The sequence below is a fragment of the Epibacterium sp. ABZ3_068 genome, from assembly GCF_056159265.1.
This window is the reverse complement of the sequence record NZ_JBSWUV010000001.1, coordinates 1,825,609-1,883,279: the sequence shown is the minus strand read 5'-3', so window position 1 is coordinate 1,883,279 and position 57,671 is coordinate 1,825,609. Positions and strand designations below refer to the sequence as shown.

49 protein-coding genes, 4 pseudogenes and 1 riboswitch (1 of these 54 running past the window's edge) are annotated in these 57,671 nt (G+C 55.2%); of the genes and pseudogenes, 33 read left to right on the top strand and 20 right to left on the bottom strand.

The window, feature by feature from the left end; all coding sequences use genetic code 11:
* Positions 1 to 89: 89 nt before the first annotated feature.
* The 4 genes from ACXAEW_RS09020 to ACXAEW_RS09005 form a co-directional block, all read right to left on the bottom strand.
* On the bottom strand, positions 90 to 773 hold the full coding sequence (locus tag ACXAEW_RS09020) for a response regulator transcription factor (protein WP_474941003.1): 684 nt from the start codon (positions 771 to 773) through the stop codon (positions 90 to 92).
* The gene (locus ACXAEW_RS09015; RefSeq protein WP_474941002.1) at positions 754 to 2,310 is read right to left on the bottom strand and encodes a sensor histidine kinase; all 1,557 of its coding nucleotides are present in this window, start codon (positions 2,308 to 2,310) and stop codon (positions 754 to 756) included. Before ACXAEW_RS09015 ends, ACXAEW_RS09020 begins: the two co-directional genes overlap by 20 nt.
* A complete protein-coding gene (locus ACXAEW_RS09010; RefSeq protein ID WP_474941001.1) occupies positions 2,307 to 2,720 on the bottom strand; it encodes a hypothetical protein in 414 nt (137 codons plus the stop codon). Before ACXAEW_RS09010 ends, ACXAEW_RS09015 begins: the two co-directional genes overlap by 4 nt.
* Before the next feature lie 67 nt (positions 2,721 to 2,787).
* Entirely contained in the window at positions 2,788 to 3,033 is a 246-nt protein-coding gene (locus ACXAEW_RS09005; RefSeq protein WP_474941000.1) for a hypothetical protein, read from the bottom strand.
* A gap of 309 nt (positions 3,034 to 3,342) precedes the next feature.
* Between ACXAEW_RS09005 and ACXAEW_RS09000 the strand changes: the two genes are divergently transcribed.
* Entirely contained in the window at positions 3,343 to 3,756 is a 414-nt protein-coding gene (locus ACXAEW_RS09000) for a hypothetical protein (protein WP_474940999.1), read from the top strand.
* Between the two features lie 434 nt (positions 3,757 to 4,190).
* Here the strand turns inward: ACXAEW_RS09000 and ACXAEW_RS08995 are convergent, their stop codons facing one another.
* Entirely contained in the window at positions 4,191 to 4,574 is a 384-nt protein-coding gene (locus tag ACXAEW_RS08995) for a RidA family protein (RefSeq protein WP_474940998.1), read from the bottom strand.
* 121 nt (positions 4,575 to 4,695) lie between these two features.
* On the opposite strand from ACXAEW_RS08995, the gene ACXAEW_RS08990 reads away from it, so the two are divergent.
* Positions 4,696 to 5,172, top strand: coding sequence for an Lrp/AsnC family transcriptional regulator (locus ACXAEW_RS08990; RefSeq protein WP_474940997.1), 477 nt, complete (start codon positions 4,696 to 4,698; stop codon positions 5,170 to 5,172).
* A 301-nt stretch (positions 5,173 to 5,473) separates the two neighbouring features.
* Here the strand turns inward: ACXAEW_RS08990 and ACXAEW_RS08985 are convergent, their stop codons facing one another.
* Positions 5,474 to 5,671 (bottom strand): hypothetical protein, encoded by a 198-nt coding sequence (locus ACXAEW_RS08985; protein WP_474940996.1) that lies wholly within the window; start codon positions 5,669 to 5,671, stop codon positions 5,474 to 5,476.
* A 422-nt stretch (positions 5,672 to 6,093) separates the two neighbouring features.
* On the opposite strand from ACXAEW_RS08985, the gene ACXAEW_RS08980 reads away from it, so the two are divergent.
* The 5 genes from ACXAEW_RS08980 to ACXAEW_RS08960 all read left to right on the top strand — a co-directional run bounded on the left by ACXAEW_RS08980 (position 6,094) and on the right by ACXAEW_RS08960 (position 11,944).
* Complete coding sequence (locus ACXAEW_RS08980) at positions 6,094 to 6,357, top strand: helix-turn-helix domain-containing protein (RefSeq protein WP_474940995.1); 264 nt, start codon at positions 6,094 to 6,096, stop codon at positions 6,355 to 6,357.
* Positions 6,358 to 6,578: 221 nt separating this feature from the next.
* Complete coding sequence (locus ACXAEW_RS08975; RefSeq protein ID WP_474940994.1) at positions 6,579 to 7,076, top strand: TnsA endonuclease N-terminal domain-containing protein; 498 nt, start codon at positions 6,579 to 6,581, stop codon at positions 7,074 to 7,076.
* Positions 7,073 to 9,211 carry a transposase family protein gene (locus ACXAEW_RS08970; RefSeq protein WP_474940993.1) on the top strand — a complete coding sequence of 713 codons (2,139 nt, stop codon included), beginning with the start codon at positions 7,073 to 7,075 and terminating at the stop codon, positions 9,209 to 9,211. Before ACXAEW_RS08975 ends, ACXAEW_RS08970 begins: the two co-directional genes overlap by 4 nt.
* Entirely contained in the window at positions 9,201 to 10,151 is a 951-nt protein-coding gene (locus ACXAEW_RS08965; protein ID WP_474940992.1) for an ATP-binding protein, read from the top strand. Before ACXAEW_RS08970 ends, ACXAEW_RS08965 begins: the two co-directional genes overlap by 11 nt.
* Entirely contained in the window at positions 10,148 to 11,944 is a 1,797-nt protein-coding gene (locus ACXAEW_RS08960; RefSeq protein WP_474940991.1) for a TniQ family protein, read from the top strand. The genes ACXAEW_RS08965 and ACXAEW_RS08960 overlap by 4 nt, the downstream gene beginning before the upstream one ends.
* Positions 11,945 to 12,409: 465 nt before the next feature.
* Here the strand turns inward: ACXAEW_RS08960 and ACXAEW_RS08955 are convergent, their stop codons facing one another.
* Together ACXAEW_RS08955 and ACXAEW_RS08950 are read right to left on the bottom strand one after the other, a co-directional pair.
* Positions 12,410 to 12,655 carry a type II toxin-antitoxin system Phd/YefM family antitoxin gene (locus ACXAEW_RS08955; protein ID WP_474940990.1) on the bottom strand — a complete coding sequence of 82 codons (246 nt, stop codon included), beginning with the start codon at positions 12,653 to 12,655 and terminating at the stop codon, positions 12,410 to 12,412.
* 451 nt (positions 12,656 to 13,106) lie between these two features.
* Positions 13,107 to 16,949, bottom strand: coding sequence for a calcium-binding protein (locus tag ACXAEW_RS08950; RefSeq protein ID WP_474940989.1), 3,843 nt, complete (start codon positions 16,947 to 16,949; stop codon positions 13,107 to 13,109).
* Positions 16,950 to 18,028: 1,079 nt separating this feature from the next.
* On the opposite strand from ACXAEW_RS08950, the pseudogene ACXAEW_RS08945 reads away from it, so the two are divergent.
* The 3 genes and pseudogenes from ACXAEW_RS08945 (at position 18,029) to ACXAEW_RS08935 (ending at position 24,148) form a co-directional block, all read left to right on the top strand.
* Positions 18,029 to 19,454 (top strand): annotated as a pseudogene (locus ACXAEW_RS08945) (IS1182 family transposase).
* A 596-nt stretch (positions 19,455 to 20,050) separates the two neighbouring features.
* Positions 20,051 to 20,808, top strand: a protein-coding gene (locus tag ACXAEW_RS08940) for an IS5 family transposase (protein WP_474940988.1) whose coding sequence is annotated in 2 segments (ribosomal slippage) — positions 20,051 to 20,375 and positions 20,375 to 20,808 — 759 coding nt in all. Because the reading frame shifts where the segments join, the coding sequence is not laid out codon by codon here.
* Between the two features lie 1,288 nt (positions 20,809 to 22,096).
* The gene (locus ACXAEW_RS08935; protein ID WP_474940987.1) at positions 22,097 to 24,148 is read left to right on the top strand and encodes a TonB-dependent receptor; all 2,052 of its coding nucleotides are present in this window, start codon (positions 22,097 to 22,099) and stop codon (positions 24,146 to 24,148) included.
* Positions 24,149 to 24,859: 711 nt separating this feature from the next.
* On the opposite strand, the gene ACXAEW_RS08930 is transcribed toward ACXAEW_RS08935, so the two are convergent.
* Positions 24,860 to 25,459, bottom strand: coding sequence for a recombinase family protein (locus ACXAEW_RS08930; protein WP_474940986.1), 600 nt, complete (start codon positions 25,457 to 25,459; stop codon positions 24,860 to 24,862).
* Between the two features lie 316 nt (positions 25,460 to 25,775).
* Between ACXAEW_RS08930 and ACXAEW_RS08925 the strand changes: the two genes are divergently transcribed.
* The 8 genes from ACXAEW_RS08925 (at position 25,776) to ACXAEW_RS08890 (ending at position 33,286) form a co-directional block, all read left to right on the top strand.
* Positions 25,776 to 26,953 (top strand): IS3 family transposase gene (locus tag ACXAEW_RS08925; protein WP_474940315.1). Its coding sequence is split into 2 segments (ribosomal slippage): positions 25,776 to 26,022 and positions 26,022 to 26,953, totalling 1,179 coding nucleotides; the frame shifts between segments, so codons are not numbered across the junction.
* Between the two features lie 925 nt (positions 26,954 to 27,878).
* Positions 27,879 to 28,073 carry a hypothetical protein gene (locus tag ACXAEW_RS08920; RefSeq protein WP_474940985.1) on the top strand — a complete coding sequence of 65 codons (195 nt, stop codon included), beginning with the start codon at positions 27,879 to 27,881 and terminating at the stop codon, positions 28,071 to 28,073.
* Positions 28,036 to 29,982 (top strand): type VI secretion system Vgr family protein, encoded by a 1,947-nt coding sequence (locus ACXAEW_RS08915; protein WP_474940984.1) that lies wholly within the window; start codon positions 28,036 to 28,038, stop codon positions 29,980 to 29,982. Before ACXAEW_RS08920 ends, ACXAEW_RS08915 begins: the two co-directional genes overlap by 38 nt.
* Positions 29,982 to 30,833: a hypothetical protein gene (locus ACXAEW_RS08910; protein ID WP_474940983.1), complete on the top strand. Its 852-nt coding sequence runs from the start codon at positions 29,982 to 29,984 to the stop codon at positions 30,831 to 30,833. Before ACXAEW_RS08915 ends, ACXAEW_RS08910 begins: the two co-directional genes overlap by 1 nt.
* 199 nt (positions 30,834 to 31,032) lie before the next feature.
* Positions 31,033 to 31,566 (top strand): hypothetical protein, encoded by a 534-nt coding sequence (locus ACXAEW_RS08905; protein WP_474940982.1) that lies wholly within the window; start codon positions 31,033 to 31,035, stop codon positions 31,564 to 31,566.
* Complete coding sequence (locus ACXAEW_RS08900) at positions 31,554 to 32,219, top strand: hypothetical protein (RefSeq protein ID WP_474940981.1); 666 nt, start codon at positions 31,554 to 31,556, stop codon at positions 32,217 to 32,219. Before ACXAEW_RS08905 ends, ACXAEW_RS08900 begins: the two co-directional genes overlap by 13 nt.
* Entirely contained in the window at positions 32,110 to 32,991 is an 882-nt protein-coding gene (locus ACXAEW_RS08895) for a hypothetical protein (RefSeq protein WP_474940980.1), read from the top strand. The genes ACXAEW_RS08900 and ACXAEW_RS08895 overlap by 110 nt, the downstream gene beginning before the upstream one ends.
* A 4-nt stretch (positions 32,992 to 32,995) precedes the next feature.
* Positions 32,996 to 33,286 (top strand): PAAR domain-containing protein, encoded by a 291-nt coding sequence (locus ACXAEW_RS08890; RefSeq protein WP_058289849.1) that lies wholly within the window; start codon positions 32,996 to 32,998, stop codon positions 33,284 to 33,286.
* Between the two features lie 133 nt (positions 33,287 to 33,419).
* Here ACXAEW_RS08890 and ACXAEW_RS08885 read toward each other — a convergent pair.
* From ACXAEW_RS08885 to ACXAEW_RS08850, 8 genes and pseudogenes are all read right to left on the bottom strand, one after another.
* Positions 33,420 to 33,796 (bottom strand): annotated as a pseudogene (locus ACXAEW_RS08885) (transposase); the annotation flags it as partial.
* Between the two features lie 158 nt (positions 33,797 to 33,954).
* Complete coding sequence (locus ACXAEW_RS08880; protein ID WP_474940979.1) at positions 33,955 to 34,407, bottom strand: HD domain-containing protein; 453 nt, start codon at positions 34,405 to 34,407, stop codon at positions 33,955 to 33,957.
* Positions 34,407 to 34,802: a hypothetical protein gene (locus ACXAEW_RS08875; RefSeq protein ID WP_474940978.1), complete on the bottom strand. Its 396-nt coding sequence runs from the start codon at positions 34,800 to 34,802 to the stop codon at positions 34,407 to 34,409. The genes ACXAEW_RS08880 and ACXAEW_RS08875 overlap by 1 nt, the downstream gene beginning before the upstream one ends.
* Entirely contained in the window at positions 34,763 to 35,230 is a 468-nt protein-coding gene (locus ACXAEW_RS08870) for a DUF6883 domain-containing protein (RefSeq protein ID WP_474940977.1), read from the bottom strand. The genes ACXAEW_RS08875 and ACXAEW_RS08870 overlap by 40 nt, the downstream gene beginning before the upstream one ends.
* 230 nt (positions 35,231 to 35,460) lie before the next feature.
* Positions 35,461 to 35,844 carry a hypothetical protein gene (locus ACXAEW_RS08865; protein ID WP_474940976.1) on the bottom strand — a complete coding sequence of 128 codons (384 nt, stop codon included), beginning with the start codon at positions 35,842 to 35,844 and terminating at the stop codon, positions 35,461 to 35,463.
* 8 nt (positions 35,845 to 35,852) lie between these two features.
* Entirely contained in the window at positions 35,853 to 36,353 is a 501-nt protein-coding gene (locus tag ACXAEW_RS08860; RefSeq protein ID WP_474940975.1) for a nucleotidyltransferase domain-containing protein, read from the bottom strand.
* 141 nt (positions 36,354 to 36,494) lie between these two features.
* Positions 36,495 to 37,364, bottom strand: a complete 870-nt coding sequence (locus ACXAEW_RS08855; RefSeq protein ID WP_474940974.1) for a hypothetical protein — start codon at positions 37,362 to 37,364, stop codon at positions 36,495 to 36,497.
* On the bottom strand, positions 37,364 to 38,017 hold the full coding sequence (locus ACXAEW_RS08850) for a hypothetical protein (protein WP_474940973.1): 654 nt from the start codon (positions 38,015 to 38,017) through the stop codon (positions 37,364 to 37,366). The genes ACXAEW_RS08855 and ACXAEW_RS08850 overlap by 1 nt, the downstream gene beginning before the upstream one ends.
* Positions 38,018 to 38,614: 597 nt before the next feature.
* Between ACXAEW_RS08850 and ACXAEW_RS08845 the strand changes: the two genes are divergently transcribed.
* From ACXAEW_RS08845 to ACXAEW_RS08835, 3 genes are all read left to right on the top strand, one after another.
* On the top strand, positions 38,615 to 39,142 hold the full coding sequence (locus ACXAEW_RS08845; protein ID WP_474940972.1) for a hypothetical protein: 528 nt from the start codon (positions 38,615 to 38,617) through the stop codon (positions 39,140 to 39,142).
* A gap of 6 nt (positions 39,143 to 39,148) precedes the next feature.
* A complete protein-coding gene (locus tag ACXAEW_RS08840; RefSeq protein WP_474940971.1) occupies positions 39,149 to 40,438 on the top strand; it encodes a phospholipase effector Tle1 domain-containing protein in 1,290 nt (429 codons plus the stop codon).
* Between the two features lie 96 nt (positions 40,439 to 40,534).
* On the top strand, positions 40,535 to 40,672 hold the full coding sequence (locus ACXAEW_RS08835) for a hypothetical protein (protein WP_474940970.1): 138 nt from the start codon (positions 40,535 to 40,537) through the stop codon (positions 40,670 to 40,672).
* A gap of 573 nt (positions 40,673 to 41,245) precedes the next feature.
* On the opposite strand, the gene ACXAEW_RS08830 is transcribed toward ACXAEW_RS08835, so the two are convergent.
* Positions 41,246 to 42,280 carry an IS110 family RNA-guided transposase gene (locus tag ACXAEW_RS08830; RefSeq protein ID WP_474940969.1) on the bottom strand — a complete coding sequence of 345 codons (1,035 nt, stop codon included), beginning with the start codon at positions 42,278 to 42,280 and terminating at the stop codon, positions 41,246 to 41,248.
* A 625-nt stretch (positions 42,281 to 42,905) separates the two neighbouring features.
* Here ACXAEW_RS08830 and ACXAEW_RS08825 point away from each other — a divergent pair.
* Positions 42,906 to 43,319: a hypothetical protein gene (locus tag ACXAEW_RS08825; protein WP_474940968.1), complete on the top strand. Its 414-nt coding sequence runs from the start codon at positions 42,906 to 42,908 to the stop codon at positions 43,317 to 43,319.
* Between the two features lie 384 nt (positions 43,320 to 43,703).
* Here the strand turns inward: ACXAEW_RS08825 and ACXAEW_RS08820 are convergent, their stop codons facing one another.
* Together ACXAEW_RS08820 and ACXAEW_RS08815 are read right to left on the bottom strand one after the other, a co-directional pair.
* Positions 43,704 to 44,765, bottom strand: a complete 1,062-nt coding sequence (locus ACXAEW_RS08820; RefSeq protein WP_474940967.1) for a DUF418 domain-containing protein — start codon at positions 44,763 to 44,765, stop codon at positions 43,704 to 43,706.
* A gap of 93 nt (positions 44,766 to 44,858) precedes the next feature.
* The gene (locus ACXAEW_RS08815) at positions 44,859 to 45,044 is read right to left on the bottom strand and encodes a hypothetical protein (RefSeq protein WP_474940966.1); all 186 of its coding nucleotides are present in this window, start codon (positions 45,042 to 45,044) and stop codon (positions 44,859 to 44,861) included.
* A gap of 87 nt (positions 45,045 to 45,131) precedes the next feature.
* Between ACXAEW_RS08815 and ACXAEW_RS08810 the strand changes: the two genes are divergently transcribed.
* The 11 genes and pseudogenes from ACXAEW_RS08810 to ACXAEW_RS08760 all read left to right on the top strand — a co-directional run.
* Positions 45,132 to 45,719: a TetR/AcrR family transcriptional regulator gene (locus tag ACXAEW_RS08810; protein WP_474940965.1), complete on the top strand. Its 588-nt coding sequence runs from the start codon at positions 45,132 to 45,134 to the stop codon at positions 45,717 to 45,719.
* Positions 45,720 to 45,849: 130 nt separating this feature from the next.
* Positions 45,850 to 47,238, top strand: coding sequence for a transposase (locus ACXAEW_RS08805; RefSeq protein WP_474940964.1), 1,389 nt, complete (start codon positions 45,850 to 45,852; stop codon positions 47,236 to 47,238).
* A gap of 278 nt (positions 47,239 to 47,516) precedes the next feature.
* Positions 47,517 to 47,756, top strand: a pseudogene (locus tag ACXAEW_RS08800) (integrase core domain-containing protein); the annotation flags it as partial.
* Between the two features lie 562 nt (positions 47,757 to 48,318).
* The gene (locus ACXAEW_RS08795; RefSeq protein ID WP_474940963.1) at positions 48,319 to 49,287 is read left to right on the top strand and encodes a DoxX family protein; all 969 of its coding nucleotides are present in this window, start codon (positions 48,319 to 48,321) and stop codon (positions 49,285 to 49,287) included.
* An 850-nt stretch (positions 49,288 to 50,137) separates the two neighbouring features.
* Positions 50,138 to 50,474 (top strand): annotated as a pseudogene (locus tag ACXAEW_RS08790) (hypothetical protein); the annotation flags it as partial.
* A 388-nt stretch (positions 50,475 to 50,862) separates the two neighbouring features.
* Positions 50,863 to 51,087, top strand: a riboswitch (cobalamin riboswitch).
* Positions 51,088 to 51,208: 121 nt separating this feature from the next.
* Entirely contained in the window at positions 51,209 to 51,982 is a 774-nt protein-coding gene (locus ACXAEW_RS08785; RefSeq protein WP_474940962.1) for a (2Fe-2S) ferredoxin domain-containing protein, read from the top strand.
* 17 nt (positions 51,983 to 51,999) lie between these two features.
* A complete protein-coding gene (locus tag ACXAEW_RS08780; RefSeq protein ID WP_474940961.1) occupies positions 52,000 to 53,520 on the top strand; it encodes an ABC transporter substrate-binding protein in 1,521 nt (506 codons plus the stop codon).
* The gene (locus ACXAEW_RS08775; protein WP_474940960.1) at positions 53,517 to 54,491 is read left to right on the top strand and encodes an ABC transporter permease; all 975 of its coding nucleotides are present in this window, start codon (positions 53,517 to 53,519) and stop codon (positions 54,489 to 54,491) included. Before ACXAEW_RS08780 ends, ACXAEW_RS08775 begins: the two co-directional genes overlap by 4 nt.
* Positions 54,488 to 55,363: an ABC transporter permease gene (locus ACXAEW_RS08770; protein ID WP_474940959.1), complete on the top strand. Its 876-nt coding sequence runs from the start codon at positions 54,488 to 54,490 to the stop codon at positions 55,361 to 55,363. Before ACXAEW_RS08775 ends, ACXAEW_RS08770 begins: the two co-directional genes overlap by 4 nt.
* Positions 55,363 to 56,808: an ABC transporter ATP-binding protein gene (locus ACXAEW_RS08765; RefSeq protein WP_474940958.1), complete on the top strand. Its 1,446-nt coding sequence runs from the start codon at positions 55,363 to 55,365 to the stop codon at positions 56,806 to 56,808. Before ACXAEW_RS08770 ends, ACXAEW_RS08765 begins: the two co-directional genes overlap by 1 nt.
* Before the next feature lie 274 nt (positions 56,809 to 57,082).
* Positions 57,083 to 57,671, top strand: the 5' portion of a protein-coding gene (locus tag ACXAEW_RS08760; RefSeq protein WP_474940957.1) for a LysR family transcriptional regulator. The gene runs 284 nt beyond the window's last position; the window shows 589 of its 873 coding nt (coding positions 1-589); it begins with the start codon at positions 57,083 to 57,085; the stop codon falls past the right edge of the window.

The following is a 57,671-nucleotide window of genomic DNA, read 5'->3' as shown; positions in this document are numbered from 1 at the left end:
GTATGGGACAAGCCTAGAAGCTCAGTCTGAGACAGTTTTGAGAGAACTCTGAGAATTCCCTAAGAAGGCGGCAGACCATGGTCGTAGTTCTATTGGGCGGCCTCTGGTGTGAACTGGAAGCCGAACCCCCGGATCGTTCGCAAACACCCTTTGGCCCCGGTCAGAGACAATTTTTTGCGAAGATACCCGATGTAGACATCAACAACATTGGTTGTGTGGGAACCATTGTCAGACCAGACCTGATCCAGCAATTCATCCCGGCTAACAGCCCGTTGACGGTTCTTTACCAAAAAACTGAGCAGCTCAAATTCGCGGTGGGACAGATCCAAAGCCTGTGCATTACAGGTGGCCGTGCGGGCCAATGCGTCAATCGTCAATGGCCCAATCTGCTGAGTTTTCTGGATGGCATAAGTCCCAGATCGGCGATGCAGCGCTTCAAGACGTGCCAATAACTCTGCAGTAGAGAACGGTTTGGACATATAGTCATCGGCACCCAAGCGAAACCCACGCAACATATCAGTTTCCTGGTCGCGACAGGTCAGCATCAAAATCGGGGTCGTAACCCCTTGTTCGCGCAGGCGTTGGCAAATCTCAAACCCGCTGAATCCGGGCAACATCACATCCAGCACAATCGCAGACAGTGCCGGGTCGACGGCGCGCTCCAATGCCGTTTCCCCATCGGCACAAAGGTGTGCCAGATGACCCGCCATATGCAGGGCTTCCGTTAGAACCGTTCCGATATCCGGGTCGTCTTCAACAATCAGTAGCTGCATGGCGTGAACTCTTTATTGGCAACCTCAGGGTCACACTGAAGCCGCCCGCAACCGGGTTCGTCAATTCGATCATTCCTCCCATGTCCGAAGCAATCTGGTGGGCCATCGACAAGCCGATGCCATGACCTTTGCCAGAGCTGTTGTAGCGCGCGAACAGATCTTCGGGGGATTGACCATTGAGACCGGGACCGTGGTCGCGCACAGTGATCTGAGCCATCTGCCCGTGGGTATCCAGCGTGACGTTGATTGCCCCTTTGCCCTCGGAATGCTCCAATGCATTCTCCAAAACCGCATCACACATCCGCTCCAGATCACCGGCATCACACAGAACCTCTGTTGGCCCGTCCGCATGGCTCGTCAATCTAATACGCGCACCCCCAGGCAAAATCCTGAGCGCGGCAACGCGTTGATCAAGAAACTCAAACAGCTCTATTTGCTGTGTCTGTCCAATCAATTGGCCATCATCGGACCGCGCGAGATCAATCAACGCCGCCACCCGTGCGCCAACAGCGTCTACGGCGCGCAATGCCCGATCAATCGGGACGCTATCCAAATTTTGATGCGCAAGAGCCAAGTTCTCCACACTGCCACGGGCCACGGCCAATGGGGTTTTCAGCGCGTGCCCCAGATCTCCTAAAAACCGCCGCCGCGTCTGGTCGATCTCTCGAAGCCGGGCGTTGCTCAGCTCAACCTCCATGGTGCGCCGTTCGAGTTTTTCCGCCAGGGCCTTGCGATCTTGGTGCGCCTGCGCGCTGGCGTTCTTGAAGTGCAGGACCATGTGTTCAACACGCTCAGAAAGGCGGTCCAGCTCTTGACGTTCACCGTTTTCCATTGGGTCCATGGGCACCCCTGACATGGCAAAATGCGTGTTCACCGCATAAAATTGGCGCCGCAATTTTCGCAGCAAAGGCAGGGTCAGCACCATTGCCAAGGCGAGGCTTGCAGACAGTCCGGCCACCACTATGGCCTGTTGTCGTGACACCCAATCGGCCCGCGCCGCATTGGCAGCTGCGATCTCTTCTGTTTCATCCGCGAGCGCGTCCTGCACCAATTGGTTAAAGGCCTGATGCCGCTCCAACAACACGGCTAGATCCGGGGAGCGGTCCTGGGTCGGTTCAGCAGTCAGACGTGCCCGCAGCAGGTGACGCGTCAAAACCAGCAGTTCTTCAAGCTCCGCGCGCAGTACAGCAGGCCTGTCGCGCTCACTTGCTTCTGTTTCGCGTTCGTCGGCGTCCACAAAAGACAGCTCCATCGTTGTCTGGTTGTCCAGAATTCCAAGCCGATGCAGGCTGTCGTGTTCAAATACGTCCAGCTCAGCCATCAATAATCGCGGGTCCGGAGCGAGCAAAACATCAACCAGCATACTGTCCAATGTGACACCAAGCTGTTCCAATGTGTTGATCTGTTGCTGTGCCCAATTGGCACGGTCCGTATAAAATTGCGCGTTGCCTTGCCCGTATAAGAGGCCTGCAACCATCAAAAAGCTGATGCACACCGGGGCTGCCACTGCAACACATATGCGTGCGCCCAACCTCATCGCGCATCTGCAGTTGTTGCTTCCACCCACAGATCCCAGTTGCCCGTGGCATCGATCTGCAGATTGTAAGCGCCTTCGGTTCGGGCGTGAAACCGCTCTGTGCTGGCGCCGCCGATATGAAGGTTTTGGACGACGTCCTGTGCAGCATTCAGAACAGTCACAACCATTACAACATCGCGGTTTCGAAACACCAATGTGTCCGTTGCCGCAAGATCGATATGTTGGAACTCTGCGCCACCATGGCCCGTTTGATGAATTCTCAAACCACCATCCGCAAGTGCATCATAACAGGACAGGCGTTCATCCGCGTTCAAGATCCCACGACACGGGCCAAGCGCCAGTTCTGTTGTATGTCCCGTAGAATGCGCAAGTCCAAAACCCAGCGCCAATGGCACAAAAACACGTTTCATGCTCTTTTCAAGCACGAACCAATCCGCCGACAAATTGGACTTAGGTCGAAGAGGCTCAATGCTTGCTTCACTCAAAGATGGGACCGCCAAGCGCAAGGCGGGTACAAGAACAGATGATACAAACAACCTCTTTGTCTTCGTCATTCCTGTCTGAACTGGTCGCGGCTAAAGTGGAACCCGCAAACAGCCGGTCTGGAGACATGCCCTCCGAAGCGGCGATTCGGTTGCCGCAGGCGCGGCGAACGGCGGCTTTTTTTTGCTGCTCGTGCAGCGTGGGATTGCTGCCCTGCTGGCAGGAACCAAGGCTTTGCAAAGATCACTTCCTGCGTTTCGCTGACATTCATGCGAGGCGCAGCATCTCTCCAATCTGTTGAGACAGTCTGAAGGTCCGCTCCTGGGAATTCCGTTGGTTTCCTTCGCGCTTGCAGCAGTGGCACTGATCCGCCTCGCGTGAATGTCTCGAAAGGGCTGGCTGGCGTTATCTGGCAGCATGGATCAGGTGTGGATTCGCTGCAACCTTGCAGCCGCACCGCCGCAAGTCCGGTGTTGGCCCTTTTTAAAGGATGCTGCACCCTTCACAAAGGTCTGCTATCCAGATTCTGGGCATATCGAAAGAGACTAATTGAAGATGCTGAAGTTCATCCAACTGAACACTGACTGGAATGTGGAACCAAATGCGCCTGAACTCCAAGTCTGGCAGAGCGATACTTCGCTCGTTGCTCGCTTTAGACCCAACTCATTCGTTTATCCTGAATTCGAGCGTGTCTCGTTCATATTGGTTAGGTTTGAAAACTGCGAAAGATACCGAATTACAAGCATAAATGATCACGGCTGGTATGATGGGCAGTGTCGTTTCAGCGGCCTCGCTCCGGCTTGGGGAGAGTTCTACGAAGTACTGGGCGATACTCGTGATGACCACGACGGAACACCCTGGATTGCAATGAAGGGCTTGGGCACTAGGCACTTCCATTTCTACTTCAGAGACGAGGCACTTGAGGTCAAAGCACTCGACTGGTCGATGCAAACCGAAAGCTGACATTGGCGCAACTGCGGCGAATGACAACTTCGTCCGCCTCCCTTCCGTTCGATGATGGTTGGTGGCTGCACGCGCGGCGAAAGTCCGCTCCTCACATTGCGCGTGCAGCATGCGACCGCCGATTGACTGCCAGATCCGCCGACTTTGCAAATGTCACTAACTGCGCTTCGCTGACATTCACGCGAGGCGCAGCATCTTTCCAATCTGTCGAGACAGTCTGAAGGTCCGCTCTTGGGAAGCCCGTCGGTTTCTTTCGCGCCTGCAGCAGTGGCCCTGATCAGCCCCGAGTGAATGTCTCGAAGGGGCTGGCTGGGGTCATCAAGCGGGTAGGATCAGGCACTGTTTTGCTGCAACAGTGCTGCCGCGCCGCCGCAAGGCAACTCTGAGCCCAAAGTCACGAATGCTGCAAGATGGCTGAACGTCAGCTCACTAGGTTAGGCGACGGCGATTGCCTCAATTTCCAAAAGCCATTTTTCATCGAAGATGTCACAAACGATGACAGTCAACGCGGGCTCTCTCTCGCCCAGGAATTCTTTTCTGACCAGGGAGTTTTCCGCCCGGAAGGTTCGGTCGGCGAGGAAGGTTGTGTGCTTGACGATATTGTCCAATCCCATATTGGCCGCGCGCAGCTGTGCCTCCACGTTTGCCCAGGCTTGACGGGCCTGATCGCCGAAGTCTTCTGGGACTGTACCTTCTGGCGAGACCGGTATTTGGCCGCTGACGTACAAGGTCCGCTTGGCGTCTGCCACCTCCACTGCTTGAGAGTATTTTGACTTTAAGTCGTGGCTGTCTGGGGCGTTGATCTTGCGGGTTTTCACGCTTGTCTCCTATGCTGTGCTTCATATGGTGCTATGAGAGAATGGCAAGACTGAGAACCGCATTTCGTCATTTGATCGAAAATACGAATGACATTCACCTGCAAGGATGGGAAGGCCAGTTATGGATGGCTTTGACAGAAAGATATTAAACGCTCTGGTCGAAGATGCTGGTATGTCCTACGAAGCGTTGGGACACCAGGTCGGCCTTTCGGCACCCGCTGTACATGCGCGGGTAAAGAAACTGCGTGAAAGTGGAGCGATTCAGCGCTCAACGCTCAAGATTGATCCTGTCGCTGTCGGCAAACCGTTCCTGGCCTTCGTATTTGTTGATTTTGTCGGTTGGGGGAAGTCCAGCAAACTCATGCAGATCGACCAGTTCCCCGAGGTCGAGGAGATCCACTCTGTAGCAGGGGACAGCGGCCTGATCGTCAAAGTCAGAACACGCGACGCACACGCCTTGGAATTATTCTTGGCGAAGCTTTATGAGAACTCGGGCGTCCAAACTACCAAAAGCTACATCGTACTATCGACATTTCTGGAAAGAGGGACTCAGGCCATCGCGACCGAGGATTGGGAAGTCGATTTGTTGCCTGAATGAAGAAGCGGTCATTGCCATAATCGCGGCGAAGGGCTGCATCGTCCCGCGATGTGTGAGTTCACTCAGATCCGGATTTCGCTCCCGCAGCGAATGTCAGGAAAGCGGGCTGCGACCGCGGCATCGCGGACTATGGGTGGAAGGCAGCTCTGGGCCGTAACTGCACTGATTGGCGTGCAATCCAGCGCAACTCAGAGGTGAGCCGCGTCACAATAACAAAAACGGAACATCTGTTAATGGGTGTTATGTAAACCGACTTCTGGTTGAACGCAGCACAGGTAAACAAGTGGCCCCTGAAGGCGGATTACCCACCCCACATTTCATCTGTGAAGCCTTTCATGTCGAAGTCGGGATCGTTTTCACCGAGCTGTTTCACCTTCTCCAAAATGGGTGCTATTCGGGTATGGAGAGCTGTGGCCTCCGCCTGATCCGCCTCTACGCGCGCCAGTTTAGCAGCATCAAACCCCGCTACTTTGCCAGTTCGTTCCAAATCGTCAGCCATCTCAAAGCCCCCTATCCTTCACAAAATCATTACCATAATCCGCCCTACGAAACACGCTCTCGGCTCCAATTGATCGAGCACGGCCCACAAAGAACGCAACTATCAAAAAAATATCGGCCTATCGATTTCGCAAAAAAGAACTCAAATGGCAGCACCAATGACCAATTTTAGTTGCCGCAATGCGACCCATCCTTCCGGGGGCTGATTGGGCGCGTTTAGCTTAAGTCATTCAAAGAATTGGCTAATCGAGCATACCTGTCCAACATCACAATTGAGCGCAAACATAGGTTTCAAAAGCGTCAAATATCTCACGCTTCAAAACATACGTTTCCTAGCGAAACATATGCAACACCACGCAAACTATTGTTTTCAATATTTATTTTCAAAAACCACATTGACCGATTCGGTGACATTTGATTCTTATGGTCATCGAAACAAGCAAGGTTGCTAAAGCAATGGTCAATCCGCAACACGAGTGGCTCAAGATGCAACTCCGACTAAAGTCACAGAGTATCGCATCTGTTGCCCGTGACCTGGGCGTTCTTCCATCAACCGTAACTTTGGTTAGCCAACGAAAAACACGCTCCAGACGCATCGAGACTGCGCTTGCCGCGGCTATTGGCGCTGAACGAACCGACTTGTTTCCAGACTGCAAACCAAGCGAGGAGGACACTAAGCACAACTAGTCTGGGAAAGTGACAGACCTTCCTGCGCAAACAGGAAGGCCTCTCGGAATAAAGCGTCGTTTGGTCCCGACGCCTTATTCATCCCCCGACACGAAAGAAAAGTCAACCCGCCGGAGTGGTTTCGGCGGGGCGGATACACTCAACTTTTTATCAAGGGGGAGACAGCGCCTGTCTCATTCCGCGTGATCTCGCGGATCCGAAACAGGTGCGCTCCAAAAAATATGGCAGTACGTATTCACCGCGACCCAGAAAGTAGTCGCGCAACCCGTCGCATTCCGCGACGATCCACGGCAAGCCTGCGCGGCAGCATGGTCGCAAAGCTTCCAGGCTTTGACCGCCCGCGCATCCTGCAGTTTGAAAGCGCACTCGAATATGCCTTTCTGTGCCTTATGCTCGTGTGTGATGACATCCATCACATTTGGGACCAACCTCCAGCGATCCATTTCATTGGCGCTGATGGCCGCCCTGCAAACCACGTATTTGACTTTCTGGTCACGCGTTCGAACGGTGAAAAAATTGCGGTCGCGATCAAACCTATGGATCGCGTGCTATCCCGTAATTTTATAAGCGAGCTAGAACATGTCACGAGCAGCGTGCCAAAGCAGTTTGCCGACCGCGTCCGCCTCATAACGGACGAACAAATTGATCGCCGTAAGGCGGCGGAAGCCGCACGAAAACTTGCAGCGCTTCGCCCCTCCCTCACGGAGGTTGCGACATGATTACTCCTTATCGGATTTCAAAATCAGATATGATCGCAGGCAAAAGCCCCGCAATACGGCTGATTGAAAAACAACGAGGTGGCGGGCTGTATGAGCGTGTTCTTCAGCCCGGCATTGTTGAATGGCTCTCAGATGAAGACCTCAGCAACCTCCTTAAGCGGCCCGATACCAAGTTCCATCCAAGCTACTTTGATCTTGCCAGCCAGAAGGCTCGCGCCGAAAGCAATGTCGCAACCATCAATGAACTACCGATAAAAACGCGTGCGATTACCCTCTTCCGCAAAGCGGTCTGCGATGCCCTTCTGCAACTGAGAACCACTGCAGAGTTCTTTCGAACTCACGCCAGCTACAAGCGCATAAAAGATAAACTTGGCAAGCTCGTCCGAAAACAGTTGGGCGAAGGTGAATATTCATCCAGTTCGAAGAAACCTGGCGCAACGACAACGATAAGCAACTTGCCCGGGAGTCGGAGGGCACTTGAATGGTTGCGTGCCTATGAAAAGGCTGGCTACTCCGCACTTGCCCTGATCCCTAAAACACATCGGTCTGGGAACAGAAAACCTCGGTGGTGCCCAAGGTCGGAAGCCCTGATGAACCAGGTGATCGAAATCTATGCCAACACCCAGCGCCCGACAAAAGTGCAAGCTGTGGCCGATACACGCGCGCTGTTCGAAAGCGAAAACCAGCGGCGTGAAAAAGCAGGACTTGCGGCACTGGTGATCCCGTCCGCGGCCACAATCCGTCGTCGTTTGAACTTGGCTGACCCCTACTACGTTTACGCCAAACGCTATGGGACAGCAGCGGCCAACAAGAAATTCACTCTCTTTGAAAACGGCCCCGATGTCGTAATGCCGCTCGAGCGGGTGGAGATGGATGAAAATAAGCTCGACGTAATCACGCTGCTGACATTGGCAGGCATCTGGGATCACCTGCCACCGGAGCGCCGAGAGAAGTTGGAGAGCGGACGGCGCTGGATTTACATCGCCATCGATTGTGCCACCAAATGCGTCTTGTCGTTGAGGTTGGCCGAAAACCCAAATTCAGATGATGCGATCCGCGCACTTCGCGACATCTTCAGAGATAAAACGCCAATCGCACAAGCCGCTGATTGCGAAAGCACATGGCACCATCACGGAGGTGTGCAGACATTGGTAACAGATATGGGGTCTGCCTTTGTCTCGGATGAATTCCAAGGCACGGTATGCTCTCTTGGGATCACAGCGCACCTCCCGCCAGCGGGCACGCCTTGGCTACGCGGCCATATTGAATCCTTCTTTCGGACCCTTGGTCATCGTTTGATGCCGCTCCTCTTGGGGCGGACCTTCTTCGACACTGTAGAACGCGGCGATTACCCATCAGAACAACTCGCGTGCCTTTGCGATGATGATCTGATCACAATCCTGCTGACCTATATTGTGGACATCTACCACAACGAGCCGCATGGCTCGCTCAACGGGGAAACACCCAACCAAACTTGGGAGCGTTTAACTGGTAAGCATGGCGTTTTGCCTGTTCCAGACGGCCTCACGATGCGGAAAGCCTTTGGGCGACCACTTTCCCGTAAACTGCGCGGCGATGGTGTGCTGTTTGCAGGCATTACTTACAGCTGTGACGCGCTTCGTGAAGCCTACTTACATTCTCCTACCCGCAAAGTGGAAACTCGTGCCGACCTATCTGATATCGGTTGGATTGCCGTGAAGTTCGGTGCAGACTGGCATCCCGCGATAGCCAATCAATCAGGCTTCGATGGGGTTTCCTATGAACAGTTGATTGAAGCAAGGCGATCTATCCGCCTTCGCAACAAGCGCAACGCGGAGCTGGATGCGCCCGTTGTGCGCCGCGCCATTGAGAGGATTTCTGAAGCCAATCAGCGCGCCTTCACTCTTCGTGAGCTGACACCGTTTCACATCACGACCGAAGAGGTCGAACGCCATGAAGACGCGCTGCAGTACGCGATGCGATCAGATGCCGACCGCTTGGATAACAAGCCTTCCTTCGATGACCCACTCGCTAGCGGCATTGAAATCAGGCCCGCCACTGAGACGCAATCCTCGCCGGTACAACACCCCCCCAATTCTTCGGACACAGGCGCGCCCGCGCGCCGCAAACGCTGGACCTTCAACAATGGCCAATGATCGTATCAAACACACCGCAAAGCGCGTTTCAGACCTACGCAATTACTTCATCAACCATGAACGTTTTGAGCCGCTTGAGGCCCAATTTACTCTCCTGCTTGAGAAACGTCTGGCAGACATCGAGGCCGGACAAACCAATGAAGCTCACGGCATGGCCCTTTCAGGGCCATCTGGCGCGGGCAAGACCTCAGCCATGTCTTTCCTTGCAAAGCGAGCTCAGGAACGGTTGCAAGCGGAAGGACATGGCGACAGGTGTATAGTGAGCTTTCGCGTGCCATCACCGGCCACACAGAAATCCGTTGGCCAAGCCCTGCTACGAGAACTTGGCTACAAGATCAGCTCTGAACGGCAGGCGTGGTACATATGGGATTTGGTGCGCCATCAGCTCAAGGAGTTGGGTGTTACCTTTATTCTTCTCGATGAAGCTCAGGAACTCGCATCGCGCGGCACCAAGCATGAATTGGGTTCTGTCGCTTCCATGCTGAAAACGCTTATGACTGATCCTGAATGGCCGGTTGGCATTATCCTTTCCGGAACGTTGGAGCTGGAGGGTATCTTGAACCATGACCCACAGCTTGCACGGCGCATGAAGACCGTCCGATTTAACAGTCTCTCTCCTATCTCAGACGCGGAAAACGCAGTCGATTTAATTGGGGCATATTGTGATGTTGCGCAGGTATCAGCCCACGAGAGCACTCAGGAACAGGCGATGGGCGAACGCCTCATTCATGCGGCCGCAAACCAATTCGGTTTGGTGATCGAGCTGACAATTGCAGCGCTTGAACAGGCCTTTCTTGAAGCGTCTTCAAACCTACGGCGGGAGCACTTTGCCAAGGCCTATCATTGCAGATCTGCCTGCGACGACACCCTCAATCCCTTTGTCATCCAAGATTTTTACAGGATCGATCCCCGCCAGGTTTTCCCGGAGGCGGATACATGATGTTCGCCAAGCCGCAAGCGCTACCTCTTTCAGTGAAGTTTCAGCAAGGTGAGACAGCCTCGTCATTAGCGTCGCGCTTGGCCCGTAGGAATGGTGCACCGCGGGCCATCACCTTCAGTTCCGACGTGGGCCTTACTTATCTTGGAGTTACCAACGGCGAACCAGACGATGTAGTCCGGCTAGCATCTTTGGCCGGTTGCTCTGCCGTGGATCTTCAGCACAGCACACCGCAGCTAACGTCTCCTGGCTGGTTCAAACTGGGCGCGGAAACGATCAAGTTCACGGCCTTCAACCGGACTGCGCTCAAGGCCTGCCCTGAATGTTTAAAGGGGGCAACAAAGTCGACGGACGCGGCACATTTTGGCATTTGGCAACTCACCTCTGTACGGACCTGCAAACGCCACGGCTGTTATTTGGTGCCAATGCCCAAGGCGCGCAGCAACAAGGACACGTTTGATTTCATGCATCTGTGCGATCAATACGATCCGGTCCCTTCTGAACGCGCTAATGAAGCTGATCTCAAACTGGAAAACTACCTGCGCAATCGGATTGAGAATGGTCCAGGCTCCTCTTGGTTGGACAAGTTACCATTCCACGTCGCGGCGCAAACCTGCGAAGGCTTTGGCTTGTTGCTGACACTGGGACCGAAATTCAAACGTGATGATGCAACCCCAGCTCAATGGGCAAGAGCGGGTAGCGCCGGTTTTGAAGTGCTGAGGAAAGGCCCTGATGCATTTCGACGCAAGCTCAAGGAAATCCAAGAGACACATCCAGTGGACAACACCCTCTACCGCACGCGGTATCGCGTGTTTTTTGAGTGGTTGCGTCATAGGGATGACGATCCAGCATTCGACGTCATCCGTGATCTGGTACGAGACTTTATCTTCAAGAATTTCCCGATAGCAGAAGGGGCAATTGTTCTGGGGCAGCCCTGCCCTGAACAATACGTGCATTCGCTTTCGACCGCTCGCAGCCGCTATGGGATTTCTGGTTGGAAGCTCGCACGACGATTGGAGGCAATGGGTCTAGCGACCCGCAATGCGTCTGGCCGAGGCTTTGTGCTGAAGCGCTATGTTTCAACCGAAGTCATCAATGACATTGTAACGGATTTCGATGCATTGCTGAATGCTGGAGAGACTGCTTCAAAGCTTGGGATCGAGCGGTTCATGCTTACCAAACTTACGAATGCGGGACTGATCTCCAAATACTTCGCCGACAAGAATGCCTACCCACACTATCACCCACGAGAAATCGAGCGTTTTTTGACATTGCTACGCGATTTGATCGCTGTAAAAATTACTGGAAAATCCTACCTCGATATTCCCTCAGCATCGCACTGGGTGCGGATACCAACAGAACGGGTGGTCGAAATCATCCTGAGAAACCGGATTGCGCTGGCGATTTCAGATCCTGAAGCGGTTAAGTTTCCGGAGTTTCAGGTTGCATTGGAAGATTTGAAGGAAATCATCGCGAAAGACCATGAAGGAGCAATTCGACCGACACGCGCTGCTGAAATCCTTGAGTTAAACATCCGCACTATTCGAGGTTTGCTGGATCAGAATTTCTTGAAGCCAAAACAAGTAACCGAACTTCAGACTGGCAGAAAACGCAGGTACGTCTGCGCGAAATCAATGGAACGGTTTCGAGAGCGATACATCTCTGTCGTTGAGCTTTCAAACCAAACTGGCCGACTGCCTGGTGCTGAGGCTGTCATTCGTTTGGATCAAGACATAAAGCCGCTTCCTCTTGGTCCTAAATGTCGTTTAATTTTCAGACGGGACGATGTTCTTTAAAACGCCCGAAAGTCATTCTGGCGCGACGCGTAATGAACGTGTAGCGTGAATGAAAAGGCGAGACCCAACACCAACAAATAAACCCATGGAGGGGTATAGCATGTCTACTGACACCAAAATTGCAGCAACGTCCATCGCACTTTCTTTGTTTGGAATTGGCCTCGTCATCGCTGAGCGCGTACACCACGGATGGTGGCCGTTTTAAGAGACGTGAAATTCTCACGGCACATGCTCGAAGCAAAAACTTTGCCGAGCGCGGAGGTGCTGCGGTTTGGCCGAAATAGCTATCGCTTACCCAGCTAACCGCTCAAATTAACTGATCAAGATGTGCAAGTACACGTAGAGACGGCCGCGCCAAAGGTCCTTGGATCCAGCAATGAATTCGTCTTCGGTCCATTTCTCTACAAAGGCTCATGTGCCTTTGTGTAAGGTACTGAAGGCGGTCTTTGTTCGAACATCAATACACTAGAGGTCTACTGGCTTCGCCGAAATGGAAGACTTTTCGGGTTCGAAATCAATTTCAGCCAACCCTGGCATAGACAGGGCTTGGACGATATCGACTCCTTTAGAGATGATCTGCAGATACTGCGAATAACTCATCAGCACATGAGTTAGTTCTCCGCTATCAGTTATAAAAACTGGGCCGTTCAAGGCATCCTGCATGGCTTTGGGCAGGTTTTGGTTGAACTCTTCAAGGGTACGTTTAGCCATAACAATTCCCCCATCACGGTTTTGCTGAGTAGGACTGAACCCAAGCGAAACTGCCCCTCTAATCTGCACGGACATCGCGACAGTTCACAATGCACCACGCACAATACGCACACTCAATGATTATGCAAATTGGTTGCACACTCCGCACCTAGCTCCCAGTACATAATAAACTTGGCTTCGTATGAAGAATGCTGAACCGCTAAAAGTCGCTCTTCGTATTAAGTGCGGCCAATGACGGCTTCGATCCCAAAGTGCAAAATGCTGCACGCTGCACCAACGGTGGAAGACCGCAGAAAGCCGTCGTTGGCCGAGATCAGGACGGCCCTTAGCTGCCTTCGGACCTATGTGTCAGATGCTGCGGTGCAGGCCGCCAATCCAGTCATTCGCAGCGGACGATAAACTATATCCCTAGTTGCGACGGCGGGCTGCTTAGATCAGTATGAAGTGGCCACTAGAACACTTCCGAGTCGTGAACGCCCCAAATCATCAAGCTTTCTCCCGAAATGATCCAGTCGTCTGAATTAACGTGGTAGTTCTCAATAGTAATTGTGCTTGCATGGCTGGTTCCTGTTTCCAATTCAATCACCGTGTTGTCGCCTTGGAGTGTAAACATCGCATCTAGGCTACCCATGCCAGCCCCTATAATTTCCAACATATCGCCATCGCCAAAATCGGAGATAACGTCTGCTCCTGTGCTTTCATAGCCTGAACCGATGTCGGTAAAAATGAATTCAAAGCGATCCACCCCTGCGCCGCCGGTGAGGTGATCATTGCCCTGGCCGCCGTTCAGCAGATCATCGCCGTCACCGCCCGCAAGCGTGTCGTCGCCATCTTCGCCAAAGAGGCTGTCCATGCCCGCGCCACCGATCAGGCTGTCCTGATCCGCACCACCATACAACCAGTCCTCGAACTGGCCGCCCGCAAGCGTGTCATCGCCGGTGCCGCCATAGAGGTTGTTGAAGCCGCCCGCAAAACTGCTGCCCACACTCGACAGGCTATCGTTGCCGGATCCCCCATCCAGATGGTCGCCGCCACCAAAGCCGTCCAAAGTGTCATTGCCCGCGCCACCATAGAGGTAGTCGGGGCTGTCGGGCAGACCAACCAGATAATCATCCGCCACGATGCCGTCCTGCGTGCCCATGAACGTCAGATGCCCATGCACCAGCCCGTCAAAGGGCAGATCCCACTCGGGCACGATGTAATTTTCCAGCGTCAGCGTGCTTTCATAAGCAGTGCCCAGACCAAAGGTCAGCACCGTATCGGTCGCACTGTAGCTCACATCCAGCGTGATGGGTGTGCCACCAAAGCTCATCAGATCCAGCATATCGCCATCGCCAAAGTCGCGGATCACATCCTGGCCAAAGCTGATGTAGTCGATCCCGTCAAACTCCAGCTGCACCTCAAAGCGATCCACCCCTGCGCCGCCGGTGAGGTGATCATTGCCCTGGCCGCCGTTCAGCAGATCATCGCCGTCACCGCCCGCAAGCGTGTCGTCGCCATCTTCGCCAAAGAGGCTGTCCATGCCCGCGCCACCGATCAGGCTGTCCTGATCCGCACCACCATACAACCAGTCCTCGAACTGGCCGCCCGCAAGCGTGTCATCGCCGGTGCCGCCATAGAGGTTGTTGAAGCCGCCCGCAAAACTGCTGCCCACACTCGACAGGCTATCGTTGCCGGATCCCCCATCCAGATGGTCGCCGCCACCAAAGCCGTCCAAAGTGTCATTGCCCGCGCCACCATAGAGGTAGTCGGGGCTGTCGGGCAGACCAACCAGATAATCATCCGCCACGATGCCGTCCTGCGTGCCCATGAACGTCAGATGCCCATGCACCAGCCCGTCAAAGGGCAGATCCCACTCGGGCACGATGTAATTTTCCAGCGTCAGCGTGCTTTCATAAGCAGTGCCCAGACCAAAGGTCAGCACCGTATCGGTCGCACTGTAGCTCACATCCAGCGTGATGGGTGTGCCACCAAAGCTCATCAGATCCAGCATATCGCCATCGCCAAAGCCGCGGATCACATCCTGGCCAAAGCTGATGTAGTCGATCCCGTCAAACTCCAGCTGCACCTCAAAGCGATCCACCCCTGCGCCGCCGGTGAGGTGATCATTGCCCTGGCCGCCGTTCAGCAGATCATCGCCGTCACCGCCCGCAAGCGTGTCGTCGCCATCTTCGCCAAAGAGGCTGTCCATGCCCGCGCCACCGATCAGGCTGTCCTGATCCGCACCACCATACAACCAGTCCTCGAACTGGCCGCCCGCAAGCGTGTCATCGCCGGTGCCGCCATAGAGGTTGTTGAAGCCGCCCGCAAAACTGCTGCCCACACTCGACAGGCTATCGTTGCCGGATCCCCCATCCAGATGGTCGCCGCCACCAAAGCCGTCCAAAGTGTCATTGCCCGCGCCACCATAGAGGTAGTCGGGGCTGTCGGGCAGACCAACCAGATAATCATCCGCCACGATGCCGTCCTGCGTGCCCATGAACGTCAGATGCCCATGCACCAGCCCGTCAAAGGGCAGATCCCACTCGGGCACGATGTAATTTTCCAGCGTCAGCGTGCTTTCATAAGCAGTGCCCAGACCAAAGGTCAGCACCGTATCGGTCGCACTGTAGCTCACATCCAGCGTGATGGGTGTGCCACCAAAGCTCATCAGATCCAGCATATCGCCATCGCCAAAGCCGCGGATCACATCCTGGCCAAAGCTGATGTAGTCGATCCCGTCAAACTCCAGCTGCACCTCAAAGCGATCCACCCCTGCGCCGCCGGTGAGGTGATCATTGCCCTGGCCGCCGTTCAGCAGATCATCGCCGTCACCGCCCGCAAGCGTGTCGTCGCCATCTTCGCCAAAGAGGCTGTCCATGCCCGCGCCACCGATCAGGCTGTCCTGATCCGCACCACCATACAACCAGTCCTCGAACTGGCCGCCCGCAAGCGTGTCATCGCCGGTGCCGCCATAGAGGTTGTTGAAGCCGCCCGCAAAACTGCTGCCCACACTCGACAGGCTATCGTTGCCGGATCCCCCATCCAGATGGTCGCCGCCACCAAAGCCGTCCAAAGTGTCATTGCCCGCGCCACCATAGAGGTAGTCGGGGCTGTCGGGCAGACCAACCAGATAATCATCCGCCACGATGCCGTCCTGCGTGCCCATGAACGTCAGATGCCCATGCACCAGCCCGTCAAAGGGCAGATCCCACTCGGGCACGATGTAATTTTCCAGCGTCAGCGTGCTTTCATAAGCAGTGCCCAGACCAAAGGTCAGCACCGTATCGGTCGCACTGTAGCTCACATCCAGCGTGATGGGTGTGCCACCAAAGCTCATCAGATCCAGCATATCGCCATCGCCAAAGTCGCGGATCACATCCTGGCCAAAGCTGATGTAGTCGATCCCGTCAAACTCCAGCTGCACCTCAAAGCGATCCACCCCTGCGCCGCCGGTGAGGTGATCATTGCCCTGGCCGCCGTTCAGCAGATCATCGCCGTCACCGCCCGCAAGCGTGTCGTCGCCATCTTCGCCAAAGAGGCTGTCCATGCCCGCGCCACCGATCAGGCTGTCCTGATCCGCACCACCATACAACCAGTCCTCGAACTGGCCGCCCGCAAGCGTGTCATCGCCGGTGCCGCCATAGAGGTTGTTGAAGCCGCCCGCAAAACTGCTGCCCACACTCGACAGGCTATCGTTGCCGGATCCCCCATCCAGATGGTCGCCGCCACCAAAGCCGTCCAAAGTGTCATTGCCCGCGCCACCATAGAGGTAGTCGGGGCTGTCGGGCAGACCAACCAGATAATCATCCGCCACGATGCCGTCCTGCGTGCCCATGAACGTCAGATGCCCATGCACCAGCCCGTCAAAGGGCAGATCCCACTCGGGCACGATGTAATTTTCCAGCGTCAGCGTGCTTTCATAAGCAGTGCCCAGACCAAAGGTCAGCACCGTATCGGTCGCACTGTAGCTCACATCCAGCGTGATGGGTGTGCCACCAAAGCTCATCAGATCCAGCATATCGCCATCGCCAAAGTCGCGGATCACATCCTGGCCAAAGCTGATGTAGTCGATCCCGTCAAACTCCAGCTGCACCTCAAAGCGATCCACCCCTGCGCCGCCGGTGAGGTGATCATTGCCCTGGCCGCCGTTCAGCAGATCATCGCCGTCACCGCCCGCAAGCGTGTCGTCACCACCTTCGCCATAAAGAGTGTCTGAGAACATTGAACCTAAAATGACGTTGGCTGCGTTGTCACCTTCTACATACCCACCGGCCGAAGGTGCATTGAACTGTGTCGGGTTACTCGCTGTCATCGTATCCTCCAGCTCTTTTCAAAATGGACAGAATACTCGTGCGGTTAATGAACTATTAACGCACATAGGCGGTAGGTGTTTTTTGTGGAATTTTGTCGATCCAGTCGAAACTACTCACTCTCGCTTTGGACTGGGGGCACTTGGACCTGCCGTGTTTAAGCTCCGGTTCTGATGCTCATATATGCGGCCACAGTCCGACGTCTTGTGTAGAATGTTTGCCGCCGGATGAATTCTGCCTTCAATATTTTTAAGAAGGTTTCTGTCACGGCTTTCGCCATTTTCGCTCAGACTGATGGCGCTTCATAACCCATTCCTAGCGTTTCCCTTTGCCTGACATACATTGCTTGGGCTGCTCATGTTTACGTGGATGAGAGGGGGACACCTGAAAACCATGACGACGCAGTATTCTTCTGTACTCGTTGACGGTAAGATGGTGGTCGCAGTTACGCGTGAAATCTTCGAGAAACCGTCCGACACCATGTAAGTGGATTCGGTGAAACAAATGGCCGCTTTGCAGGTCTAGCTTTTGAAGGCAGCACTCGAAGCGAATGGCCGGAATCTGCCCTTGCTGTTTTTCGCTGCTGTCGCAAAGCGTGCACAGCAGCCGTTTGTTTTGAAAGAGGCAACGGCAGTTCTGTCCGCATAGTGGCCATCTAGATCTTCGATGCCGAACGCCTGCTTTCTTTGAAGTCACATCAGCTCCCCACATTTCTCGGAACCCTTTTTGTTGGGCTTTCGCAATGAGACTGCATGCAATCTGAGAGGCAGACTTATCTGACCAAAGAGGCAAATTCGGCTGTTCCAAAAATTTTCGCCTCTTTGATTTTAAAGAGAAAAACTCAACGTCAGAGGCAAAACTTTGTGCTCCTTCTCATTTCCTGTAAATTGTCAGATAGTTCTGCCTTTTTGGTCAGATTTCTTGCCTCTGGCCGCGCGCAACGTGTCACATCTACGGTAATCTCAGTCAGCTTGATGAAATCCGCGTTTTGTGCACGACCGGGCTTATTTCGTTGAAAAACTCTTTATTGATCGAAGGCTAAGTTACTGATTCAATTCCTCCTGTAGGGAGGTATTGGCTGATGATGGGACCGAGGCAAGAAGCGCAGGGGGCATTGTTCTACGAGTTCTCTCTTGAGGGCCATGTCCCTCAGGATCATCTGCTTCGGTCAATTGACCGTTTCGTCGATCTGGGAGGCATCCGTGCGTATCTCGCAGACTTCACAGCCACACAGGTCGTCCCTCTATCGATCCTGAGCTGCCGATCCGCATGCTGCTGGTTGGGTATTGCTTCGGCATTCGATCGGAACGCCGACTGTGCGAAGAGGTGCATTTGAACCTGGCGTACCGCTGGTTCTGCCGCCTCGATCTCAGCGACCGTGTCCCCAACCATTCTACCTTTTCAAAGAACCGGCACGGCCGTTTCCGCGAGAGCGAGTTGCTGCGCCATCTGTTTGAGAATGAGCCATGTCGCGCCATTGGTCCGAGCGGCAATGGCGAATGGTGGCGCGTTGCATCCAGGAAGGTCTGGTGAGCGGTCGGCGCATGGCAATCGATGCCAGCCTGATCGAAGCAGATGCAAACAAACAGAATTCCACACCAAAGGAAGAGTGGGACGTATCAGGCATCGCCCCGGCAGATGCGCCCCGCGCAGTCCGTGAGTATCTCGACACGCTGGATAAGGCGGCATTTGGCGCAGCGAGCGAGGTGCAACCGAAGTTCACCTCCCATTCTGATCCGGCCAGTCAATGGACAGCGGCGCGTAAAGGCGCTGCTTTCTTTAGCTATTCCGACAATTGCCTGATCGACACGGATCACGGCGTCATTGTTGATGTCGAAGCCACCCGCTCAATCCGGCAGGCCGAGGTCGGATCAACAAAAACGATGCTGAAGCGTGTGAAGGACAAGTTCGATCTGCATCCCGAACGTCTGATCGCGGACACGGCCTACGGCACCGGGCCAATGCTCGGCTGGCTGGTCAATCGAAAGATCGCGCCTCATATCCCTGTCTTCGACAAGTCCGGTCGCAATGATGGGACATGGACCCGGGCGGACTTTGAATGGGATGCCGATAACGATCAATACACCTGTCCCGAGGGTCACGCCCTGAAGCAGTTCCGACGAAATTACTCAGACCCGAACCGTGGCCCGACCGGAAAGGGCACCGCCCGGTATCGCGCATTGAAACTGACCTGCCAAGCATGTCCATCCAAAGCGAAGTGCTGCCCGAACGCAGACGCGCGCAAGATCACCCGCGAAGAACAAGAAGACGCCCGCCAGGTTGCTCGCGACATCGCCAAAACCCGCCAATACGACATCTCGATGAAGCTTAGGAAGAAGGTCGAGATGCTGTTTGCCCATCTCAAGCGCATCCTGGGCCTCGGACGGCTCCGATTACGCGGACCGTGCGGTGCAAACGACGAATTCCTCCTCGCCGCCACCGCCCAGAACCTCCGGAAACTGGCAAAGATCTTTCCTGCACCGCAGAAAGTGCGAAGAGCACGATAGGAAAGGCATTCGCGCACCGTCTGGACGCAGCTTTCTGCAACAGCAACACGCTGTTTTTCAACAGAATCGGCGGAGAGCTGCCGTTCTCCGCGTCTGCGAGAGGCTCATGCTCAAAAGGATTAGCGGCCATTCAAGCCCGCGTAACCCTCGGAGCGATGCTGCGCACCACACCGATGTCAGCAATGCGCAGTTAACGACATTTGCAAAGTCGCAGGATCTGGCAGTTGAGCGGCTGCCCAATGCTGCACGAGCAAAGGAAGGATCGGACCTTCGCTGCGCGTGCAGCCGCCAACCAACATCGAACGGAAGTGATGCGGACAAAGCGGACGTTTAGTTCGGAAACTAGTAGATCGAATCTGACACCTGTATTACTAGTGTCATATGAGGCATTTTGAATTTAAAGCTGGCTGCATGTGCCTTGATTTGGTGGACACTCTATCCGCGAGAGGTTCGGAAGAAGTTGACCTGCTTGCTGCTCCAAAGGACATCATTCGCTGGACGAAGGCTGGTAAAATGAAGTCCTATTCCTTTAGGGTCTGGACCCATTGATTTCCGCTTGGCTACGTGATTCACGGGTCGAAAATCGAGCGGTGAACATGTCTGATCTATTCTGGCTGACGGATGCGCAGATGGCGCGTCTTGAGCCCTTCTTTCCCAAGTCCCACGGCAAGCCACGTGTTGATGATAGGCGCGTGCTGAGCGGTATTATCTTTATTAATCGCAATGGCTTGCGTTGGCGCGACGCCCCCACTGTCTATGGGCCGCACAAGACGTTGTACAACCGCTGGAAGCGGTGGAGTGATAAGGGTGTTTTTGCCCGGATGATGGCGGGTCTGGCTGCCGAGCACGTCGAAGAAAAGACCGTCATGATCGACGCCACGTACTTGAAGGCCCACCGAACGGCGACCAGTATGGCCGCGAAAAAGGGGGGCGTGGACGCCTGATCGGCCGGACCAAGGGCGGCATGAATACCAAACTGCACGCCATCTGCGACAGTCAAGGACGCCCTCTCAATCTGTTTGTCACGGCAGGACAGGTCAGCGATTATATCGGCGCGCGGGCATTGCTCAGCAGCCTTCCGAAGGTTAATTGGCTGCTTGGGGATCGCGGTTATGACGCCGACTGGTTCCGAGAAGCGTTGCAAGACAAAGGGATACGAGCTTGCATCCCTGGCCGGAAGCAGCGGAAGAAACCGGTGAAATACGACAAGCGTCGCTACAAACGGCGCAACCGGATCGAGATCATGTTCGGAAGGTTGAAGGATTGGCGGCGTGTGGCAATCCGATACGACAGGTGCCCGAAGGTCTTCCTGTCCGCAATCGCCCTCGCAGCACTCGTTATCTATTGGCTATGAGTCCTGACCCTAAGATATCTCTCTGAGACGGTCTCAAACAAAGAGGAAATTGACTGAAGCCTGTTTAGCACATCTATAAGATCGACCTTCGATTTTTCAAACGACGATAACTCACCAGGATAGTATAGGCTAAAAGGTAGGTCTGGAGCGTTCATCAACTGCAAAAAAAACTTGCGATGCGCAATAGGAACTTCCGAACACGCTGATATGCTATTGTTGTAGATGGCAAGGCGGCTAGAGTCACTCCTCGACTGGACTGCCACCCCGCCGCTACGATCGAAGTCAGTGTAGCCAGGACTGACAGCTTCAATGCAACATCATCGCGAGTTGGCTTCCACGTCTCTATTACCTATTTTCAAATTTCGACGACTGAATGACCCGATATAATCATATCTAAGGGTTTGCTGTAGTTCACGATCCAATTTGACCCTAGACCCAAATGTATACTTGAATTTAAAGTAGTCTTTGCGACGCTATGCGGGATAGCCCGAATATTTTGGTGTGTCACAGTTCTTTCAAAGCCGCCGTTCGTAGCAGGTGCAGCATTCGGTAAAATGGGCTCCGAGCCGCCTTGCGGCGGTGCGGCAGCACTGTTGCAGCAAAACAGCGCTCGATCCTACCCGCCTTATGACGCCAGCCAGCCCTTTCGGGACATTCACGCGAGGCGGATCAGTGCCACTGCTGCAGGCGCGAAGGAAACCGACGGGTTTCCCAAGAGAGGACCTTCAAACATACTCGACAGATTGGAACGATGTTGCGCCTCGCCCGAATGTCAGCGAAGCGCAGATACCGTACTTTGCAAAGTCGTCGGATTTGGCCGATTAGGGACCGTCACATGCTGCAATGCAAAAGGTCAGCTCTATCGGACGGGCACAAAGCGACTGCCGTAAACGCAGTTAACAGAACCGCCGGGATTCTGCCGGATTGGGTCATGGTTTTTTCACTTCGAAGTCACACAAGAGTGATCGCTCAACAGCGCTGGATTTCGAAAAACTCTCAAAACGGCCTTGAGTCAAACGCCTTTTATTATAGGGAATTGCTGAAATAGGCAGGTTAAGCCTTTCGCTGACTCACCCAAAATTGAAATTGATCTGGAGAGACAGTGATGGCTAATCCCTCATTGCATAACTCGCATGCAATTTTGCATTGTACGCGTTCAAGAATACTGGCCTCTACGCTCCTTGCCGTTCCGATTTTGGCATCGGCAGCCTCGGCTCAAACCTTGAGCTCTAACAGCGGCGACACTTCCACCGTTTTGTATACTGGGGAAACACAAGATGTAGGCGAAGTGTCTGAGGACGGCGCTTTGATGTTGGAAGAGATCGTAGTCCGGGGGGAGCTATTGGAGCGTAGTCTTCAAGACAGCCCCACTTCAGCTGCCGTGGAGCGTGGCGAGACTCTGGAACGCCGCGGTGATCGGGATTTGTTTGATACCATCGAACGGACTGTAAACGTTAATCAGACAGGCGGCGACGAGGGTATTTCAATTCGGGGCGTCAGCCAATTCGGTGTCGCACGGGCGTCGTCGTCGCCTTTGATCTCCACGCAGGTCGATGGGATCGCCTTGCCAGACACAACCGCGATAACTCGTGGGCAATATCCTACTTGGGACGTAGATCAGGTTGAGATTTTACGCGGGCCACAATCGACGCAACAAGGGCGCAATGCATTGGGCGGTGCAGTTGTGATCCGTACGCGTGATCCGATCTACCAAGATGAGTATCGCTTTAGAACGGGTTTTGCCAGCCGCGATGCCTATGAGGCTGCAGTATCGTTGAACAAGGTTCTGGTTCAGGACCGTGTCGCCTTTCGTTTTGCGGCTCAGACAATCAGCGAAGACGGCCCTGTCGACAACCCGACCTTGGGTCGTGACGATTTTGGTGAAGTTCGTGCGGACAGCTGGCGCACAAAATTGCGGGTCAATCCAACAGAAAATCTGGAGGTGATCTTTTCCTATGCCGAACAGGAGAATGTGATCGGTGAAACCCGGATCGACAATGATCTGTTTCCGGGACAGGTCGTGAATACGTCCGAACTGTCAACATCCAATATACTGGATACAGAAACCGCTGGACTGCGCGCGACATACAGCTTCTCTCCGTCTCTCAAACTGGAGTTTGAGAGCAGTCACTATTCCGACCGTTTGTTTGAATTCATCGACAGCGATAGAACCTCGCTGGAAACCGGCTTCACAACAGGTACGGGCGAAGCTGAGGTCTTTGAACAAGACATCCGTTTGCTGTTTGAAGGCACGGGCTATCGTGGAGTGGCTGGTCTGTTTTATGCCGAAACCGAGTATCAACGCCGCTCCAGACAGGAATTTGAAGGCGTCGGATTGCCAATCAACCCGTTTACCGGCGCGCAGTTTGGCCAGTTGACCACTGACGGCGGCTCTACCAATACCTCCCGCAATACCGCTATTTTTGGTGAAGTCGAACTGGATGCAGACCGTTGGTTGCCGGGCTTATCCTTTACTTTGGGCGCGCGATACGACCGCGATAAGGTGGGACTGAACTCCTTTGCGACGGCGACCACATTTGGGTTTGACGTGCTTACGCCGGTCGATGTGTCCTTTGCGCGCGAGTTCGAAGCCTTCTTGCCAAAGCTTGGCACGACCTTTGAATGGCGTGAAGGGCTGAGCACGAGCTTGACCTATCAGCGCGGATACAGGGCAGGAGGTTTTGCCTTTAACGCGGTGACTGGGACCGCCAGTGAATTTGATGAAGAATTCACCGACAATATCGAACTGGCCTTCCGCGGTGAATTTTTGGAGTCGCGCCTCATAGCCAATGCGAACGTCTTTTACACGCGTTGGTCCGATCAGCAGGTGCGTCGCGACTTTACCAATTCACTTGGTCAATCTGATTTTTTGATTGAGAATGCAGGAAAATCAGAGCTTTACGGCGCGGAATTTTCTGTGTCCTACGATGTGGCTCCCAGCTTTAATGTTTATGGATCGCTTGGCCTGCTGCAGGCAGAGTATGTTGATTTTATTGCCGGTGACAGTTCCAACCTAAGCGGCAACTCATTGCCCAACACCCCTGAAGCGACGGCTTCGATTGGCGCAAGCTATGGTTTTGGAAATGGGCTCTCCTTAGGTGTGGATGCAACCTATACAGGGTCGACCTTCACAAATGCGGAAAATACGCTCTCAACGGACGATGCGCTGCTGGTCAATGCGCAACTGAATTATATTGATGGACCGTTCAGCGCAGGTCTCTACGTGCGCAATATCTTTGACGAAGAATATGCAACGACGCGTCTGGACCAGGCAGGAACGACCTTCGCCAAATCAGGAGAACCGCTGACGATTGGAGCCTTTGTGCAATACGAGTTTTGACCAATAACTTCGCATGTGCATCAGCGTTTGTGGGTGGCTCAACGGGCCGCCCTTAATATTAAAATGTCTCAGGAACTCAGGCAGAGACGCCGCAAACTTGGCTAGGGCCATGCCGCCATGACTTCGCCTTTATCAAACCCCACTTGACGTACGCAATCCTTGGACTTCACGCTTCTCATCTTCAAAGAAGTGCTTTCCAGAGGCTTCCAGAGCTTGGGCTAGTTCCGTTTTGTCAACCGCAGCAGCTGAGGTTGCCAACAACAGGAGTAGAGTTTGGAAAAACTTCATAATTGGACCACTAAAAAGCCGTTTGAAGAAAAGATACTAAAGTACAAGTTCACGCAAGAGAAGTCATTCGCGCAGCCGCCGTGAAAGTCGGCAACGTCCCGCAACTCTACCGTTAAATGATGTTTGACGGCTGCACGCGCAGCGAAGGTCTGTTCTTTCCATTGCTCGTGCAGCATTGGACCGCCGCCCGGGAGGCAGATCCCGCGACTTTGCAAAGGTCGCAATCTGCGCATTGCTGACCTTAGTGCAGTGTGCAGCATCGATCCAAGGGTAGTGCGGGCTTGAATGGCCGCTAATCCTTCTTGAACATGAGCCTCTCGCAGACGCGGCGAACTTCCGGAAACCGCCAGATCCTGCCCACGGCGGACTCCGTGCTGTCGCTGGAAGGGTCGGCTGTAAAGGGTTGGAAGGGATCGTCGGCCATCAACGTTTCGGCCCCTGCCGCGACAGCGTGCGATAGACGGTTGGCCGCGAGACAGAGAAGAGCTCGGCCAAGTCCGACACCGAATACTCCCCAGCTGCGTGCATCCGTGTCAGCTCCGCCGCCTGCCGGTCGGAAAGCTTGGGTTTCTTGCCCCTCAGCTTCCCTTTGGCGCGGGCCACCGCCATGCCCTCGCGGGTGCGAAGCCGGATTAGGTCGGCTTCGAACTCAGCGAAGGTCGCCAGCACGTTGAAGAACATCCGTCCGATCGGATCGGCCGGGTCGTAGACCGTGTTTCCTAACGCGAGGCGCACTCCGCGCTCAGCTAGCCCGTCGGCGATGTCGCGCGCGTCCGGGACTGAGCGGGCCAACCGGTCGAGCTTGGAAACAACCAGCGTGTCGCTCGCGCGCACGGAAGCCAACGCCTGAGCTAGTCCAGGTCGGTCGCGGTTGCGCCCAGTGATTCCATGGTCGGTGTAAATGCGATCGGGGGCAACGCCGAGGGATTCCAGCTCCGCACGTTGCGCAGCCAGATCCTGAGCGTCGGTAGAACAGCGGGCATAGCCGATGCGAAGGTCTGTCATAGGAGAAATATAACGCAAGAGGTCCGCTCAGCGATAAACAAATCGTACCAATCTATCGAGACAATGTTTCCCCAGCAGCAGCGGAGGCCAGATGCGAATTCAAAACCGTCCGGTAAAGGATCCCCTTGCGGACGCGAGTAAGCCGATTACCGGGACAGCACGATCCATGCCGCGACTGCGAGAAGTCTAGCAGAAACGGCGGGAAGCCGTCATTCGCCGCGTATGCGAGAGGCTCACGCTCAAGAAGGATTAGCGGCCATTCAAGCCCGCTGACCCAGCCCCCTGAATTCCGGCCACTGAGGTGTTAGTAATCCGTCCAAGCAAAGGATGGACTATGAAACGCAGATTTTCAGACGAACAGATCATTGGGATGATCAAAGAATACGAAGCCGGTGTGAAAGCCCAAGAGCTGTGCCGGAAGTACGGCATCAGCGATGCAACGTTTTACAAATACAAAGCCAGATTTGGCGGCATGAACGTGTCCGATGCGAAGAAACTGAGAGCGCTGGAAGACGAGAACAATCGTCTGAAGCGGATGTTGGCAGATACGATGCTGGACAATGCGGCCTTGAAAGACCTCGCGACAAAAAACTACTGACGCCTGATGTGAAGCGCAGGGCCGTGTCGGACGTGATGGATCGGCACGGCCTGTCTGAGCGTCGGGCGTGCGAATTGGCGGGCCTGCATCGGTCTGTTTTTCAATATGAGAAGCAGGATCAGGGCGATGACGCCCTGCGCAAACGACTGCGTGAACTGGCGAACGAGCGCCGTCGGTTCGGATATCGCCGTTTGGGCATCCTGTTGGCCAGAGAGGGTTTTGAGGTGAACCACAAGAAACTGTTCCGGCTCTACCGCGAGGAAGGGCTGGCCGTGCGGCGCAGGCGTTCTCGTAAGCGGGCTCTGGGCACGCGCAGGCCGATCCTGGTGCCTGAACGGGCAAACCAGCGCTGGTCGTTGGACTTCGTGTCAGATGCCTTCGCAGACGGCCAACGGTTCCGCGTGCTGTGCATCGTGGATGACTGCACCCGAGAAGCACTGGCTACGGTCGTGGATCGCTCGCTGTCGGGTTCACGCATGACCCGAGAACTGGATGAACTGATCCGCCGACGCGGTCAGCCCGACATGATCGTCAGCGACAACGGAACGGAAATGACATCTCATGCTGTGCTGCGATGGTGCCAGGACACTGGCGTTGGTTGGCACTACATCGCGCCAGGAAAGCCCATGCAGAATGCGTTTGTCGAAAGCTTCAATGGCCGCCTGCGCGACGAATGCCTGAACGAACATATCTTCGGCAATCTCGCCGAAGCCAGAAAGATAATTGAAACCTGGAGGATCGACTACAACACTGAACGACCACACACTTCACTTGGCGGGCTGGCTCCAGCCGTTTGCGCCAGTCTCAACCGTGCCACCCGGCCTGCCTCGCTTGAGCTCCGCAAGGGCTCCGCTCAGCAGGCCTTGACCGCAACCCAATCAACAGAAAGAAACAAGAACGGGTTCTACACCTGAACGGACCGGATCAGGGGGCTGGGTCAGATCTTGATCCGGATCTTGAGGTGAACCATTTCCCGGCGAACCCTCTGTTTCATCTTCCGTCTCAGCGGCGCCATCATCATCAGGAGCCTCATCATCAGGACGGCTCTCGTTGAGGGTGGTATCGGGAAATTGGATTGCTGCCAACCGCCGCGCAATATTATTCACAAGATCGCGGACAGCATGGCGGGTTCCATAACTTGTAACTGCTGCGACCGCTGCTGCAGCAGCGCTTGACCTGCCTATTTCAGCAATTCCCTATAATAAAGGGCGTTTGGCTCAAGGCCGTTTTGCGAGTTTTTCGAAATCTAGCGCTGTTGAGCGATCACTCTTGTGTGACTTCGAAGTGAAAAAACCATGACCCAATCCGGCAGAATCCCGGCGGTTCTGTTAACTGCGTTTACGGCAGTCGCTTTGTGCCCGTCCGATAGAGCTGACCTTTTGCATTGCAGCATGTGACGGTCCCTAATCGGCCAAATCCGACGACTTTGCAAAGTACGGTATCTGCGCTTCGCTGACATTCGGGCGAGGCGCAACATCGTTCCAATCTGTCGAGTATGTTTGAAGGTCCTCTCTTGGGAAACCCGTCGGTTTCCTTCGCGCCTGCAGCAGTGGCACTGATCCGCCTCGCGTGAATGTCCCGAAAGGGCTGGCTGGCGTCATAAGACTTCTAGGATCGAGCGCTGTTTTGCTGCAACAGTGCTGCCGCGCCGCCGCAAGGCGGCTTTGAGCCCCTTTTACCGAATGCTGCGCTGTGTTTTTGGGGCTGTTTTGCAGCAATACCGCTTAACACACGTCTTGCGTGCGGACGTTCGGCTTGCTACCTCCTTTGGCATTAACTGTTTGTTGGACTCATATTTTGAATAGGCATTTTTCGCAGCAGGACCGCCAGGGTCGGCTGATGACCGCGCTTGGCGGGGACCAATTGGTGCTGTTGCGCATGGATGGCCGTGAGGAGATCTCGGGGCCGTTTGAGTGGCGCGTTGAGGCGCTGTCCCTGCAGGACCAGATCGATCTGAACGCGCTTTTGGGCTCCCATGCCACCGTGGAAATCGACCGTGGAAATCGACCACGCCCAGGGCCGTCGTGCCTTTGACGGGATTGTCTGCGAAGCCAGAAGCCGGGGCGCGTTTGAGAACGGGTTTCGCTATGATCTGGTGCTGCGGCCCTGGCTGCATGTTGCCTCTCTGCGGCGTAACATGCGGATCTTTCACAATAAATCGGTGATCGAGATCATCGAAGAGGTGCTGGGAGCCTATGGCGCCATGGGCAATCCGCATCTGGAGATCCTGACCTCTGGCGTCTATCCGGTGCTGGAATACACCGTCCAATATGGCGAAAGCGACGCGGATTTCATCCGCCGCCAGCTGGAGCGCCATGGCATCAGCTGGTCGTGGAAACACGCCCCTGGCTCGCACACGCTGGTGCTGAGCGATGCCGCTGTTCAGCTGCCCGAAGTGCCCGGTGGCGCGCGCCCCTTTTACGGGGTCGAGGGGTTTCACCGCCACGAGGACGAACATTTCCGCAAATGGTCAACAGCCGCTCGGATCACCACCGGCGCGGTGCGGCTGACCGAGTATAATTTCAAAATTCCCCATGCCACCCAAGAGGTTGACCAGCTGGGCGATGCCGCGCATCCGCAGGGCGATGTGGAAAGCTATGACTGGCCCGGCGATTATCTGACCCAGGATGAGGGCCGCCAGGTTGTGACCCGCCGCCTTGACGAAGAACGCGGCCAGGCCCCACGTCACGAGGCGGTCGGCGATGTGGTCTCGCTGGGCGCGGGCTGGCGGGTGACGCTTGCGGGTGATCCGGTGTCGGGCGCCACGGGGCAGAGCTTTGTCTGCCTGCGGGCCGAGCACCAATTCCGCGCGCAGGGCTATGGCTCAGGCGACGCAGGCGGCGATGAGACCCCCTATGAGGGCGCTTATGTCTTGATGCCCGACAGCGCCCCCTTCCGACCGGAACGGCGCACCGCCGCCCCGCGGGTGCAGGGGCCCGAGACGGCAGTGGTTGTGGGCGAAGGCGAGATCGACTGCGACGAACACGGCCGCATTCTGGTGCGCTACCACTGGGACCTCGACGGCGCGCATTCCATGCGCGTGCGGGTCAGCCAGAACTGGGCCAGCAAAGGCTGGGGCGGCATGGTCATCCCCCGCATCGGCATGGAAGTCATCGTAGAACACCTCCGCGGCGACCCCGACAAACCGATCGTCACGGGATGTGTCTATAATGGAAAAAACAAGCCGCCGTATGACCTGCCGGAGCATAAGACACGATCGACATTCAGATCGGAAACCCACCAAGGGCGCGGGTTCAATGAGCTGCGTTTTGAGGATGAGAAGGGTGAAGAAGAAATTCGATTCCATGCCGAAAAAGACTTCAATACAGTTATCAAACACGATCGATCAAGTGTCGTTTCTGGTCAGTCGGTGGACACCGTTAAGGGAAACCGCCTGACGGAAACTCTTGGCGTCACTGTAATGACGAGTTTCGGTGGAATAAACATTTCTTCCGGTCCGACAGCCTTGAAAGAGACGTTGATGCGTGGCTTTGGAAATTTCTTCGGCAAAGTATCTAGCACAGGAGACGCGCTCAAGCATGCCTATGTCGCGCGTTTCCGACCCGGCGACATAAATATAATGGGTGATCTCAATATAACTGCATCCGCTGGCGATAGCATGATGTTACACGCGAGTAGACAAAGCGTCAGGGCGTCGGGAACAGATACCCACGAGAACGTAGGGCGAAATTACAGCGTAAATGTCGGGAAGTCTCGTCGTGCTCACATTTTGAAGAATGACTCTGCAACTGTGACAGGATCCAAAACGGAACGTGTTGGAACCTTCTATGATCTAAATGTAGGAGAGCGCACAGTGTTCAGATCAGGTGCTAGCAGAATAGAACTAAACTCTGACGGATCGATTGTAGTGTCTGGCAAGAATATAAAAATTTCGGGTGAAGAAACAGTCAAGATTGAAGCCCCAAGGATAGACCTAAACTGATGCAAGATTTTGTCCCACCACCGATTGTTCAACCAAACCAAAATGGTCGTGACTACCTGATTGCCCTTTGCAACCTCTTTGATGCACCTTTCGATGAGATCCCTGAGGAATTGCAAAACCCCGCGCTGCAACTGTTTACCGGGCTGTACATTTTTCCGGCAATTGAAGGACGCCGTGACAGAGCGGCCGCGCTGAATGAATTGGACGACCTTTGCAACGAGTACTTCCCGCTATCAGAGATTGAAGGGCTTTGGCCTCACATTAAAGATGGTTTGGCGCTCAATTGGGGGTCACAAGGTGGCACAATTCGCGGATCATATTACCGGGTACGGGCCGAGATGATCGTGTATCACTCCAAGTGGCGACGGCTGACAATGGGAAATCCGGACGATCTTGTGACGGGATATCGTTGGCGTCGTATTGTTACAGGGCTTTTTGAAATGGTCGTGGGAATTGTCGGTGCTGGAGTGGCTTACGGGAGTATCGATGGCGTCTTAGGAAAAGGCGTTGAAAATGCCATTGCTAGTCAGGGCAATGCACCCAAACGTATTGCAGATGGGTTTAAAGCTGGCGGGCAGCGCCTGATGTCCGGTGGGAGCGGCGTAATACAAGCGGCGACGAAGGGTCGCGGGGTCGTGGCACTTGGATCTCGAGGCGGCGCCATGGGATTACTTGGTGTTTATGTCTTCGGTCATATGTATTCTGCTATTAAGGATGAGGAAGACGATATTCGTGATGCAATCACACTCCGGGTATTGAGCGGGGAGATAGATGAGATTTATCTCGATGACATAAATGGTCCAATTGATGTCATTCATGACATTATGAATGAGACTTGGTGGGAAGAATGATTAAAGCAACAAAGACGTTTCTTCGGATTTCATATTACAATGGGTTTGCCGTATCTTTTGTTGTGACACTCGTTACGATGTCAGCGATAGGAGGTTTTAAAGGGTACCTTGTCGGGGTTCTTCTTGGTGCTTGGTCGTTGGCTGGGCGACGCTTGATCTCGCTCACGTATTTTGCGGCGAAAGAAGTCGGCAATGGAAAATGGGTGGAAATAAACATAAGCCCCCTAGAGAAGTAATTGCAGGTCTTTCTATTGAATATGCCGGACTGGGAAGAATGATCACGGCGGGCGGAACGGTCACACCTGAAAGTGGCCGGACGAGCCCACTTGCGGTAGTGAATAGCCAATACTTCCGAAACGGTGGCACTCTTGGTTTCGCAATGTCAGCGTTGTTGCAAGACCCTGAATCGCTTTCTGCAATGCGACCGGGCGGAATGGTTATGAACGCAGCAACCGAAATCGCCATCCAATCGGGAGGAGAATACACAGTCGGCAGCCACGAGGGTATCACCTTTAGCGCCAAAGACATATTCTCTGTTACCTCAGGAGATGACGTAAAGCTAACGTCGCACCAAACCATTTCGCAATACGCGGCAGGCAATATGGTAATGGCATCGGATGGCGCAATGATCTTGCGCTGTGGGACTGCCGAAATCATGCTCAAACCAAATGGTGACATCGCTATTAGCGGCGCCAAGATCACGGTGAATGGAGTTTCCATATGGCTCAATTAACAACCGCTCTCGCTCTAATGAGCGTCATTTGGGCAGGAGCAGCTGTTGCAGATAAATTTTCACCAAAGTTGTATTTCTGTGCAGATACGCCTGACACATTGATTACGGTGTCTGATGCTATCCATGCTGCGATTTATTTTAGGGACTTAAGGCAGGGCGTGAAAGCTCTGAATGTCGACGCCTGCAAGGGGCTGCGTATGCAAACGATACTACAGGTTGCCAAAATTGACGATGCGGAAATACGGAAGACATCCATTTCAGCGCTTTCTTTCGCGCAATTAGGGCGGCAAATGCAGATCAATGAGCTAGAGCCACGCTATGCAGGGGACATTGATTTCCTGTTGCAGGCAGCGCTGACCTGCACCTTAGCTGGTGAAGAAAGAGGGTGTCTGAAAGACACTATCAATGCCTTACCAGAACCTTTTCTAGCCAGTTCTCCTGTGTTGTGCGACTTTGCTGTTAACCCCACTGTGCCCCTTGCTGCGACCGAAAAGCTAGAATCCGCACCGTTGGTGTGTGGCAGTGGCGTCACGGGGATAGAGCGTGATGTACTGCAAAAGGATTGGCTGGTCCGCGCGTCGTATTGGGGGCTTATCTCAAAATCTGATTTTGGCACTGTACCTAGTAACGACACTGGCGCAAAGGCTGAATGAAATGGGTATCAAAGACGGATTGGACATGTTTGGAAGTCCTGCGTTGGCTTTGCCCGAGGACATTGGGTATGGCCCTTTTGCATGCGCCATACCCAATGACGATATAGCTCGGCCTGCAATGGCGAACACGGAAACTTTGTTTCGCCGCGAACGTCGGTTTGAAGAGAGCCTTTTGACCCGAGGTTCCGACACGATTGCAGTGGGGCAAATTTACATCAATGACACGGTTCCTCCGAACTCTTTTCGGCGTGTGCATCAACATTTCTCGATGCGATCGGTCCGCCATTTGGACGGCAACGCTTTGGTGCGGATCTGGGGTGACCCAATGGCGATAATTGAAGAGGGCACGGGGCAACTCGCGCCCGGCCCGGAAGGAGACACTTCTATTCAAAGAGCTGTCGAGACTTTGGACGGTGTCAATGCGTTAGCACGCCCGACAATGTCTTTCCAAACGTCATCCTACAAAATCCGTTTCCGTTTGCCTGGCTATGAGCCTGTAGACAGCAGTGGCCACCCCAATGGCATACGCAATATCGACAACATTGTGACTTTTGCTCCCGGTTTCATCCCTTCTGCAGGCAACATGCTTGCAGCCAACCGGATTGAAACCTTCCCCTTTGGCAATAGCGGCGGTTTCATCAAAGAGTTCGACCTAGAATATCAGATCGGAAATGTAGTGCCCTTGATATTTGACATTGTGAATCACAATCCAATCTATGCCATTCAAGCGGCATTGAGTGTGTTTGTTCTCTTAGACCGTACGGAGGGATGAAAAGTTGCCCGCAGCAGGCCGCAAAGGCGATACAGGATCTGGACACGATGGCTTCCCGCCCACACCGGCCACGGCTGGAAGCGGAGATGTTTACGCCAATGGCAAACCCGCGCTGCGCAAAGGGGACCCTTTCGCGCCGCACGCAAAGCCCAAACACCCACCCCACGGACGCGCACTTTCAGCCGGGTCCGGGAGCGTGTTCATCAACGGCCAACCCGCTGGCCGCGTCGGCGACGCCATCGACTGCGGCGGTTCCATCGCAAGCGGGTCTGGAGACGTGTTTATCGGTGGATGATACTTTTCTTGCAGTTTACGGGTTTGGCATTGATTTAGTAGGCAAGTTCCCCAAAACCGAAACCCAAGATTATGAAAAACAGACCCGCAGACTCTCTTTATGAATGAGGGAGCCTCGGGGGGCAGGTCATGAGCTCCATACGAACACGGTCAATGCAGGCGCGACGACGAGCGGGGCTCAGGGGCTCCGCCCGTTCTGGCCTGAATTGATCCACAGGATCAATTCCTAGACGCCCATCACTCCCTTTGCAGCTTCCGCCAGGATCAGCTTATCAAGCGTCAGATCAGAAACGGCTTTGCGCAACCGCTCGTTCTCTTTCTGAAGCCGCTTCAGTTCCTTCAATTGGTCTGTGCCCATTCCGCCGTACTTCTTCTTCCAACGATAGAACGTTTGTTCAATCACACCAATCTATCGAATAGCTTCCAGACGCGGCATCCCTTGTCCCGTCAGAACCTCAACCTGCCGTAACTTCGTGACAATCCCTTCGGGCTTTGGTCGCTTGTTGGCCATGTGTTTCCTCCGTTTTCCTAAACATAGCGGAGGACCACTTCAGTGGGGGAGGATCATACTTCGATTTCTTCATCAGAATCTCCTCCTTCATCTTCGAGAAAACTCTACTTCCGCACACCCCTAATTTTCGGGGGCTTTACCGTGTCATTTGGGGGCGCTTACGTGATAGAAAGAAGCGCCTTTTGGGCGGTTGAGTATTTCCGCTCGAGGCGTGCTCTTTGCTCATTATCTTGTAACAAGTGAAGCCTTGACTGGTTGTGGGCCAGATCTGCGCGTTTAACTGCAGTAGAAATAGGGTTGGTCAAAATGCGATTAAGATAAGCACTGTATTCTTCACCTGGTTGCTTTGTGATGCAATCTACAGCATCTCTGACCTCTTTCCCAAACATCTCTTCAATCATGGGCAAGCTCACGATGTCGCGATCCTCACAGTCTTCAACAGTATCGTGCAGCAATGCGACCACCTCATAAATCTCACCAAAGTGACTTACGGCAGCTGCAACTGCAAGGACATGGGACATATAGTCGACGCCAAGCTTGTCTACCTGTCCGTGATGGGCCGCGCTTGCAAGGTTGTACGCCCTTTCTACATGGTTAGCTGTAGGGGGCATCATAGTCGCCTTGCTCGCGCCACAGACGCCACGGTGCCAAGCGATGGGGTCGTCACTACCAATCCCCCATCAGGGATCCTCTTGACAGTAAGTCTCTCACCAGTTGGTGGATAATCAAAAAGTACAGCGTTTCCTCGCTCAAATGCTTCGATGACTGAATAAATTGCAGAAGCGATAGGTGTCACGGGTTGGGAACCTTGAGGCATCAATTCCAGTAGGGAACTTGGCAATGCACATTGAAGCCACGTCGTTCCATCTGGAAGAGCAAATTCAACTTCATAGTTTCCATCACGATAGTCATCCAAAGTAATCCCAACTTCGCCAGAAGCCAAAGCTAATTCCCGATCAAATGGGCCTATATAACGTACCGTGTCGAACTCATTGAGTTGCTGCATTGTCTACCTCGTAAAACCCGAAACGGAGTATTTAAACGCAGTGAGCCGTCAGAAGCAAGCATCCAACCCGAATTCATATAGCTTGTTCGACCTGCTGCATCACCGCGGCCTGGGACAGCGATCTCGACGTTGATGCGCTGCCCATATTGATCGGCCCGTCCCAATGTGTACTGACCTTGCGCAACTTTCTGAGCCGCTCGACGCCTCCACATTTCCGCTAGCTCGCCGCTGTGTTCTCTAGAATAGCCTAGTGATTCAAAAGGTTTGTTCTTCCCATGGGTTGCTCCTGGACGGAAAACATAGTCTGAAAACTTACGTTCATCCACGTTTGTTCGAGAAAGTTGGCGTGCAACCCTCCCCCAAATCCGCGTCCGCGATACCCCTCTTGCGATGATAACCCCTGCACCGGAGAGGACGGCTCCGGCCATGCCCCCGGTGAGACCTCCGACGGCGGCCCCATCGAGGCGGTCGAGCACGCCGCCCTCATCGTGCCATACGTCACCTCCGACCGGAACGAAGATCGTCGGGACTGCGCCTGGCGATCTCGCCGCCGACAAACCAGTTCGGGTTGGCCAGCCGCTGGGCGTTCATCAATTGACGGCGTTCGGCCACAAGTTCCTCGTAAGGGTTGCGTATTCGTACGCCGCGTCGTCGAACATCATGGATGCACAGGTGTACGTTCGGACCAGTTCCATCCGGTCAGTCGGGCGATGTCATCCTCAAAATCACATGAGGCTACTACCCTTAGTCCTCGCTTTCGCATTTCTTTGATCATTGTCGACACTGCCGCAATATATGAATTCTCGGAGACACTATTACTTCTTGGTTCAAGGTACGCTCCCATTGACCAATAAAGAAACCCATCTTCCTCATTCGATCTGATTGGATCGAAATCTTCAGATTTTTCAAGGTCGATCTCAAAGCTGGACGTTGATATTGTACGGCCTACCCGTTTGCCGTCGACGATTTGTAACAACTGTGTCGCTAGCTCCTCCAAGTTGGCACTTCCATCGACGTAAAGGCGGCAGGTTAGGTCTGTCATTGGTGGCCTCATTGCATAGGAATCATTGGTGGATTGTCGAACGGGCCGCCTGCGCGAATAATCGAGACATCTACGTCCATGCCTAGCTCAGCCTGTAACTCGCGTGCAAGACCGCGCAATCCGGCCTCACCTCTGTGTATCCTACCTTGTTGAATAATCATATTTCGCGTTCTTTCTGCCGCCGTTCCAGGGTTGGGATTGAGAATGCGGTTGGGAACAATGTTCGGATCGTTGAGTATTTCGTCAAAACGGTCAGGCGGAACCCGAATTGCAATATCCATGTCTGACCCGGCGCGCGCTGTTCCACCCACACGGCTTCCCTGAACAAAGATATCGTCCCCGAGGCCCATTTCATCAGCATGAGCACGAACGCGTTCCGATGCGCGCCGAAACTGTTCTTCAGTTAAACCTTGAGGAATGCGCCCTCCGCGTGTTCTCGCCCAAATCCGCGTCCGTGACACGCCGCGCGCAATCAGCACGCCTGCACCGGATAGGACGACTCCGGCCATGCCCCCGGTGAGGCCTCCGACGGCGGCCCCATCGAGGCGGTCGAGCACGCCGCCCTCATCGTGTCCGGCCCCTGACAGGGCACCTGTGGCGGCTCCTGTCGTGGCCCCCGCACGGATAGCGCCTGTCGCCCCTTTGCCCGCTTACACTGCGCGTCCGGCCGCGCCTCCTACCGGCACGAATATCGTTGGGACCGCGCCTGCAATCTCACCACCGATAAAGTGTCCGGGGTTGGCGAGACGCTCTGCCTCCATTATCTGTCGGCGGGCAGCGACGGCTTCTTCGTAAGAGCGCCCCGAGAACAGGTTGTCGAGCTTCGCCATGCCCTCTTCGCCGAAGCCAAAAGAAATGCCCTGACCTGCGCCGCCCCAGACGCTTTCCCAGCGAGAGGCTTCCCGCGCACCGGTAACGAGCTGATACTCGTCAAAACTGCGTGCGCGTTCGTCGAGATAGAACTCTCGTCGAGTCGCATCGCCATCAAATCCCGAGGAAACGAAGTCATAGATGGATTTCCAGCCTGCCAAGGACGCCCCAATTAAACTGGGCCTTCGGGTTGGGATTCGCCCCGTCTCAATCGCTTTGTTATTAAAGGCCTGGTTGAAAGAACTCTCATCCAAACCAGCCGGAATGCCATTCCAATCGGGTCGCGCATTGGCTTGAAGAGCATGTTCGCGCTGGCGCTCTCCGATCTGCTCTTCGGCCTCGTCCATGGCCTCTTCTGTGCCAAAGACAACATAGAGCTGTGTGGCTGGCATCGGGATGGTGTGGCGGGGGGATTTCCCCTCTTCGTCGAGTACCCCGGAGGCCACGCGATCACCGCTCATCATATCATAGATGCGGTATCCTATGCCCGGTATTGGTTGGCCGGTGCTTTCATCAACGGCGCCGGCTTCAACCCAATTGTCAGGGCAGGTTTCGCAGATTTGGCCAACATCACCATTGGGCTGGCCTTCTGCTGCAGCTATCCCTTGCGTGTGAAGGTCTGGATTGTTCGGATTTCCGTTCGGACCCATCAGGCAAACCCCCGATAGAAATCGCTCATCTGCTCATGCATCTGGCCCGTCGTCTCCGCCCCTTCCACAATGCGGCGAAGCGAGATCATCAGCGGGTTGTCGAACCAGTATATTCCATGGATAAGCGCCCCGCCGACATAGGCCGCCCGCCTTTGAGGATCACGCAAACCGTATCCATCTGCATGGGACAGGCAGGCTGTCAGAAACGCATCTCGCCGCGGTTGCGTTGCTATCGTCGGGCTTTGTGGGACGAGCCCATGCAGCATATCCTCAGGTGCCAAGGAGCGTTTGATACGCTCGACCAGACGTGCACCGATGACATCCAGGCCCTCTTCCGTCCAGGTCGCACTGAGCCACGCTTCGACAAAATCGCTTAGCAACACAAGGCGGCGGTCTTGCGGGATTTCTGTGCGACCGAGCGAAGATGCAACTCCCTGCTCAAACCGAGGGTCATGGGGAAAATGCACACCAAGTGAAACACTGATCACAACCAGCTTGAACGTCTCGCGTTTGGTTGTGATGTGGTAGGCTTGTGCATAATCGCGAACGGTCCGCACAAAGGCTGCGACTTGATCCAGAGACACGCCCAAAGCAGCCATATGCGCTGGGTATAGATCCAGTACAGCCTGAGCTGTCTCTCGATCCCATCGCAATGCGGCGTCTGCTTCAAAGGCCCCTAATTGACCTTTTGAAAACTTCAGAACCAACGTATCAAACCTAAACAAATCAATTATTGCGTGTGTTCATATCAGCTTTTGACCCAGTTGCAACGTCTGCAAAACCCGTGTTGACACCGCACGACATAGGGCCGTGGAGGAGGGAGGGGCCGCCGCCAGCGGCGGCGTGGCAAGGACGCTGGCTGAAGATCGCAAATCCGCGCATATCGCTGGCCCAACGGGTCGCAAGATCGAAGAGATGGGAAGGTTCAGGAAAGTCCCACAAACCAGGCCGGGGCTTGCGCTCGTCGCATTTAGAGCGTTCTGCCATTGCTCGCGCAGCCGAATGGGGGCACAAATGGAGCTCAAGCTCGATTTACGAGTGGCCCTGAATTTGAAGGGCTGGATTGCTGAATTTATGTGTTATTTGAAAGATATACCTGGATGACTTTGCCCCGCCTTGGCCTTTTCGCCGTACTCTGCCTGTTGCTGTTTTTTATGGTGCGCGCACTATCAGAGCCGCCCGGGCCGACATCACAGCCCCCAAGACCGATCCCTGTGTCATATGAGGTTGGTGCCCATGCCGGTGCGCCTGTGATTTACACGCTGACCATAAATGGAAGCGTCTTGTTCTCACCAGATGTCGCAGATTTTGGTGCGACGCGGATACCGCCTGTTGGCAGTCGCGGGATTATTTTGAAAGTTCCCGCCCTATCTGTACCCGCTGACACAAAGTTGGACATAAAACTGGAATGGACAGATATCTGGACCGGACGTCAGTATAAAACCCAGACGCGCATAGATAAGGCCGACTATCCTTGGTTCGGCGATGGAAGCATTCCACTTTATATGACATTCGAACCAAACGGTGGCTTTGTAATCCGAGTTATTTCGGAAGACCGGTGGGAGGGTGCAATGGCGCGAACAACCTCTACTTTGCCGACCCTCGAGGACTATCCCATTGCTTTTGAAACCTGTGCGCAGCTTATCGACACGCTGCCGCTGAGTGCAGCAAAGGTAGAGGCGATACTGGACAGGATATGGGGCGTAGATCTGGAGCGTTTGAAAGCCAAAAGAACGACACCTGTTCCCACTCCACGCTGCCCTGAACCAGAGAAGTAATGCGTTATGGACGATACGAAAAAACCATCTATTTGGGGGCGGGCCGAAGCTATTATGGCTGACACCTCAACCACGGCAAACTCAGACGTTGGTTCCATCATTGCGACGTGCCCGAATGTTGCGCTCAATTTTGGTGTGTTCTTTGACGGAACTTACAACAACGCGGCAAATGTGGCTGCGTTCAACAGTGGCACGACCGCGGAAACTGGTGGTAGCTATGACAACTACGTCACCAACGTCGCGCGACTGAGCGGGGAGTATTTTCAACCGGAAGATAGCACTCGCAACAGCTGTGGGGGAACAGATCAAGCTTATCGTTCTCGATATATACCAGGGATCGGGACAAGAACAGGTGCGCCTGATGAGGGTCTGGCAGCTGCGACGGGGCTTGGGCAATCCGGTCTGGAAGAGAAGCTGGAAGAAGCGACCAGAGCCCTTAATCTAACAATTGACGAACTCGGCGGCTCATCCTCCATCCGTTCCATCAAGATCGACATATTCGGATTTTCGCGGGGGGCGGCGACGGCGCGGGTCTTTGCCAATCTGATCGCGCAGGGGGACTTGCCCAATGCCGAGGTGCGGTTTTTGGGACTTTATGACACCGTTGGTTCGTTTGGTATCCCCGGCGATGATAGAGAATATGAGATAGGGGACGATATCGCCAATGTTGCCTGCGAGGTTTCTTTTGTCATTAGTCCGATCTGCAAGCTTTTGCCGTCCGAGGAAGTCGCCGATCTTGATATTCGTGCCGACACTGCGGCGCATGTCTTTCACATCGTCGCCGATGATGAGTTCCGCGCGTTTTTCCCGTCATCCAGTGTGAAGCCCGGCCATGGGGTTGAGGTGGTGATGCCAGGAAACCATGGCGATATCGGTGGGTCGACCCCGCCTGCTCAATATGTCGAAGATACGCTGAACCCGCCCCGTTTCCTGCTGGAACGAGGATATTGGGACACGGCCTATCGGCAGGGGATCCCCCCGTCGAACAACGTTGACCTGTTGATGCGCAATTGGGACTACAACTATCGCCGGATGATTGAGCCTGGACTTTGGACTGCGGGCTATATGGCGATGCTGGCGCGCGCACGGCAGGCAGGCGTTCCATTGCGGGACGCTCCAGTCGCCGTCCCGCCTGATCTGCAGCCGATGGTAGACATGATGATTGCGGGGCAAAGCCTGCCAGAGGAAGCGCGCCGCCAGATCCGCACCAAATACGTGCGCATGTCACATGGTGGGATTGGGCCTAACATGCTGGATATCGATCATGCGCGGGAAAGCTACCCCAACAAGCCCTGATCTGACTTAAACCGTGATCGGTTCAACCCAGCTCTCAAGGCAGGATTGTTCGGATTTCCGTTCGGTCCGACAGGCAAAGCCAACGCCGCTCTGTAAATGGCTGGCTTTGACGAGCGGATCAACCGTCGCAGCCTCAAAGAACAGCGGGCTGAGGAATGGCGGGAGAAATCCCCAGAGGTGGCAGCTGCCTCCGAGAAGGAGGCAGCGACCCTCAAGGCGGTACCAAGCGAGTGAGTGCACCCGCGGCGAAGGTCCGCTCCTTCCATTGTGCGTGCAGCATGCGCCCGCCTCTCAACGGCCAGACCCTGCGACTTTGCAAATGTCGCTATCTTGCCTTTCGCAGACATCGGTAGATGGCTCAGCATCAGATCGGGCGGCCTGAAACGGTTGAGTGTCTGCTTATGAGAAACTGACCTTCAAATTTCGCAGACGCAGCGTCGAGCCTAAAGCCTGTCGTGTAAGGGACCGCTTTGGGCTGGCTGGCGTCATCTGGCAGCATGGATCAGGTGCGGATTCGCTGCACCTCTGCTGCCGCAGCGCCGCCAGGCGGCTTCTCTAATTGGGTGTTGGGGTCAAGCTCGTTTTCCTTCATTCTTTTGGGTCAGTGTCGCTCATCCGGGTCACGCTTCTCTTCGCAGTCTGGATGATGCTCTTTGGTGGCATCGCTGCACGCCTATGTCGGATCGGCAGTGGAGAACCTTGCTCTGAGACGCGCTTCAACTTGCGCAACCGACTTTTTCGGCTTCTTCCACAGACCTCGTCCGGTGAGGGACGACCCCGTTAGGATGGGATGGGTTGCGTATTAAGTCATGCCTCGCCTCCTACCTGATCCTGACGAAATTCCGCGCCATCAACCCACATGCGATGCAGCAAGACGGCGCGTTTCCGTGCGACCGCAACAACAGCGCGACGGCGTCCTTTGGTCCGCATCAGTCGCATGCCCCATGATTTGATCTGGGACCCCGCCATCGTGCGCATAAGCAAAGCGTTGGCGGCAGCGTACAGTGTTGCGCGGACATCTCGATCTCCAGCTTTCGATATGCGGCCGGGATTGTCATGTTCGCCAGACTGATAGCGTCGCGGTGTCAGACCAAAATGCGCACCAACAATCCGTGACCGTTTGAAGCGCGTGGGATCATCGACTGCAGCTTTGAAGGTGAGCGAGGCAATCGGCCCGACACCTGGAACCGTCATCATTCGCATGCACCCCTCATCTTGGCTGGCGGCGCGTTTGACCCTGCGATCCAGTTCCCAAAAGTGTTCATACAGGACGACGCGTGCATCTAGCAGCGGCACCAAAGCATGAACCAAAACTTCGTCCATTTCGATCAGTGGCCGTACGACACCGTCAAAGCTGCCGTGCTTCACAGTCATGGGAAGACGAATGCCAAAGATCTTTAATAGCCCACGTACTTCATTGGCGAGGTCCATCGTCTTCTTGAGCAGTGCCTTGCGTGTGCTGAGCAAAGCGCGAACGCCATGCGCTTCGCGGCTCTTCATGTGAACCGGGCTGAACCAACCGGTGCGGAGGACCTGAGCGATGCCACGCGCATCATTCTTGTCTGTCTTGTTGCGCATCGCCGACAGCGCCGCATTGACCTGATGCGCCTCCATACAAACGACGTCAAAACCTGCTGCCTTCAAGCCAAAAAACAGATGTTGGCTCATCGTGCCCGCTTCAAAACCGACCCGTTCAATCGGATGGGGAAACGTTCCAAGCCACTCAGTGATGGCGCGGACCTCGCATGGTAGCTCTCGCTCAAGCAGTACGGTTCCCTTACCATCGACAATGCAAAGCGCACAGGATCGTAGCGATACGTCTATTCCAGAAAAGTATTCCATCTTCTATCTCCCTTGTTCACAGATATCCTGTGATCCTATCGGGAGCTCGACCTCAGAATAGAGGGCAGCCCAATTACGCATGCTTTGAGCCCAGGTTTCAAGATTTCGGCTTCGCAGCGAATGTCGGCTGTCAGGAGACGTTCAAAAAACTGCAATAAGATCTTGAGTCTTGAACGAGGATGTTTTGGTAGCCTCCAATCAGGTCATTTTCGGCCGTTCCAAACACTAGGTTTTTTGGCGCGCCCACCCCCCTATCAGGGAAAGGTGGGCTTATCGGTTCAACCATTTTTCTGCTAAGGGGAAGAAGTGATCTTTGCGAAGCCCTAGTTCCTGCCAGCTGGGCAGCAATCACACGCTGCACGACGACCAAAAAAAGCCGCCGTTCGCCGCGCCTGCGGCGACCGAACCGCCGCCGCAGAGGGCATGTCTCCAGACCGACCGTTTGCGGGTTCCACTTTCGCCGCGACCAGTTCAGACAGGAATGACGAAGACAAAGAGGTTGTTTGTATCATCTGTTCTTGTACCCGCCTTGCGCTTGGCGGTCCCATCTTTGAGCGAAGCCGGCATTGAGCCTCTTCGACCTAAGTCCAATTTGTCGGCGGATTGGTTCGTGCTTGAAAAGAGCATGAAACGTGTTTTTGTGCCATTGGCGCTGGGTTTTGGACTTGCGCATTCTACGGGACATACAACAGAACTGGCGCTTGGCCCGTGTCGTGGGATCTTGAACGCGGATGAACGCCTGTCCTGTTATGATGCACTTGCGGATGGTGGTTTGAGATTTCATCAAACGGGCCATGGTGGCGCAGAGTTCCAACATATCGATCTTGCGGCAACGGACACATTGGTGTTTCGAAACCGCGATGTTGTAATGGTTGTGACTGTTCTGAATGCTGCACAGGACGTCGTCCAAAACCTTCATATCGGCGGCGCCAGCACAGAGCGGTTTCACGCCCGAACCGAAGGCGCTTACAATCTGCAGATCGATGCCACAGGCAACTGGGATCTGTGGGTGGAAGCAACAACTGCAGATGCGCGATGAGGTTGGGCGCACGCATATGTGTTGCAGTGGCAGCCCCGGTGTGCATCAGCTTTTTGATGGTTGCAGGCCTCGTATACGGGCAAGGCAACGCGCAATTTTATACGGACCGTGCCAATTGGGCACAGCAACAGATCAACACATTGGAACAGCTTGGTGTCACATTGGACAGTATGCTGGTTGATGTTTTGCTCGCGCCGGACCCGCGATTATTGATGGCTGAGCTGGACGTATTTGAACACGACAGCCTGCATCGGCTTGGAATTCTGGACAACCAGCCACCAAGTGTCATCGAACGGGAAAGGAGCGGACAAACTGTGCTTTCGTTGCGTCGGCTCCAATGGCCGCATTGCAACGCGCATTCATTGTGGCTGCCTACGTTGGGCGCTAGCCTGCCAGCTTTCGCATCACTGCTTCAACGGGTCCACGTTTGAACCAGCGCGCCCAGATCAGCGCGTAGACGGTTGCTACGAAACAGAACAGGAGGGATGCCCCAACCGCCTGTGCAACGGTCTGCCCGCCGAGCATGCCCAAGGCTTCTAGCGTCCCCATACCAACGAGAATGTGGGCTATGTAGAGCGTCAGAGTTTGCCGCCCCGCAGGGGTCAGCACACGCAGAACGCCCATTGCCTTCAGACGATCCGAGACCAGCAGGCAGCCCCCCACGACAACGCAGGCAGCGCCAAGGCCCGCGAGGGTATAGAGTGGCATAGGCGGCACGGGGGCCGTGGATGCCAGCACTGCAAGTTCCGGGTCAATCGGTCCGAGCCGGGCCATAAGCCACGCGCTCGCGCCCTCAGCGACGACAAAGGCAATCACACCCCCAAGGACGAGTTTCCATTGCGTCGCGCGTTCCGCGAGGGACATACGGCTGAGAATGATGCCGAACAGAAGGAACCCTAGCCACGGGATTACGGGATGCCAGCCGTTGAAGAAAAGGTTGCGCACAAAGCCCAAGGGTGTCCAGAAGCCGGTGTAGGTGTAGTCATCCCAGTTCCAGCCTGCGTCATAGTTCAGTGTCAGGATCATCGTCACAAAGGCGATGTTGAGACTCACGAGAACCCCGAAGAGCGCCCGCGAGCCCAGCGGTAACACAAAGACGCCAAACAGAAAGTAGAACGCATAGTAATGCAGGATGTCGGCGTCAAAGATCGTCATGTTCAAGAGGCCGATCACCAGCAGGAATACCGCACGTTTGATGGTGACTGAGACCGTCTGATCCAGCCCCTTGAGGCCCGCCAGACCCAGCCCTATGCCCGCCAGAACGACAAACGTGGCAGCGGCGCGCCCCTCAAGGGCGGTGGTCAGCAGATTGAGAACACCGCTCCCCCCATCAGCCCCCATGGCGATCTTGAAATTCACGATGACCATGCCGACAAACGCCAGGAAGCGCGCCAGGTCGAGGCCTTCGAGGCGGTTGTTCTTGGGAGGCTGCTGGGTCTGTTTCATCATGTCTGCCTACTTCGCAACTGGCGTGTTTGGCTGGTCTTCCGGCATCTGTTGAAAGTCGGAAATCATAAGGATGCCGTGATACCGGCGGGATCAGGGTGCGGTATCAGAGGCGTCAGATCTTGTTTCGGGGATAAAGTAGAGAAACCAAAGAAACCAAAGTGCGCTCGTGAGATCCCACCATGATCCATCCGCGGAAAAGACCCCAATCAGCTTTGGGAGTTCATAGACCCCGATCAGGCCAAGAAACCCAAGGTACCAGTGCTTTTGAAACGTCATGATTTACCCTTTTCTTCGCAGTTCACTCAATGATATGAACGAACGATCGTTCACCACCTAGTCGCCAAACGTCGGAGCGTCAAGCCATTGCCTGAAACTGAAACGTCTATCCATCCACGCAAGCTCGAAATAACACATGCTGCGGTGGCCTGTTTTCTGGAGCATGGCTATCATCAGACGGGTGTCCGCGACATTGCCAAACAGGCTGGGATCAGCCTGGGCAATCTCTACAACCATTTCAAAGGCAAGGACGCTGTTCTCGCCTTTATCGCCGAGTTGGAGGGAGAGGAGCTGTCCGGCTTCATCGAACTTCTGTCAAATGCTGACAATCCTCGGGCCGCACTGGAACAGTTCTTTGATCAATACGCAGCCTATGCGGCGCGCCCGGAGAATGCGTTGCTGGGCGTCGAGATCCTGACCGAGGCTCTGCGAAATCCGGCCATCGCCGAGGTCTTCGGCGCGAACCGCAGCAGATTGATTGATGCCTTGGTCAGCTGCCTGAACAAGGGTGCCAAGTCGGGCATCTTCGTGCCATATGACGATCCGCGCGCTGTAGCCTGCATGGTGCTCGACGCGCTTGACGGGGTGGGCTTGCGCGGGCTGTCAACGATCAAGCCAAGCGAACACGCGATAAGGTCTATTAGGTCGCTCATCATCAACGGCTTGGAGGCCTAGTTGCGAAACAGTGGACATCCATGCAGTGCGCAGCATCGGTAAGTATGGGCTTATTCTGTTGAAAAACTCTTCTTGTTTGGTGCTGGATTGACTGGTTCAATTCTTGCGACGTTGCAGGAGATTGACCGCGATGATGGGGCCGAGGCAGGAAGCGCAGGGAGCGTTGTTCTACGAGTTCTCGATTGAGGACCATGTTCCTCAGGATCACATTCTCCGTGGCATAGACCGGTTCGTCGAACTTTCAGGCATCCGGGGACACCTTGCCCCCTTCTATAGCTCAACGGGCAGACCGTCAGTTGATCCGGAACTGATGATCCGGATGCTGCTGGTGGGCTACGTGATGGGCATTCGATCTGAGCGTCGGCTCTGTGACGAGGTGCATCTCAACCTCGCGTACCGCTGGTTTTGCCGCCTCGATCTCACTGATCCGGTGCCGGACCATTCGACCTTCTCGAAGAACCGGCACGGCCGTTTCCGAGACAGTGACCTTTTGCGGCATTTGTTCGAGACGGTTGTTACGCGCTGTATCGAGGAAGGGTTGGCCAGTGGGCAGCGTTTCGCAGCTGACGCCAGCCTGATCCAGGCTGATGCCAATCGGCAGAACTCCTCACCGCAGCGGGATTGGGCACCTGAGAAGATCGTCCCTGAAGATGCACCCCGCGCCGTCAGGGAATACCTAGAGACGTTGGATGAAGCCGCCTTTGGTGCTGCAAGCCCGGTGAAGCCGAAGTTCACCTCACATTCCGATCCAGCCTCGCAATGGACAGGGGCACGGGGTGGACCCGCCTATTTTGCCTATTCCGCCAACTATCTGATCGACACCGACAACGGTGTGATCCTGGATGTTGAAGCAACTCGGTCTATCCGACAGGCTGAGGTCGGTGCTACCCGAACCATGGTTAGTCGGGTGCACCAGCGCCATGATCTCAAGCCGGAACGGTTGATCGCAGACACGGCTTATGGTTCGGGACCCATGCTTGGCTGGCTTGTCGATCATGGCATTGCTCCGTATATCCCGGTTATCGATAAATCCGGTCGCAACGACGGGACCTTCGAGCGAGCCGACTTCACCTATGACACTGAGAATGACGCGTACATCTGTCCAGGTGGCAAGGAACTCAAACAATACCGCCGGGCCTTCACAAAGCCGAGGGAACCGAAACCGGACAAGGACGGCATCCTTCGTTATCGTGCCCGCAGATCCGACTGCGACGCCTGCAACCTGAAAAGCCGATGCTGCCCGAAAGAGCCGCGGCGCAAGGTAACACGGTCGGTCCACGAACCATCCCGAGACGTGGCGCGCGCCATCGCCCAAACCACCCAATACGCGATCTCTTGCAAGCTCAGGAAGAAGGTCGAGATGCTGTTTGCCCACCTCAAACGCATCCTCGGTCTCGGACGCCTCCGATTACGTGGTCCATGCGGCGCACGCGACGAATTCCACCTCGCCGCCACCGCCCAGAACCTCAGAAAACTCGCAAAGCTCATCACGGCTCCCCAAACAACACCCGCCATATGATCAAGGTCTCGGCTGTGCAGATATCGAGATCAAAACCGAGCATTCAAATCGGCGAGTTTTTCAACTGAATAAGCCCAAAGCTGCCTTGCGGCGGTGCAGCGCCAGATTTTGCCAGATTCATCTGAGCTGACGCCATCACAGATGACGGCAGGCAGCCCTTTCGAGACATTCACGCAAGAAGGATCAGTGCCACTGCTGCAGGCGCGAAGGAAATCGGCGATTTTCCCAAGAGCGGACTTTCAGACCGCTTCGAAAGATTGAAACAATGCTGCACAGCGTTCGTGGAAAGCTTCAATGGCCGTCTGCGAGATGAATGTTTGAATGAGCATATCTTCGGCAATCTCGCCGAAGCCCGGAAGATCATTGAAACCTGGAGGATCGACTACAACTCCCAGCGACCACACACATCACTTGGCGGGCCGGCTCCCGCCGTTTACGCCAATCTCAACCGTGCCACCCGGCCCGCTTCGCTTGAGCTACGCAATGGCTCCGCTCAGCAGGCCTTGACCGCAACCTAATCACGAGGAAGAAACAGGAACGGATTCTGCACCCAAACGGCCCGGATCAAGGGGCTGGGTCAATCAGCTTGGCAATAACATTTGTTTGAATTGAAGCTCATAGGAATAGTTTTTATGCAGAGTCCAGTAGCTGACTAACTGTAGAGAAGCACGTTATGTCGAAGAATCTGGTACTTTTTTCGCGCAATATTGTCTGTTGGATGGCCCTGGCGGGCATTCTATGTATTGGCAATTTGCACATATGGGGATCGCAGGTCTCCGATCAGTTCTTAAGTGACTCAGCTACCATTGAGCAGACTACGGGCGATCATTCAGTGTCGCCTTGCAACGGTCAGTGCGTTGTCGATAGTATGTTGTGTAATGGGAACGCGTGTGTATCTGCAACCCCGACCAAGATCGTTCTGGTGCGCAAGGCCTGTTCTGTAAACTGGCCCATCCTAACTCTAGCGCTCGTCGGGCATGCCATCTGTATTGAACCAAAGCCTCCGAAATACGCTTAAACGTCGCAAGCATGCCGCAAGCGGCTGCTTTTCCTCCTACATTCATATTTCGGAGTGTCTGAATGACACAGCAAAAAACGTCCATGCTGGACGCAAAAAATCTATGGCAACACCTCAGCTCGGCAGGGCCCAGTCAGTTGTCCCTGCAAGACATCAGCTTGATCGCGCTTGTTTTGCGATTTGGCATTGGATCAGTATTCATTGTCGGCGGCTGGTGGAAACTATCCCGTGCTCTTGATCCAGACCGCGCCGAGGCCTTGACCAGCCGCTATTTAGCACCCAATGGCTACATCAACGAATTCTTCCAAAGTTACCTGTTCGCGGATGGTTCTCTGACGCCTTGGGCCTTTATGACAGCCCTATCAGGATTCGAGTTGTTCGCCGGGGTTGCCCTGTTTCTGGGTATTTTTATCCGTCCGCTCGCAATAATATTCGCACTCTTGATGTGGTCCTTTGTAGCTGCCCTTCCCGTCGTCACGACGCCAAACCAAGTGCTGACCGATGCAACTTACCTTACGCCAGCGCTCATCGTGCAAATCCGAGACATCGGTCTGTCTGGTTTCTGCTTTGCCCTAGCCATGGTTGGATCAGGAAAGTTTAGCTTAGACCACTCGCTTTTTGGTCGCGGATCGGTGACCGTGTCCGACCGCTGGGCCTCCTTAGGGTTATTAATGCGCCTTTCCGTCGGCATTGTCTTTCTTGCAGGCGGGTTTTTCTTTGGTCTCGACCATGTGAAGTCTTGGATTGGTTTCCCGCTGATTTCCATCGCAATTGGCGCTGTACTGCTATCTGGTCACGCGGTACGATTTGCTGCAATTGCCGCGTTTGTAGTTCTAGCAATCTACTGCTTTGGTAAACTGGATCTGGCCAAGTCAGTCTGGGACAACCTCAATGCGATCAAAAGAGAGTTTGCATTTCTAGCCGCATGCGCCCTCTTGATCCGGTTCTCAGGTGGAGATGCGTTCCAGATCGGTTCGTTTTTCAAAAATCCCAAGACTGCCCTATTCGGTGAAGAAAGCCATATTTCCTAAACCGTAACCCAACCATGCCAACGGCTTTTTTTTAGGGCCGTTGGCTAATGTGGAGTGAGGACACCTTAAAATCCGGTACGGTCACTCATGCAAAGCGCAGTATTGGTCAACATGACCTATAGCCGGTTACATCCAGCATGCGATATAACCGGTTATAAGTTGATATATCATAGATCGAATGTATCCCCGATATTCGCCCCCATCATCAGGTAACTGCATCGGAATGTCTCTCATCTGCACAGTTAGCCGCGAATAACACCCCGGTTGTTGATGAGGTAAGGTCCAATCGTAGCAAGATCGTGCGACTATCGATGTTCGCTACAGCGGACATTTAACATGCTATTCATCAAGGGCGACCATGCGGACAAAGCAGCTGTTCAGTCAGCCAGCTTGTTAGGTATGGGTTCGGCCTTCATCCAATGGACCTCTGACTGGACGTGTCCTTCCCTCACATACTTACCCACGTTTTCTGGCATCGCCCTTTCCTTGAATGCTTCTGCCGTGCGAGCTACGAACCCCTCCTGCCTCGTCAGATCGAGCGACTTTGCAAGGTCGTCAAAAAGGCCATTCCGGTACGGGCCGCGATAGAGCGTCGTAACCACTTGCACGCGCAATTCTTCAAACCGAGCCAAAGTCGAATCCGACGGTTGAACCTCTTCATCCACGATCCAAGCGAAGCCCAAAAGTATGAGAGCAGCTTATCATATACGACAGAGTGGCGCGCGTAGAGGTTCTCACCAACAATGCGCTCGCCCTCTGTAAGATAGGGGGAAATCCCTGCGGTAAACGCTTTGAGCCAATCTCGGGAAGGGTGGTCGCGACTGTCCGGGCTGCGTGCATGAGACCCGCCGCCATCATCCCTCCGCGCAAGAATGCGCAGCTTTGGAAGCCGAAGACAGCGGGCGCCATCGCACGAAACGAAGCCGAGAGAGCGTGCCAATATCTCGGTCGCGCCTTATGGTGAAAACTGACCGGCTATTACCGCCGCAGCCGCGCAGAAATGAAACCTCTCGTGGCTTTTCGTGCCGAAATGCACTGCCGGTCGATGGATGAACTGCGTCAAACTCCTCGGCCAAGGCCTCATGGCTCGAGACTTCGACCGACAAGTTGCCGAACTTCTCGTTCGGATCGCGGTGCTCAACCGTTACACAGCTATTGGCATACCCGTCACAGAGCCCGTAGGATAAGTCTGTCCGGGGAAAGGCGAAGTTCGGTCAAGCACCGATTTGTGCAACACAGCCCTTGTCGCGCCGATCTATCTTCAGTGCGGAATGTGTCGTCAGAGCAGCTACTCGTCAACGTCAATTTCGATTGTCGCCCCTGTTCTCGTCGAGCTGCGATCAGACCAACCAGACGCGGGCAATCTGGACCTGTGCAAGCGCAGCATTATCGTGAAGCCACAAAACCTCAAATCGAGCGGCGCAACGCTGTAACCGCACGGGACATTCACGGCTCGAACAAAATGCACGAGGTGAACAGGGTCGCCGCTCAGTCGGGGCTAAGATTGTAACTTAGCATTACAAAACACTTTTGGCCGTTTTGCTTATTCTTGATCTTGACCGTGTTCGCAATTTGATCTCAATTGGCGCCGATGGTTCCCGGTTGGCACAAGCCTTTGCCGGGATGAAAAGGGAACACGGTGAGGTGTAGCCAAAAGGCGCCAACTCCGTGACTGCCCCCGCAACTGTAAGCGGTGAGCGACCTCTGAAACACCACTGGGCCCAAACGTTTGTGGCCTGGGAAGGTTTGAGGAAGCAAGGACCCGCAAGTCAGGAGACCTGCCATCTCGGGCACCTTTGGTGCTTCAACGCAAATCAAACCGGGCGGGGTGTCCGGGAAGGAGAACCGAGATGACAAAGGCCAGATTACCTTTACTGAGCTTCGGATTCCTTTGGTCCCCTGCATCGTCGCGGAGGATCGGATGGACGTCACCCAACACCGGCTAGGCAAAGCCTCTGATGCGGACGCGATCTTGTTAGTGGTGTCAGCGTATTCGTTGAGCAAAGGGGCTTTGAAGCGGCTCGAAGCGGCCGCACTCAATGCCACGTCACGCCCTGCGCGCCTTATCCGTCTGGAAGAAGGCGGCCCAAGCCTGATGGACGCTCTGGATGCTATGCGGGCCGAAGGTCACCGTCGCATCCGGGTGCAGCCTTTTGGTATCCCATTTCCAGAAGGCCTTTTGGCGTGGTTGCCGGGCGTTATGGCGGAGTGGCGAACGCGCGGGCAAAACGCGGATACGTGGTTGGAGCTGGGGCCGGACCCTGCACGCCACACCGATGCTCTGGAGGCCTTCACGGCAGCCTCTCTGGCGCATCCTGATCCGTCCAAACCCATTGAGGGGGTGACCCCGCGCTTGGGCAAACCCGGGTGGAATGATCCTCCCGATTTTGACTTTCACCTTCTGGTCTGCACTGGGCCGCGCTGTGCGATCCATGGGGCGGCGTCTTTCACCCATATGCTGAAAGACGAGCTGAAGGCGGCGGGTGTTTTCGACCGCTGCCTGACAACGCGAACCGGTTGCATCTACCCCTGCAATCGCGGCCCTGTGCTGGCGCTTTACCCGCATGGCCACTGGTACCGGCTGCCCGACGTTACGGCCACGCGCCGTTTCGTGCGCGAGGTGCTGGTATATGGCGGCACTGCGGACGACCTCAGATTTCATACGGCCAAGGCGGCATGCGCGACACTGGCCTAAATTTAGGAGACAAATCCATGACACTCAAATCCCTCTTGCTCGGCGGCGCGGTTGCGCTGGCGGGGGTTCCCGCCCTGGCTGAGGACATCATTAAGATGGCGACAAGCTTTCAGATCCGGTCCATGGACCCGGTCAGCCAAGGGTTCTGGATGCAAGAGTTCGGTCAAGGTGAACTGCTTATGAAGTTTCAGCCTGATGGGACGATCACGCCCTGGCTGGCTGAAAGCGTTGAACGTACCGATGATACGACCTGGGTGATCACGATCCGAGACGGCATCACTTTTCAGAACGGCAAGGTCATGGACGTCCCCGCTGTATTGGCAGCAATCGAATACCACCGCGCGCGCAATTCGGGTACACAGGCCGTCTTACCTGCTGAAGCGACATTCACGCAGACGGGCCCTTTGGAAATCACCGTGAATACCGGCGTGCCGGTTCCCGAGATGCCCAGCATCTTGGCCCATGAGAGCCGTCTTATGATCATCGATGTGGCGCCGGTTTTGGCCGCAGGTGAGGACTATGAGGCGCTTGAGGGGGCGGGAATCCACACAGGACCGTACAAGGTTGTGGACCTGAACGACCAGCGTATGATTGCAGAGCGCTACGATGACTATTGGCAAGGCACCCCAGCTATGGCCGGCCTTGAGCTGCGGTTTGTATCGGATGTGAACGCACGCATTCTGGCAGTGCAAAACGGCGAAGTGGACATCGCCCTTTATCCGCCCATTGCCGCCGCCCCGGTGTTTGCGGTGACGCCCAACGTGAACCTTGCTCTTGGGGCCCCCTCAACGGGCGGGTTCCTCTCCGCCATGGATGTGACCAACGGTGCCTTCGAAGAGATTGCGGTGCGCAAAGCCGTTATGCTGGCTGTGAACTACGAGGAGCTTGCAAACGATGTATTTCATGGCGCAAAGATTCCGGCCACATCGCTGTACAACCCCCGCTTCCCTTGGGCGGTTGAAAACTATCGCTATGACGTGGATGAGGCAAATGCGCTCCTCGACGCGGCGGGCTGGCTCCGCGATGGAGACACGCGCAGGCGTGACGGGGAGACATTGTCGGTCACGTTGATGATCTATCCGCAGCAGCCCGACCTGGTCCCACTGTCGACGGCGATGCAGGCGTATTTGGCCGCCATCGGAATCCAATCCGAGATCGTCTCGGTCGATAGCGTCACGGAAGCGACCATGAACGATCTGGTTGACTGGGACCTGGCAATGGTTGCAACGGGCACTGCCACTGTCGGCTCGGTCAGCGGTTTCCTGAACCGCTACGTTGCTTGCGAGGGCGACCGGAACTACGGCGGCTATTGCAACGATCGTATCCAAAAGCTCATTGAGACGCTGGATGTGACTGTTGACGAGGAAACGCGCTACGAATTGCTGCGCGAGATTCAAACGATCCTTGTTGACGAGGATCCCTATGTGTTCAATGCAACGATCCTGGTTGAACGCGCGCTCACAAGCGATGCTTGGTCCAATTACGTCCCCGCCGTGGCGTGGAACCATATCAAGTACGATACCGCTCCGAAACAGTGACTTGGTTACGAACCATAATAGAGCGCGGCGGCCTTGCGGTCGCTGTCCTCCTGCGGACCGCCCAGGCCCTCCTGACGGCTTTGGCCGCCAGTGTGATCGTCTGGGCGATCCTTCCGCTTGCGCCCGGCGATGTGGCCGAACGGGTGCTTTTGGGGCGGGGCATGCAAGACATTACCTCTGAGGAAATCGAAGCCACGCGCGAAGCGCTGGGATTGAACGAACCGCTGGTTGTTCAGTTCATAACCTGGCTGAGTGGCGTGTTTCAGGGTGATCTGGGGCAAAGCTTTACAAGCCAGGCGCCGGTCACGCAGGAGCTCATGGAGCGGTTGCCAGCGACTCTGATGTTGCTGGGGCTTGCTTTGGTGTTCTCGATCGCCTTTTCGCTGGTCCTAGCGGTGATCGCCGCCGCCTTCCAAGACCGCTGGCCCGACCATCTGATCCGGCTTTACACGCAGATTGGTGCCGCGCTTCCGACCTTTGTCTTTGCACTCTTGGCGCTGACGTTCGTCGTTGTGGGCTTCCAGTTCGGTCGCGTTTTGGCGGAACCGTCCTGGTCTGCCGCGCTCATCCCTGCCTTCATTATCGGTTTGGACCGCGCGGCCAGTTGGACCCAACTGCTGCGCGCAGGATTGTTGGAGGCGATGGCGAGCGGCTATAGCGAGGTGGCCCGCGCACGCGGGGCCTCAGAATGGCGCATCCTTCTGCGCCATGCCTTGCCCAATGCCCTGTTGCCCTTCCTCACGGCTATCGGGATCAGCCTTGGCGCGCTGATCGGTGGCACCCCCCTCATTGAGGCAATTTTCACCTGGCCCGGCCTTGGGGCTTACCTGTTGGAAGCGCTCATATCCCGCAATTACCCGGTGATCCAAGGCTATGTGCTGATCGCAGCCCTCTCCTATGTGGCGGCATCGCTGCTTGTGGATGTTGTGGCCATGGTCATCGATCCTCGTTTGAGGAGACAAGGCTCATGACAGTGCTGGAGCTTGTACGGCCCTCCGTTTCCACAGTTGCAGAGCGCAGTTTACTCAAGCGGCTCTGGCGGCACCGTTCGGGTCACACCGGGCTGCTCCTCGGAGCGTTTCTACTGCTGTTTGCTCTCTTGGGTACAGTTTGGACACCACATCCTCCAGACCTGCCGAATTATGCAAACGCGTTGAAGCCGCCAAGCCCGTCTCACCTGTTCGGGACCGACGCGACGGGGCGCGACATGTTCAGCCGCGTGATGGATGGCGCACAACGCTCCGTCGGCGCGGCCTTGTTGGTCCTCGGGGCCGTTTTCCTCATTGGTCTGTGCGTGGGCATCTTCGCGGCCCTTGCGGGCGGCGTGACGGATGTCTTGTTGATGCGTCTGGTCGATATCACCATGACCTTGCCGCCGTTGGTGCTGGGCTTTGTCGTGCTTGGACTTCTTGGTCCCGGCCTCTTCAATCTGCTCATCGCAATCCTGATTGGCGAATGGGCCTACTATGCGCGGCTTGCTCGGTCGCTGTCGCTAGATGCCCACGCTCGCCCCCATGTGATCGCGGCCCGGATGGCCGGCGTTCCAGGTTGGCGGATCATCTGGGGTCACATCCTGCCCGGCGTCGCGTTGCAACTGGGCATATACGCCACGTTGCAGCTTGGGATCATGATCAGCATCATTTCCGGGTTTTCGTTTTTAGGCCTAGGCGTGCAACCGCCAGCTGCCGAATGGGGGGCGCTTTTGTCGGAGTCGCGTCTTTTCTTTCCGATTGCACCTTGGCTGTTGATTGCACCGGCATTCGCGATCTTTTTGTCGATCCTGTCGGCCAACCTGCTCGGCAATGCATTGCGTGACGTCGCAAGCCCGCAGGAGGCGTTCTGATGGAGGCAGTGCTCAAGTGCGAAGATCTCACAGTCACCTATCCAAGCGGGGCGACGCCAGTTCGTGGAGTATCTTTCGCTTTGAAACCCGGCGAGTGCTTCGCCCTTGTTGGCGGGTCGGGTGCAGGTAAGTCCTCCATCGCAAAAGCGCTTGCAGGGCTCCACCGTTGCGGGACAAAGGTGGGTGGGTCTCTCTTGATTAAGGGTCGCGAAATGACGCGTGCCGACGCGCGGGACTGGCGGGCGGTGCGCGGCGGGCAAGTCGGTTTTGTAGCCCAGAACCCTTGGGAGAGTTGCGATCCTTTGCGTCCCGTGCGCGACCACGTGGCCGAGGCTTGGCGGTGTCAGGGCCTTTCGACGTCCTGGTCCAAGATTGCGGAGCGGTTGTCGGGCCTGGGCGTGTCTGAGGCGGAGGCCCGGATGCATCAGCATCCGCATACGTGGAGCGGTGGGATGCTTCAACGTGCGTCCATCGCGGCCGCAAGTGCCCTTACACCACCTATCCTGATTGCCGATGAACCGACCAGCGCGCTTGACGCAGACCGGGCGCAATCCGTACTGACCGCTCTGCGGTCGCTTGGCGCAGCTGTTGTGTTGATCAGCCATGACATCGGATTGGTGCTCAGAAACGCTGATCGGGTCGGTATCCTACATGGCGGACATTTGGTAGAGCAAGGCGCACCCTCCGCATTAAAAACCCGCGCACAACATCCCGAAACCCGGCGTCTTTTGGCTGCATTGGAGAGGTTGCCCGAGCGAAAACGAGCCACCAATGCGTCGCCGATCCTGCGCATGGAGGGCGTCAGCGCCAGCTACAACAAAGGGCGCACGTCGGCGCTCAGAAGTGCAGACCTTGCAGTCAGTAGCGGCGATATCATCGGGGTCCAAGGGCCATCGGGCTGCGGAAAGTCGACGTTGCTGCGGCTCGCTATGGGGATCGAACGTCCAACAGGCGGAACCATCTGGCGTGCTGACAGCTTGAAACGCGCTGGCGCAATCCTCCCGGTTTTTCAGGACCCGGTTAGCAGTTTGGTGCCCCATTGGCCTATTTGGCGCTCGGTGAGGGAACCATTGACCGCAGCAGACCAACGCCAGTTACCACGCACCGAGATGCGCAAGAAGGTCTCAGAGGCGTTGGCGCGTGTCGGACTTGGCGAGATCGACCCTGAGGCGCGGCCATCCGAATTGTCGATCGGGCAATGCCAGCGCGTGGCCCTTGCCCGTGCAGCGATCTCTGAACCGGCATTGATCGTAGCGGATGAACCTACCAGCGCGCTAGACAGCCCGTCCACTTGGCTTGTCTGCCGGTTGTTGCGCGATATCGCTGATCATGGCGCAGCGGTTCTTGTGGTCAGTCACGACAGCGCTTTTCTCAATCATCTCGCGGATCGGGTCGTCACGATGGAGGCGGGACGGACCATCACATATGAGGTCGCAGCACAATGAAAGAAACGCAGACATGGGTTTGACCGCGATGATCCAGGCCGAAACCGCGCATCCGGTGCGCCTTTTCGCTTTTTGCACGGGGCATTGGAGCACTGCACGTGTTGGAAGCCGACAATTCGAAGACAATGACGGCGGACTACATCTTTCCTGTGCAGCGAACGGTCAAACGGGCCGTACGTCCATGCGATTGGTCCAAACCGCCGCGTCGTCTCGGTCTGGCGGCTGAAGAGATGTCGCGCGACACACCATTAGCCAAAACAGGTCGATATATCCCATGATTGACACTCAACCTCTTGCGATCCTTCGGGAAATCTCGAGAACCGGCAGTCTCACGCTTGCAGCAGACAAGTTGTGTTTGACCCAATCCGCAGTGAGCCATGCCATTCGCCGTTTTGAGGAACGTCACAGCGTTAAGCTCTGGGCCAGAGATGGGCGGAAATTGCGCCTTACCCCCGCGGGCGATTTCCTATTGGGTGTCGCAAACCGTGTTCTGCCACAGCTAGAGCACAGCGCCAAAGTGCTTGAAGACTATGCAGATGGCCGCCGCGGGACGCTTCGCATTGGTGTGGAGTGTCACCCCTGTCAGAACTGGCTGATGCGCTTGGTAGATGAGTTTCTCAACCAATGGCCGGACGTGGAACTGGATGTCACTTCAGCCTTTCAGTTTGGTGGATTGGCCGCGCTGCAGGGTCATGAAATTGATCTCTTGGTCACGCCCGACCCGTTAGCGCGGCCCGGGCTTTGCTTCGAACCGGTGTTTGACTACGAGCTGATCTTGGCGGTCTCCGAGAGACACAGGTTGGCAAAGAAGTCTTTTGTGGAACCCAAAGACCTGTCTCGCGAAACGCTGATTACCTATCCCG

Coding starts and splice junctions, on each gene's coding strand:
- ACXAEW_RS09020 (WP_474941003.1), bottom strand. CDS start 773: ATGCAGCTACTGATTGTTGAAGACGACCCGGATATCGGAACGGTTCTA.
- ACXAEW_RS09015 (WP_474941002.1), bottom strand. CDS start 2,310: ATGAGGTTGGGCGCACGCATATGTGTTGCAGTGGCAGCCCCGGTGTGC.
- ACXAEW_RS09010 (WP_474941001.1), bottom strand. CDS start 2,720: ATGAAACGTGTTTTTGTGCCATTGGCGCTGGGTTTTGGACTTGCGCAT.
- ACXAEW_RS08990 (WP_474940997.1), top strand. CDS start 4,696: ATGGATGGCTTTGACAGAAAGATATTAAACGCTCTGGTCGAAGATGCT.
- ACXAEW_RS08985 (WP_474940996.1), bottom strand. CDS start 5,671: ATGGCTGACGATTTGGAACGAACTGGCAAAGTAGCGGGGTTTGATGCT.
- ACXAEW_RS08980 (WP_474940995.1), top strand. CDS start 6,094: ATGGTCATCGAAACAAGCAAGGTTGCTAAAGCAATGGTCAATCCGCAA.
- ACXAEW_RS08975 (WP_474940994.1), top strand. CDS start 6,579: ATGGCAGTACGTATTCACCGCGACCCAGAAAGTAGTCGCGCAACCCGT.
- ACXAEW_RS08970 (WP_474940993.1), top strand. CDS start 7,073: ATGATTACTCCTTATCGGATTTCAAAATCAGATATGATCGCAGGCAAA.
- ACXAEW_RS08965 (WP_474940992.1), top strand. CDS start 9,201: ATGGCCAATGATCGTATCAAACACACCGCAAAGCGCGTTTCAGACCTA.
- ACXAEW_RS08960 (WP_474940991.1), top strand. CDS start 10,148: ATGATGTTCGCCAAGCCGCAAGCGCTACCTCTTTCAGTGAAGTTTCAG.
- ACXAEW_RS08955 (WP_474940990.1), bottom strand. CDS start 12,655: ATGGCTAAACGTACCCTTGAAGAGTTCAACCAAAACCTGCCCAAAGCC.
- ACXAEW_RS08950 (WP_474940989.1), bottom strand. CDS start 16,949: ATGACAGCGAGTAACCCGACACAGTTCAATGCACCTTCGGCCGGTGGG.
- ACXAEW_RS08920 (WP_474940985.1), top strand. CDS start 27,879: ATGACCGCGCTTGGCGGGGACCAATTGGTGCTGTTGCGCATGGATGGC.
- ACXAEW_RS08910 (WP_474940983.1), top strand. CDS start 29,982: ATGCAAGATTTTGTCCCACCACCGATTGTTCAACCAAACCAAAATGGT.
- ACXAEW_RS08905 (WP_474940982.1), top strand. CDS start 31,033: ATGGGTGGAAATAAACATAAGCCCCCTAGAGAAGTAATTGCAGGTCTT.
- ACXAEW_RS08900 (WP_474940981.1), top strand. CDS start 31,554: ATGGCTCAATTAACAACCGCTCTCGCTCTAATGAGCGTCATTTGGGCA.
- ACXAEW_RS08880 (WP_474940979.1), bottom strand. CDS start 34,407: ATGCCCCCTACAGCTAACCATGTAGAAAGGGCGTACAACCTTGCAAGC.
- ACXAEW_RS08875 (WP_474940978.1), bottom strand. CDS start 34,802: ATGCAGCAACTCAATGAGTTCGACACGGTACGTTATATAGGCCCATTT.
- ACXAEW_RS08870 (WP_474940977.1), bottom strand. CDS start 35,230: ATGGCCGGAGCCGTCCTCTCCGGTGCAGGGGTTATCATCGCAAGAGGG.
- ACXAEW_RS08865 (WP_474940976.1), bottom strand. CDS start 35,844: ATGACAGACCTAACCTGCCGCCTTTACGTCGATGGAAGTGCCAACTTG.
- ACXAEW_RS08860 (WP_474940975.1), bottom strand. CDS start 36,353: ATGGCCGGAGTCGTCCTATCCGGTGCAGGCGTGCTGATTGCGCGCGGC.
- ACXAEW_RS08855 (WP_474940974.1), bottom strand. CDS start 37,364: ATGGGTCCGAACGGAAATCCGAACAATCCAGACCTTCACACGCAAGGG.
- ACXAEW_RS08840 (WP_474940971.1), top strand. CDS start 39,149: ATGGACGATACGAAAAAACCATCTATTTGGGGGCGGGCCGAAGCTATT.
- ACXAEW_RS08835 (WP_474940970.1), top strand. CDS start 40,535: ATGGCTGGCTTTGACGAGCGGATCAACCGTCGCAGCCTCAAAGAACAG.
- ACXAEW_RS08830 (WP_474940969.1), bottom strand. CDS start 42,280: ATGGAATACTTTTCTGGAATAGACGTATCGCTACGATCCTGTGCGCTT.
- ACXAEW_RS08825 (WP_474940968.1), top strand. CDS start 42,906: ATGAAACGTGTTTTTGTGCCATTGGCGCTGGGTTTTGGACTTGCGCAT.
- ACXAEW_RS08820 (WP_474940967.1), bottom strand. CDS start 44,765: ATGAAACAGACCCAGCAGCCTCCCAAGAACAACCGCCTCGAAGGCCTC.
- ACXAEW_RS08815 (WP_474940966.1), bottom strand. CDS start 45,044: ATGACGTTTCAAAAGCACTGGTACCTTGGGTTTCTTGGCCTGATCGGG.
- ACXAEW_RS08805 (WP_474940964.1), top strand. CDS start 45,850: ATGATGGGGCCGAGGCAGGAAGCGCAGGGAGCGTTGTTCTACGAGTTC.
- ACXAEW_RS08795 (WP_474940963.1), top strand. CDS start 48,319: ATGACACAGCAAAAAACGTCCATGCTGGACGCAAAAAATCTATGGCAA.
- ACXAEW_RS08785 (WP_474940962.1), top strand. CDS start 51,209: ATGGACGTCACCCAACACCGGCTAGGCAAAGCCTCTGATGCGGACGCG.
- ACXAEW_RS08780 (WP_474940961.1), top strand. CDS start 52,000: ATGACACTCAAATCCCTCTTGCTCGGCGGCGCGGTTGCGCTGGCGGGG.
- ACXAEW_RS08770 (WP_474940959.1), top strand. CDS start 54,488: ATGACAGTGCTGGAGCTTGTACGGCCCTCCGTTTCCACAGTTGCAGAG.
- ACXAEW_RS08765 (WP_474940958.1), top strand. CDS start 55,363: ATGGAGGCAGTGCTCAAGTGCGAAGATCTCACAGTCACCTATCCAAGC.